General features: G+C 69.6%; 49 protein-coding genes and 4 tRNA genes (1 of these 53 only partly in view). 15 read left to right on the forward strand and 38 right to left on the reverse strand.

From position 1 onward, the window contains the following. Positions 1–431: HNH endonuclease signature motif containing protein (locus ACWEOW_RS21545; protein WP_452271298.1), on the forward strand; the 431-nt coding region annotated here is incomplete at its 5' end. On the opposite strand, the gene ACWEOW_RS21550 is transcribed toward ACWEOW_RS21545, so the two are convergent. The 3 genes from ACWEOW_RS21550 to ACWEOW_RS21560 form a co-directional block, all read right to left on the reverse strand. Beyond that, on the reverse strand, positions 432–2,084 hold the full coding sequence (locus ACWEOW_RS21550) for an AMP-binding protein (protein WP_452271299.1): 1,653 nt from the start codon (positions 2,082–2,084) through the stop codon (positions 432–434). Between the two features lie 177 nt (positions 2,085–2,261). Continuing rightward, on the reverse strand, positions 2,262–3,170 hold the full coding sequence (locus ACWEOW_RS21555; RefSeq protein ID WP_452271300.1) for a formylglycine-generating enzyme family protein: 909 nt from the start codon (positions 3,168–3,170) through the stop codon (positions 2,262–2,264). 296 nt (positions 3,171–3,466) lie between these two features. After that, positions 3,467–3,539: transfer RNA gene (locus ACWEOW_RS21560), tRNA-Arg, on the reverse strand. A 406-nt stretch (positions 3,540–3,945) separates the two neighbouring features. On the opposite strand from ACWEOW_RS21560, the gene ACWEOW_RS21565 reads away from it, so the two are divergent. Both ACWEOW_RS21565 and ACWEOW_RS21570 read left to right on the forward strand, forming a co-directional pair. Next, positions 3,946–5,793 carry a phosphoenolpyruvate carboxykinase (GTP) gene (locus ACWEOW_RS21565; protein WP_452271367.1) on the forward strand — a complete coding sequence of 616 codons (1,848 nt, stop codon included), beginning with the start codon at positions 3,946–3,948 and terminating at the stop codon, positions 5,791–5,793. A gap of 164 nt (positions 5,794–5,957) precedes the next feature. Next, positions 5,958–6,467: a DUF6328 family protein gene (locus ACWEOW_RS21570; RefSeq protein ID WP_452271301.1), complete on the forward strand. Its 510-nt coding sequence runs from the start codon at positions 5,958–5,960 to the stop codon at positions 6,465–6,467. 58 nt (positions 6,468–6,525) lie between these two features. Here the strand turns inward: ACWEOW_RS21570 and ACWEOW_RS21575 are convergent, their stop codons facing one another. Both ACWEOW_RS21575 and ACWEOW_RS21580 read right to left on the reverse strand, forming a co-directional pair. Then, positions 6,526–6,747: a hypothetical protein gene (locus ACWEOW_RS21575; RefSeq protein WP_452271302.1), complete on the reverse strand. Its 222-nt coding sequence runs from the start codon at positions 6,745–6,747 to the stop codon at positions 6,526–6,528. 52 nt (positions 6,748–6,799) lie between these two features. Beyond that, positions 6,800–6,889 (reverse strand) — tRNA-Ser (locus ACWEOW_RS21580). 191 nt (positions 6,890–7,080) lie between these two features. Between ACWEOW_RS21580 and ACWEOW_RS21585 the strand changes: the two genes are divergently transcribed. Beyond that, positions 7,081–8,619, forward strand: a complete 1,539-nt coding sequence (locus ACWEOW_RS21585) for an LCP family protein (protein WP_452271303.1) — start codon at positions 7,081–7,083, stop codon at positions 8,617–8,619. 127 nt (positions 8,620–8,746) lie between these two features. On the opposite strand, the gene ACWEOW_RS21590 is transcribed toward ACWEOW_RS21585, so the two are convergent. The 6 genes from ACWEOW_RS21590 to cysK all read right to left on the reverse strand — a co-directional run bounded on the left by ACWEOW_RS21590 (position 8,747) and on the right by cysK (position 13,154). After that, a complete protein-coding gene (locus ACWEOW_RS21590) occupies positions 8,747–8,950 on the reverse strand; it encodes a cold-shock protein (RefSeq protein WP_034805904.1) in 204 nt (67 codons plus the stop codon). A 225-nt stretch (positions 8,951–9,175) separates the two neighbouring features. Then, complete coding sequence (folP, locus tag ACWEOW_RS21595; protein ID WP_452271368.1) at positions 9,176–10,111, reverse strand: dihydropteroate synthase; 936 nt, start codon at positions 10,109–10,111, stop codon at positions 9,176–9,178. Between the two features lie 279 nt (positions 10,112–10,390). Next, the gene (locus ACWEOW_RS21600; RefSeq protein WP_452271304.1) at positions 10,391–10,732 is read right to left on the reverse strand and encodes a hypothetical protein; all 342 of its coding nucleotides are present in this window, start codon (positions 10,730–10,732) and stop codon (positions 10,391–10,393) included. A gap of 344 nt (positions 10,733–11,076) precedes the next feature. Further along, positions 11,077–11,163, reverse strand: a tRNA-Ser gene (locus tag ACWEOW_RS21605). Positions 11,164–11,467: 304 nt separating this feature from the next. Continuing rightward, the gene (gene epsC, locus ACWEOW_RS21610; protein WP_452271305.1) at positions 11,468–12,193 is read right to left on the reverse strand and encodes a serine O-acetyltransferase EpsC; all 726 of its coding nucleotides are present in this window, start codon (positions 12,191–12,193) and stop codon (positions 11,468–11,470) included. A gap of 31 nt (positions 12,194–12,224) precedes the next feature. Beyond that, entirely contained in the window at positions 12,225–13,154 is a 930-nt protein-coding gene (cysK, locus tag ACWEOW_RS21615; RefSeq protein ID WP_452271306.1) for a cysteine synthase A, read from the reverse strand. Positions 13,155–13,446: 292 nt separating this feature from the next. On the opposite strand from cysK, the gene ACWEOW_RS21620 reads away from it, so the two are divergent. Further along, positions 13,447–15,870: a (Fe-S)-binding protein gene (locus ACWEOW_RS21620; RefSeq protein ID WP_452271307.1), complete on the forward strand. Its 2,424-nt coding sequence runs from the start codon at positions 13,447–13,449 to the stop codon at positions 15,868–15,870. Positions 15,871–15,912: 42 nt separating this feature from the next. Here the strand turns inward: ACWEOW_RS21620 and ACWEOW_RS21625 are convergent, their stop codons facing one another. Then, positions 15,913–16,950, reverse strand: coding sequence for a M36 family metallopeptidase (locus ACWEOW_RS21625; RefSeq protein WP_452271308.1), 1,038 nt, complete (start codon positions 16,948–16,950; stop codon positions 15,913–15,915). Positions 16,951–17,295: 345 nt separating this feature from the next. On the opposite strand from ACWEOW_RS21625, the gene ACWEOW_RS21630 reads away from it, so the two are divergent. Continuing rightward, complete coding sequence (locus ACWEOW_RS21630) at positions 17,296–19,365, forward strand: hypothetical protein (protein ID WP_452271309.1); 2,070 nt, start codon at positions 17,296–17,298, stop codon at positions 19,363–19,365. Positions 19,366–19,482: 117 nt separating this feature from the next. Here the strand turns inward: ACWEOW_RS21630 and ACWEOW_RS21635 are convergent, their stop codons facing one another. The 3 genes from ACWEOW_RS21635 to ACWEOW_RS21645 form a co-directional block, all read right to left on the reverse strand. Continuing rightward, positions 19,483–19,929 (reverse strand): DUF779 domain-containing protein, encoded by a 447-nt coding sequence (locus ACWEOW_RS21635; protein WP_452271310.1) that lies wholly within the window; start codon positions 19,927–19,929, stop codon positions 19,483–19,485. 25 nt (positions 19,930–19,954) lie between these two features. Continuing rightward, a complete protein-coding gene (gene exaC, locus ACWEOW_RS21640) occupies positions 19,955–21,478 on the reverse strand; it encodes an acetaldehyde dehydrogenase ExaC (RefSeq protein WP_452271311.1) in 1,524 nt (507 codons plus the stop codon). A gap of 278 nt (positions 21,479–21,756) precedes the next feature. Continuing rightward, positions 21,757–22,980: a GAF domain-containing protein gene (locus ACWEOW_RS21645; RefSeq protein WP_452271312.1), complete on the reverse strand. Its 1,224-nt coding sequence runs from the start codon at positions 22,978–22,980 to the stop codon at positions 21,757–21,759. A gap of 300 nt (positions 22,981–23,280) precedes the next feature. Between ACWEOW_RS21645 and ACWEOW_RS21650 the strand changes: the two genes are divergently transcribed. Next, the gene (locus ACWEOW_RS21650; RefSeq protein ID WP_452271313.1) at positions 23,281–24,009 is read left to right on the forward strand and encodes a hypothetical protein; all 729 of its coding nucleotides are present in this window, start codon (positions 23,281–23,283) and stop codon (positions 24,007–24,009) included. A 47-nt stretch (positions 24,010–24,056) separates the two neighbouring features. Here the strand turns inward: ACWEOW_RS21650 and ACWEOW_RS21655 are convergent, their stop codons facing one another. The 6 genes from ACWEOW_RS21655 to ACWEOW_RS21680 all read right to left on the reverse strand — a co-directional run bounded on the left by ACWEOW_RS21655 (position 24,057) and on the right by ACWEOW_RS21680 (position 28,614). Next, complete coding sequence (locus ACWEOW_RS21655) at positions 24,057–24,476, reverse strand: SRPBCC family protein (protein ID WP_452271314.1); 420 nt, start codon at positions 24,474–24,476, stop codon at positions 24,057–24,059. Positions 24,477–24,501: 25 nt separating this feature from the next. Next, a complete protein-coding gene (locus ACWEOW_RS21660; RefSeq protein WP_452271315.1) occupies positions 24,502–25,836 on the reverse strand; it encodes a cytochrome P450 in 1,335 nt (444 codons plus the stop codon). Between the two features lie 3 nt (positions 25,837–25,839). Further along, positions 25,840–26,595, reverse strand: coding sequence for an alpha/beta fold hydrolase (locus ACWEOW_RS21665; RefSeq protein WP_452271316.1), 756 nt, complete (start codon positions 26,593–26,595; stop codon positions 25,840–25,842). A gap of 117 nt (positions 26,596–26,712) precedes the next feature. Next, positions 26,713–26,880: a 50S ribosomal protein L33 gene (gene rpmG / locus ACWEOW_RS21670; RefSeq protein WP_452271317.1), complete on the reverse strand. Its 168-nt coding sequence runs from the start codon at positions 26,878–26,880 to the stop codon at positions 26,713–26,715. Positions 26,881–27,007: 127 nt separating this feature from the next. Further along, on the reverse strand, positions 27,008–27,607 hold the full coding sequence (locus tag ACWEOW_RS21675; RefSeq protein ID WP_452271318.1) for a cysteine dioxygenase: 600 nt from the start codon (positions 27,605–27,607) through the stop codon (positions 27,008–27,010). Beyond that, on the reverse strand, positions 27,604–28,614 hold the full coding sequence (locus ACWEOW_RS21680; RefSeq protein WP_452271319.1) for an amidohydrolase family protein: 1,011 nt from the start codon (positions 28,612–28,614) through the stop codon (positions 27,604–27,606). Before ACWEOW_RS21680 ends, ACWEOW_RS21675 begins: the two co-directional genes overlap by 4 nt. 104 nt (positions 28,615–28,718) lie before the next feature. Here ACWEOW_RS21680 and ACWEOW_RS21685 point away from each other — a divergent pair, with 104 nt between their 5' ends. After that, entirely contained in the window at positions 28,719–29,726 is a 1,008-nt protein-coding gene (locus tag ACWEOW_RS21685; RefSeq protein ID WP_452271320.1) for a LacI family DNA-binding transcriptional regulator, read from the forward strand. A 42-nt stretch (positions 29,727–29,768) separates the two neighbouring features. Here ACWEOW_RS21685 and ACWEOW_RS21690 read toward each other — a convergent pair whose 3' ends face one another. From ACWEOW_RS21690 to ACWEOW_RS21710, 5 genes are read right to left on the reverse strand one after another with little or no spacing between them, the layout of a single operon-like run. Further along, on the reverse strand, positions 29,769–30,698 hold the full coding sequence (locus tag ACWEOW_RS21690) for an ABC transporter substrate-binding protein (protein ID WP_452271321.1): 930 nt from the start codon (positions 30,696–30,698) through the stop codon (positions 29,769–29,771). A 35-nt stretch (positions 30,699–30,733) separates the two neighbouring features. After that, the gene (locus tag ACWEOW_RS21695) at positions 30,734–31,489 is read right to left on the reverse strand and encodes an ABC transporter permease (RefSeq protein ID WP_452271322.1); all 756 of its coding nucleotides are present in this window, start codon (positions 31,487–31,489) and stop codon (positions 30,734–30,736) included. After that, a complete protein-coding gene (locus ACWEOW_RS21700) occupies positions 31,489–32,130 on the reverse strand; it encodes an ABC transporter permease (protein WP_452271323.1) in 642 nt (213 codons plus the stop codon). The genes ACWEOW_RS21695 and ACWEOW_RS21700 overlap by 1 nt, the downstream gene beginning before the upstream one ends. After that, positions 32,130–33,272 carry an ABC transporter ATP-binding protein gene (locus ACWEOW_RS21705; protein ID WP_452271324.1) on the reverse strand — a complete coding sequence of 381 codons (1,143 nt, stop codon included), beginning with the start codon at positions 33,270–33,272 and terminating at the stop codon, positions 32,130–32,132. Before ACWEOW_RS21705 ends, ACWEOW_RS21700 begins: the two co-directional genes overlap by 1 nt. After that, positions 33,269–34,054: an IclR family transcriptional regulator gene (locus ACWEOW_RS21710; RefSeq protein ID WP_452271325.1), complete on the reverse strand. Its 786-nt coding sequence runs from the start codon at positions 34,052–34,054 to the stop codon at positions 33,269–33,271. The genes ACWEOW_RS21705 and ACWEOW_RS21710 overlap by 4 nt, the downstream gene beginning before the upstream one ends. A 210-nt stretch (positions 34,055–34,264) precedes the next feature. Between ACWEOW_RS21710 and ACWEOW_RS21715 the strand changes: the two genes are divergently transcribed. Beyond that, positions 34,265–35,713, forward strand: coding sequence for an aromatic amino acid lyase (locus ACWEOW_RS21715; RefSeq protein ID WP_452271326.1), 1,449 nt, complete (start codon positions 34,265–34,267; stop codon positions 35,711–35,713). 89 nt (positions 35,714–35,802) lie between these two features. On the opposite strand, the gene ACWEOW_RS21720 is transcribed toward ACWEOW_RS21715, so the two are convergent. Continuing rightward, on the reverse strand, positions 35,803–36,567 hold the full coding sequence (locus ACWEOW_RS21720) for a serine aminopeptidase domain-containing protein (RefSeq protein WP_452271327.1): 765 nt from the start codon (positions 36,565–36,567) through the stop codon (positions 35,803–35,805). Then, positions 36,564–37,142, reverse strand: coding sequence for a dCTP deaminase (gene dcd, locus ACWEOW_RS21725; protein WP_452271328.1), 579 nt, complete (start codon positions 37,140–37,142; stop codon positions 36,564–36,566). The genes ACWEOW_RS21720 and dcd overlap by 4 nt, the downstream gene beginning before the upstream one ends. A 68-nt stretch (positions 37,143–37,210) precedes the next feature. On the opposite strand from dcd, the gene ACWEOW_RS21730 reads away from it, so the two are divergent. Beyond that, on the forward strand, positions 37,211–38,791 hold the full coding sequence (locus ACWEOW_RS21730; RefSeq protein WP_452271329.1) for an AAA family ATPase: 1,581 nt from the start codon (positions 37,211–37,213) through the stop codon (positions 38,789–38,791). 24 nt (positions 38,792–38,815) lie between these two features. Here ACWEOW_RS21730 and ACWEOW_RS21735 read toward each other — a convergent pair whose 3' ends face one another. Both ACWEOW_RS21735 and ACWEOW_RS21740 read right to left on the reverse strand, forming a co-directional pair. Next, positions 38,816–39,706 (reverse strand): SMP-30/gluconolactonase/LRE family protein, encoded by an 891-nt coding sequence (locus ACWEOW_RS21735; protein ID WP_452271330.1) that lies wholly within the window; start codon positions 39,704–39,706, stop codon positions 38,816–38,818. Positions 39,707–39,756: 50 nt separating this feature from the next. After that, positions 39,757–40,188, reverse strand: coding sequence for a hypothetical protein (locus tag ACWEOW_RS21740; RefSeq protein ID WP_452271331.1), 432 nt, complete (start codon positions 40,186–40,188; stop codon positions 39,757–39,759). 131 nt (positions 40,189–40,319) lie between these two features. Between ACWEOW_RS21740 and ACWEOW_RS21745 the strand changes: the two genes are divergently transcribed. The 3 genes from ACWEOW_RS21745 (at position 40,320) to ACWEOW_RS21755 (ending at position 41,955) form a co-directional block, all read left to right on the forward strand. Beyond that, a tRNA-Gly gene (locus ACWEOW_RS21745) sits at positions 40,320–40,393 on the forward strand. A gap of 235 nt (positions 40,394–40,628) precedes the next feature. Beyond that, the gene (locus tag ACWEOW_RS21750) at positions 40,629–41,213 is read left to right on the forward strand and encodes an RNA polymerase sigma factor (protein WP_452271332.1); all 585 of its coding nucleotides are present in this window, start codon (positions 40,629–40,631) and stop codon (positions 41,211–41,213) included. A 1-nt stretch (position 41,214) separates the two neighbouring features. Next, positions 41,215–41,955 carry a hypothetical protein gene (locus ACWEOW_RS21755; RefSeq protein WP_452271333.1) on the forward strand — a complete coding sequence of 247 codons (741 nt, stop codon included), beginning with the start codon at positions 41,215–41,217 and terminating at the stop codon, positions 41,953–41,955. A 197-nt stretch (positions 41,956–42,152) separates the two neighbouring features. Here ACWEOW_RS21755 and ACWEOW_RS21760 read toward each other — a convergent pair whose 3' ends face one another. Further along, a complete protein-coding gene (locus tag ACWEOW_RS21760; RefSeq protein ID WP_452271334.1) occupies positions 42,153–43,034 on the reverse strand; it encodes a S1 family peptidase in 882 nt (293 codons plus the stop codon). Positions 43,035–43,711: 677 nt separating this feature from the next. Between ACWEOW_RS21760 and ACWEOW_RS21765 the strand changes: the two genes are divergently transcribed. Continuing rightward, positions 43,712–46,600 carry a hypothetical protein gene (locus tag ACWEOW_RS21765; RefSeq protein WP_452271335.1) on the forward strand — a complete coding sequence of 963 codons (2,889 nt, stop codon included), beginning with the start codon at positions 43,712–43,714 and terminating at the stop codon, positions 46,598–46,600. Between the two features lie 123 nt (positions 46,601–46,723). Here the strand turns inward: ACWEOW_RS21765 and ACWEOW_RS21770 are convergent, their stop codons facing one another. Then, complete coding sequence (locus ACWEOW_RS21770) at positions 46,724–49,003, reverse strand: FG-GAP-like repeat-containing protein (protein ID WP_452271336.1); 2,280 nt, start codon at positions 49,001–49,003, stop codon at positions 46,724–46,726. A gap of 164 nt (positions 49,004–49,167) precedes the next feature. On the opposite strand from ACWEOW_RS21770, the gene ACWEOW_RS21775 reads away from it, so the two are divergent. Further along, entirely contained in the window at positions 49,168–50,799 is a 1,632-nt protein-coding gene (locus ACWEOW_RS21775; protein ID WP_452271337.1) for a CapA family protein, read from the forward strand. On the opposite strand, the gene ACWEOW_RS21780 is transcribed toward ACWEOW_RS21775, so the two are convergent. The 6 genes in view from ACWEOW_RS21780 to ACWEOW_RS21805 are tightly spaced (each overlapping or abutting the next) and all read right to left on the reverse strand, a layout consistent with a single transcriptional unit that may run on beyond the window. Next, positions 50,787–51,650 carry a PaaX family transcriptional regulator gene (locus ACWEOW_RS21780; RefSeq protein WP_452271338.1) on the reverse strand — a complete coding sequence of 288 codons (864 nt, stop codon included), beginning with the start codon at positions 51,648–51,650 and terminating at the stop codon, positions 50,787–50,789. The two genes, ACWEOW_RS21775 and ACWEOW_RS21780, sit on opposite strands and share 13 nt — an antisense overlap. Further along, the gene (locus tag ACWEOW_RS21785) at positions 51,650–52,144 is read right to left on the reverse strand and encodes an acyl-CoA thioesterase (protein WP_452271339.1); all 495 of its coding nucleotides are present in this window, start codon (positions 52,142–52,144) and stop codon (positions 51,650–51,652) included. The genes ACWEOW_RS21780 and ACWEOW_RS21785 overlap by 1 nt, the downstream gene beginning before the upstream one ends. Continuing rightward, positions 52,141–54,525 carry a bifunctional salicylyl-CoA 5-hydroxylase/oxidoreductase gene (locus ACWEOW_RS21790; RefSeq protein ID WP_452271340.1) on the reverse strand — a complete coding sequence of 795 codons (2,385 nt, stop codon included), beginning with the start codon at positions 54,523–54,525 and terminating at the stop codon, positions 52,141–52,143. Before ACWEOW_RS21790 ends, ACWEOW_RS21785 begins: the two co-directional genes overlap by 4 nt. Continuing rightward, positions 54,522–56,186, reverse strand: a complete 1,665-nt coding sequence (locus tag ACWEOW_RS21795) for an AMP-binding protein (protein ID WP_452271341.1) — start codon at positions 56,184–56,186, stop codon at positions 54,522–54,524. Before ACWEOW_RS21795 ends, ACWEOW_RS21790 begins: the two co-directional genes overlap by 4 nt. Next, on the reverse strand, positions 56,183–57,103 hold the full coding sequence (locus ACWEOW_RS21800) for an acyl-CoA thioesterase (RefSeq protein WP_452271342.1): 921 nt from the start codon (positions 57,101–57,103) through the stop codon (positions 56,183–56,185). Before ACWEOW_RS21800 ends, ACWEOW_RS21795 begins: the two co-directional genes overlap by 4 nt. Further along, on the reverse strand, positions 57,100–57,366 hold the 3' portion of the coding sequence (locus ACWEOW_RS21805; RefSeq protein ID WP_452271343.1) for a cupin domain-containing protein. Its footprint extends 219 nt past the window's final position; only the last 267 of its 486 coding nucleotides appear in the window; the start codon falls outside the window, past its right edge — the gene reads right to left on this strand; the stop codon is at positions 57,100–57,102. The genes ACWEOW_RS21800 and ACWEOW_RS21805 overlap by 4 nt, the downstream gene beginning before the upstream one ends.

Here is a 57,366-nt window from a genome sequence, read left to right on the forward strand (position 1 = left end):
ACTGCCGCGCCCCCGGCTGCACCGTCCCGGCCCACCGCTGCGACCTCGACCACGACATCCCCGCCCCACACGGACCCACCTCGACCGACAACCTGAGCGCCACCCACCGCCAACACCACCGGATCCGCACCACCGGCCTCTGGACCACCCACCGCGACCCCGACATCGGCACCCTCACCTGGACCACCGCCACCGGACGCACCTACACCACCCACCCCAAAGACTGGCTCGAACACCACCGCACCCCGGCCGACCCACACCCGTCCAACGACGACACCGGCCCGGATCCAGACGAGCCACACAAGAAGGCGTACCAAGGCAAGCCGAGCTCCGGCCCGCGCCAGCACAGGTCGACGAATCGGGCCACGCCGGACCTGGAGCGAGACACACGTCCTCCGACGCGGCCGCCCGAGGACGATCCGCCTTTCTAGTCAGACCAAGCCAAGCCTTCTTGCGGTCGTCTCACGCATCTCGACCTTGCGCACCTTCCCCGTCACAGTCATCGGGAACTCCTCGACGATCTCGACATAGCGCGGGATCTTGTAGTGCGCCAGCTTGCCGTCGCAGAACGCCCGAAGGGACTCGGCGGTCAATGGTGTCGTGCCGTCCTTCATCCGGATCCAGGCGCACAGCTCCTCGCCGTACTTCTCATCGGGCACCCCGATGACCTGTGCGTCCAGGATGTCCGGGTGCGTGTAGAGGAACTCCTCGATCTCGCGGGGATAGACGTTCTCACCGCCACGGATGACCATGTCCTTGATCCGGCCGGTGATCTCGACATAGCCGTCGTCGTGCATCACGCCGATGTCACCCGTGTGCATCCACCCATCGACCACGGCCTCCGCTGTCTTGTCCGGCTGCTCCCAGTAGCCGAGCATGACCGAGTACCCCTTGGTCATGAACTCACCGGCCTTCCCGCGAGGCAGCGTCTCCCCTGTCGCAGGGTCGGCGATCTTGATCTGCAGGTGCGGCCCGACCCGGCCGACCGTCCCGACCTTCTGCTCGAACGTGTCGTCCGTCCGGTTCTGCGTGGACACCGGGCTGGTCTCGGTCATGCCGTAGCAGATCGTCATCTCCTCGATCCCGGCGGCGATGAGCTTCTTCATCAGCTCGGCCGGACATGGCGAACCGGCCATGATCCCGGTGCGCACCGACGAGAGGTCGTAGTCAGCGAAGTTCGGCAGGTTCCACTCGGCGATGAACATCGTCGGCACGCCGTAGAGCGAGGTGCACTTCTCGTCCTGCACCGCCTGCAGGGTCAGGGCTGGGTCGAACCCGGGCGCCGGGATGACCATGCACGCCCCGTGCGAGGTGCACGCAAGGTTGCCCATCACCATCCCGAAGCAGTGGTAGAACGGCACCGGGATACAGACCCGGTCCGCCTCCGTGTAGGTGCACAGCTCTCCGACGAGGTAACCGTTGTTGAGGATGTTCCGGTGGGACAGCGTGGCACCTTTGGGGAATCCCGTGGTGCCAGAGGTGTACTGGATGTTGATCGGGTCCGTGTTGGCCAGGCCGCTCTGGACCCGCGCCAGCTCGTCACCGGACACCTCGCCCGCGCGCGCCATCAGCGCGTCCCAGTCGGGCGTGCCGATGTAGACGACCCGCTCGAGCCCCGGGACCTCCTCGCGCACCTCGTCGACCATCTCGCGGTAGTTGCTCGTCTTGAACGACTCAGCCGCGACGAGTAGCGAGATCCCGGCCTGCCCGAGCACGTACTGCAGCTCGTGCGCGCGGTACGCCGGGTTGATGTTGACGAGGATCGCGCCGATCTTCGCCGTCGCGTACTGCACGACAGTCCACTGCCAGCAGTTCGGCGCCCAGATCCCCACCCGGTCGCCCTTGCCCACCCCTTCGGCCAGCAGAGCGCGAGCGAGCGTGTCCACGTCGTCGCGCAGAGCGGCATACGTCCATCTCCGTCCCTGCTGCACGTCCACAAGCGCCTCGCGCTCGGGGAACCGCGCGACCGTCGAGTCGAAGTTGTCCCCGATGGTCTGCTCGATGAGCGGCGGGGTGGACTCGCCGCGCGTGTGCGAGAGCGTCGGGTCGAGCCCGGTCGTCGAATCGGTCTGGACAGCGGTCATCGGTGCCTCCGGACGTGCGGCGTGGACAGTCTTCCCTCACCCAACTCCCGGGAGGCCACCCCCGCAAGACATCCGGCCCCGATCGGATCCAACTCACAGACCCGGCGGCGTATGCCGTCACGCGCCCCGGCGCGACCGAGTCCTTCGCGTGAGGCGGAGGAGACAGACAGGAGCGGGTCAGCCGTCGACCACGCAGCGGAAGCCGATGTGCGTCGTCGAGGTGTCGAGCGACTGCGGCGAGCGGGCCGCCGGCCGGTAGCGAAGGCAGTACTCCGGCGCGCAGAGATGCGAGCCGCCCTTGAGCGCCTTGCGCACCGAGGGATCTGTCGTCGAGGCCGGGTCCGCCATGGGGTGCGTGGGCGTGCAGCAGGCGTGCGTGACGACGTGCCGAGCGGCATAGGTGGTCGTCGTCCATTCCCACACGTTGCCGATCATGTCGAGGAGTCCGGCTCGGTCGGCCGGGAAGGACCCGACCGGCGATGTGCCGACCCACCCGCCGGCGCCGATGTTGAGGTACGGGAAGCGGCCCTGCCAGGTGTTGGCCATCAGCCGGCCCTCGGGCCGGACCTCGTCGCCCCAGGCGTAGGTCGACCCGGTGCCACCGCCTGCGGCGTGCTCCCACTCCGCCTCCGTGGGCAGGCGCCGACCGGCCCACGCGGCATACGCCGACGCGTCCTCGAAGGCCACCTGCACGACCGGGTGGTCGTCCCTGCCCTGGACCGAGCTGCCCGGACCGAACGGCTCCCGCCACGTCGCGCCCGGCACCCACGTCCACCATTGCCGCCAGTTGCTGAGATCCACCGGCCCAGGTGTGGGCCGGAACGCGAGGGCGCCCGGGAGGAGGTCCTCGGCTGCCACTGCTGGGTAGAGCGCCGGGTCGAGCGGGCGCTCTGCCACGGTGACGTGCCCGGTCTCGGCCACGAACCGGGCGAACTGGGCATTGGTCACTGGATGACGCTCGACGGCCAGCGCGCCCACGGTCTCGTCGTGGACCGGCCCCTCGTCGGGGTAGAAGCGGTCGGATCCCATGGCGAAGGTGCCGCCAGGCACCTCGACCAGATCCGTGAGACCTGTGCGCGTCGTCACGCCTCGCACGCTACCCGCCGACGACAAGGCAGCGGGGCCAGGATTCGCGGACCCGAGCCGGGGTCAGGAAGCCGCCGGTGCCCGTGACGGGAGGGGTGAGCACCGGCGCGACTTCCTTCAGGGCGAGGGCTGCAGACTGCTCGGGGGTCCAGCTGCAGCCCTCGCGATACCTCCATCGCAGAGGGACCGGAGAGCGTTACCGACCGGTTCGACCACCGTGGGTGAGCGGGGGAAAGCGCAAGGCCCTGACCGGCGTTTCGGCTGGTCAGGGCCTTGGTTACTGTCTCAACACAGTGCGCACCCGTAGGGATTCGAACCCCAAACCTTCTGATCCGTAGTCAGATGCTCTATCCGTTGAGCTACGGGTGCAGGTGCCACCGACTCACGTCAGTGGAACGATGAGAAACCATAGCGCCTGGGGTCCCGTTCCACGAAATCGGCAGCGCCCTCACCCTAGGCCATGGACTGCCGCCCGACGCAGTCGGAGGACTCCTCGGACCATGTGAACGCTCCCACCATCCGGCACTGAAAATCCTGCAAGAAACCGACAGCGGACCGTCGAATTTCTTGCGGCGACAGGCCGTTGTGAGGCGTCTCACCGCTGGTCAGCCCGCAGGCGGTCAACGGCAAGTCAGCCAGCGCGTACGGTGAAGCCATCACGTCATCTGTTCACCATGTGGACACCTGCGGCCCCTATCGGGCGCCGCCCCGGACCCGCCTGGTGGGCAGTTCTAACCGGCACGACGTGGTGCCGGGCGGCACCGCGCGCGAAGGGATGGGCCCGAAGTTGACCACCACCCATGAGACACAGCACACACATACGACGCACGCGGGCCTGGCCGCGTGGGTCGCGGAGGTTGCCGAGCTGACGCAGCCGCGTGACATCCGCTGGATCACCGGCAGCACGGACGAGTGGGCCGAGCTGACGGACCAGCTGGTCGAGTCCGGCACGTTCGTGCGGCTCGATGAGAGCAAGAAGCCGAACTCCTTCTACTGTGCGAGCGACCCGAGCGACGTCGCCCGCGTCGAGGACCGCACGTACATCTGCTCCGTCGAGGAGAAGGACGCCGGGCCGACCAACAACTGGATGGCGCCGGCGCAGATGAAGGCGGTCATGACGGAGCTGTACCGCGGCTCCATGGCGGGCCGCACGATGTACGTCATCCCGTTCGTCATGGGTCACCTCGACGCCAAGGTCCCGATGTTCGGTGTGGAGATCACCGACTCCGCCTACGTCGTCGTCTCGATGCTGGTCATGGCCCGCTGCGGCGACACGGTGCTGCGCAAGATCGAGGACACGGACGCGGCATACGTGCCGGCGCTGCACTCGGTCGGGGCGCCGCTGGCCGAGGGCCAGGCCGACGTGGCGTGGCCGTGCTCGGACACCAAGTACATCGTCCACTTCCCCGAGGAGCGCACGATCTGGAGCTACGGCTCCGGCTACGGCGGCAACGCGCTGCTGGGCAAGAAGTGCTACAGCCTGCGGATCGCCTCGGCGATCGCCCGCGACGAAGGCTGGATGGCCGAGCACATGCTCATCCTCAAGCTCACCTCGCCCAAGGGCCGGGTCCACTACATCGCGGCGGCGTTCCCGTCCGCCTGCGGCAAGACGAACCTCGCGATGATCAACCCGACGATCCCCGGCTGGAAGGCCGAGATGGTCGGCGACGACATCGCCTGGATGCGGTTCGGCGAGGACGGTCGGTTGTATGCCGTGAACCCCGAGTTCGGCCTGTTCGGGGTCGCGCCCGGCACCGGCGAGTCGACCAACCCCAACGCGATGGCCACCATCGCCCAGGGCAACTCGGTGTTCACCAACGTCGCCCTGACCGACGACGGCGACGTCTGGTGGGAGGGCATGACCGACGAGCCGCCGGCGCACCTGACCTCGTGGCTCGGCAAGGACTGGACCCCCGCCGACGGTGAGGCCGGCGAGAAGGCCGCGCACCCGAACAGCCGGTTCTGCACCCCGGCCAAGCAGTGCCCGATGATCGCGCCGGAGTACGACAACCCCGACGGCGTCCCGATCGACGCGATCCTGTTCGGCGGGCGTCGCAAGACCACGGTCCCGCTCGTCTACGAGTCGCGCGACTGGACCCACGGCACCTTCATCGGCGCGACCCTGAGCTCCGAGACCACCGCCGCCGCGACCGGCGCGGTCGGTGTCGTGCGGCGCGACCCGATGGCGATGCTGCCGTTCATCGGCTACCACGCCGGGGACTACATGAACCACTGGCTGCAGATCGGCAAGAGCGCGGACGCCGCCAAGCTCCCGCGGATCTTCGGGGTCAACTGGTTCCGCCGCGACGAGCAGGACGGCTCGTTCCTGTGGCCCGGTTTCGGCGACAACAGCCGCGTCCTCAAGTGGGTCATCGAGCGCCTCGACGGCGACGCCGACGCGGTCGAGACCCCCATCGGGCTCGTGCCCACCCCCGGCGCTCTGGACGTCGAGGGCCTGAACCTGTCCGAGGACTCGGTCGCCAAGGCGATCGCCGTCAACGCGTCCGACTGGGAGCAGGAGCTGCCCCTCATCGAGGAGTGGTTCTCCAAGTTCGGCGATCAGCTCCCCGCCGAGCTCTGGGCCGAGCTGGACGGCCTCAAGGCGCGGGTCACCGCGCAGTGAGGAAGGGTCCGCCGCCCGCTGCCGGCGAGCGACGGACGACGTGATGCGGGGCCCGGCACCTTCAACGGTGCCGGGCCCTCGCTCATGTCCCCAGCCACGCGACGACCGCCCGGGTATGCCGCCCGGCCGACCCCACGGCATACGCGGCGTGTCGCAGGTGGGCCGTGGTCGGGTACTTCTACGGCATGGGCGACACGCGCACGTACGACCGGGACGAGACGGAAGGGCAGCGGCTCGACCGCAACTTCAACGAGCAGCTCCAGGAGCTGCGGATCGCGCAGACCGGCGTCCAGATCCTCTTCGCGTTCCTGCTGACCATCCCGTTCCAGCAGCGCTTCACCACCCTGACGAGCCTGCAGCGCGGCGTGTACCTCGTGACCCTGATCGCCGCCGCGGTGTCCGTGTTCGTCTTCATGGCGCCCGTCGCGATGCACCGGCTGCTCTTCCGCGAAGGGCTCAAGGACTTCGTCGTCGAGCACACCGACCGGCTGATCGGGATCGGCCTGGCCGCGCTCGCCGTCGGGATCATCGGCGGTGTCGTCCTCGTGCTCGACGTGCTGGTGTCGCACCACATCGCCTTCGCGCTCGGTGGCCTGCTGGCGTTGCTGGCACTCGGGCTGTGGGTCGTGCTGCCGATCCGGCAACGCCACCGCCGTCGCCGCGAGCCCGACTGAGACACGACCACGCAGCCCCCAACGTCGAGTGAGCACTCCGTCCCACCCGTCCCACCGGTCACGCAGCGCGCAAGGCGGTCAGGGGCGATCTGACCAGTCGACTCGAGCGGGCGGGAGCCGTCGCGTTGGCGGAGTCGGCGGGAGCCGTCGTCTTGGCGGAGGCGGCGGGAGCCGTCGTCTTGGCGGAGGCGGCGGGAGCCGTCGTCTTGGCGGAGGCGGCGGGAGCCGTCGCGTTGGCGCCGGCTCGTTCCTCGCCGACGCCAGCCGCTCCTCCCGGCATCCCGCCGCCTCCGTCAATGACAAAGCCCCGAGCTCGCTCGGGGCTTTGTCATTGGCGGAGGCGGCGGGATTTGAACCCGCGAGAGGTTTTATCCTCAACCCGCTTAGCAGGCGGGCGCACTAGGCCACTATGCGACGCCTCCGTGCCCACGACGGACCCCACCGTACGGCGACGGGATGCGTGAGCGGACACAGGCTACCGGCATGCCGTGGGTGGGCCCAAACCGGGGTGAGCACTCGGTTCGCACTTTGGGGCGCCGATGAGGTATCTAACAGGGAGTCAGGGCACAATGTGCTGGCGGCTCGTGCGCGCGAGCCGATGAGAGAGGACTCCATGACCAACCCGTATGCGCGCGGTCCGGCATCAGCCGCGACCCGCGAGACGTTGCGTCGTGAGCTCAAGTCGGGCTTTCGTCGTGCGCTCGGGCTCACGGCTCTCGGCACCGTCGTTCCTGGCGCCGGCCTGACTCAGACTCGTAGCCGCAAGATGGGCTGGTTGCTGCTCATCATCACGATCCTGGCCGTGGCGGGGACCACGTACTACGTGCTGACGACGGGCGTGACCAACGCCGCCCTGTCGGTCGTCGCACGCCCCACCCTCCTGCAGACCCTCGTCGTGGCGTTCGTCGTGGGTGGCCTCCTGTGGTGCGCCTCGATCATCCTCACGGCCGTCCAGTCCCGACCGACCCGTCTCGACCGCACCCGCACGCGCATGCTGGCCGCGTTCACGACGATCATGGTCTTCGGCGTCGCCGCCTGCTCCTTCAAGGTGGCCGAGTACGCCTCGATCACCCAGAGCACCGTGACCTCCGTCTTCGGCAACACCCCGAGCAAGCCGGGCCAGGGCGCCCAGGTCGCCGAGGGCGAGGACCCGTGGGCCAGCCAGGCACGGGTCAACATCCTCATGCTCGGCTCCGACGCCGGCTCCGACCGCGTCGGCATCCGCACGGACTCGATGATCCTCGCGAGCATCGACACCAAGACGGGTCGCACCGCCCTCATCTCGATGCCGCGCAACCTGCTCAACGCGCCACTCGCGCCGGACAGCCCCCTGCGGGCCCTCTACCCGTCCGGCAAGTTCGGCCAGCCCGACAGCAGGTGCGACCAGGGCGCCGGCCAGTGCATGCTGACCAACCTCTACATGGACGCGACCAACTACGCGAAGAGCCACCCCGGCGCCTACCCCAAGGACGAGATTCCCGGCCGCGTCGAGATCCGTGGCGCGGTCCAGGAGATCACCGGACTCAAGGTCGACCAGATGGTCGTCATCGACCTCAAGGGCTTCTCACAGCTCATCGACGCGATGGGCGGCCTCAACATCAACGTCAAGCTGAGCGGCTACGGCACCAAGCTCACCATCGGCGGCGAGCACGCGCCTGACGGTCGGATCGTCGGGGTCCACGGCTACTTCACGCCCGGCATGCAGCACCTCGACGGCTGGCACTCCCTCTGGTACGCCCGGACCCGCGCCGCCGACAGCGACACCTTCAGGCAGATGCGCCAGCGCTGTGTGGTCCAGGCCATCGTGCAGCAGGTGAACCCCGCCGAGATGGTGGGCAAGTATCCGGAGATCGCCCGGATCGCGAAGGACAACATCTACACCGACATCCCGGCTCAGAACCTCCCGGCCTTCGTCGACCTCGTCGAGCGCGTCCAGAAGGCCAAGATCACCAGCGTCGCGCTCACCTCGTCGCAGGGCGTCTTCTCCAGCGACCCCGACTACGACCTGGTCCGGTCCATCATCAAGAAGGCGATCGCACCGCCGAAGCCCAAGCCCAGCTCGACGTCGACCGCGTCGAGCACGTCCACCTCGACGCCGTCGAAGACCAAGACCCCATCCGCCTCCTCGACGACGTCCTACGAGACCTGCTGAGGCGCGCGACGCTGCCAAGTGCCTCGCGCACCGGCTCACGGCATAACAAAGCCCCCCGGCCAGACTGGCCGGGGGGCTTTGCACAAACGACTAGAAGTGTGTCGCTCGTTGCGGTGATCTCACGTGATCAGAGCGGGCGAACTGCGTCGGCCTGCGGGCCCTTCGGACCCTGCGTGACCTCGAACTCGACACGCTGTGCCTCGTCCAGCGAACGGTAGCCGTTCGTCTGGATGGCCGAGTAGTGGACGAAAACGTCGGGGCCGCCGCCGTCCTGGGCGATGAAACCAAAGCCCTTCTCAGCGTTGAACCACTTGACGGTGCCCTGTGCCATACGGGTAACTCTTCCTTCTTTAGCGTGTGGGACCCGCACCTCGCGCGTCCCAAGCTGCCGCCTTGATCCACCACGACGAGCGAACTCGTCGCCGTCGAAACGAATCCCGTCATCGGTTGATGACGGGCACCTACTCGACTGCGAGGAACTGCAACTGCAACCAGCGACGAACCTAGCAGACTACTCGCGCGTCAGCCTGTTGGAAGTTGCGTGACTTTGCCTCGTTCACTGCGAGTTCGCTGAACGGTCGCCCCTCGTGCCTCGCCGGGCGAGCTTTGGGGCCCGCTCGCCACGGATGGTCGCCACCATGTCGAGCACTCTCCGGGTGGCCAGGACGTCGTGCGCTCGGAACACCGTCGCCCCCAGCCAGGCGGCCACCGCCGTCGCGGCGAGCGACCCTTCCAGGCGCTCCTCGGCCGGCAGGTCTAGCGACTCGCCGACGAAGTCCTTCCGCGACATCGCTTGCAGGACAGGGTATTTCAGGGCAACGACGTCGGCCGTATGCCGCAGGACCTCGAGCGAGTGGGTCGTTGTCTTGCCGAAGTCCAGAGTCGGGTCGACGAGGATCCGCTCGCGGGGTATGCCGGCCTGCTCGGCCACACGGGCGCCCTCGGCGAGGGTGCCGATGACGTCTCGGACGACGTCGAGCGCGTCGTCGCCGTAGGTGACGTCGACGGGGTCGGTCCGTGGTGGCAGTCCTCCGGTATGTGAGATGACGTACCCCGCACTGATCTGCGCGGCGACGTGGACAAGGTCCGGGTCGTAGCCGGCCCACGTGTCGTTCACCAGGTCGACGGTGCTCGCTGCCGCGCGGGCCACCTCGGACCGCCACGTGTCCAGGCTGAGGATCACGTCAGGATGCTCGGTGCGCGCCCACTCGAGGTAGGGCACGACCCGGCGGATCTCCTCGTCGGCGTCGACGACCTCACCCTCCTCGCCGGCACGCACGCCTCCGACGTCGACCAGGTCCGCCCCGAGCTCCACCGCCTCGGTCAGGGCGGCCTTCGCGGACTCGAGGTCGGAGTGCCGGTTGCCGCTGAAGAACGAGTCGCGCGTGCGGTTGACGATGGCCATGACGGCGGGCTGCGCAGCGTCGAACCGTCGCCCCCGCAGCACCAGCGGCGCGGGCGTGGGAAGGTCGAGGGGGGCCAGGCGGCTCAGGATCTCGGCGGTCTGCGGCGCGGGATCCGAGCCGGTATGTCTGGTCACACTGTCGTATCTCACGTAGTGGTCGCATGGTCAACCTCTGTCGCGGCCATGGTTGCCGAACTGTTACCATGAGCTTGCAGACGTCATCCGTCGGCCCGGCCCCGCTCCCGGTCGGGCCGCGGATGGTCTGCCAAGGTTGATCAAAGGGCTTCGGAGACCACTCCGGAGCCCTTCATCATGCGCGGGGTATGCCGTTCGGCGCCGCCGCCGCACCATGCGCATCGGCCCCGGTCATCGAAGGCGGGCGATGGTGAGCGCCGAGGTTCGGGGATCCTTGGCCGTGTGGTGCGACCAGCCGAACAGGTCACCGGACGCTTCCACCCAGGCCAGCCCGGGCGAGTTGGCCAGGCGAAGGATGGGCTTGCCGGGTCCGGCCCAGATGTACTGGGCCATGTCGCCGCTGCCGCTGCCGCCGCCCCAGGCGACGAAGTGGTCGCCGCAGGCGAGCGAAATACCGCCGATGCCGTTGTTGAGCACCCGATGCTCGGTGCGGCCCTTCTCGTCACGCACATACAGCTCCGCACGATCACCGTTGTCGACGGCCCGGGCCAGGCGTGCGGTAGAGGCGCACATCTCCGAGATGCGTCTTCCCTGGGTCAAGGGGACCGAGACGACCACCTCATCCCGGCCGTCGGGGCAGAGACCGAGCGGGCATGCCGCATGACGGTCGGGCGGGACCCGTCCGGACGTCGCCGTGCGCGGCCCTACAAGATCCAGCCGGGGGCTGGCTGCCGTAGTCGATCCGGGCGCAGAGGCGACACCGATCCAGCCGCGGCTGGATCCTGTAGGCGCATCGGCGGAGGGCGTGGGACTCCGCGCCGATACCGGGCTCGTCCCTCGCCCGGGCTCGGCGCTCCCCTTCATCCATCGCCCTCCGCGAAGCGCCCACCGGCGCTTCGCGCCTTGGGGCGCATCGGCGGAGGGCGTGGGATTCGAACCCACGATGGGTGTGAACCCATAGCGGTTTTCAAGACCGCCGCACTAGGCCACTATGCGAGCCCTCCTGGTGCCGGGGCAGTCTATCGGCGCCCGACCGGCCGCCCCGAATCCACCCGCCCCACTCGAGTGGCCCCGCAGCCACAGCCGCCCGAGGCATCACACCGCGTGACTCCCGGGCCCGGTGAGGACCGAGCGGCCACTCGACGTGGAGCGGTGGCCCCGTGACACTCAGCGGCCACTCGACGTGCAAGAACGGCCGCCCGACAGGGCCGCCTCCTACTCGAGTGGCCTCGCAGTCACGGCCGCCCGCGTGACTCTTGGGCGCCGTGCTGCCGAGCGGCCACTCGAGAGGTGGGTTGGGTCAGAAGCTCAGATGTACATCGCCGGGTCGAGCCACTGGTTCACGGCAGCACGCTTCGGGATGCGAATCACCGCAGGCACGCCCGTTGCGACCGCTCCGGAAGGAACGTCCTTGACGACGACGGAGTTCGCGCCGATCTGGGTGTCGTCGCCGATGACCACCGGCCCGAGGATCCGGGCTCCCGCGCCGATCGTGACGCGGTTGCCGACCGTCGGGTGCCGCTTGATGCGTGCCATCGACCGGCCGCCGAGGGTCACCCCGTGGTAGAGCATCACGTCGTCGCCGACCTCGGCGGTCTCGCCGATGACCACGCCCATGCCATGGTCGATGAAGAACCGCCGGCCGAGTCGGGCCCCGGGGTGGATCTCCACGCCGGTGACCGACCGCGTCACGGTGGCGAGCACCCGGGCAGGCAGACGACCGCCGGGCCGCTTCCACAGCTCGTGAAGCCCCCGGTGCGCCCAGATGGCGTGCAGACCGGGCGAGGTCAGCACCACCTCGAGGCGCGAGGTCGCCGCCGGGTCGCGCTCGATGGCGCCGTCGACGTCCTCGACAAAGCGCTCGGCCAGCTTGCGTACGAAGCCGAGCGGTCCGGCATACGACGGACCGGCGCCGGCTTCGGAGCGCTCCGCCGCGGGTGGTGCGGTCTGGGCCGCCTCGTCGCGCACGAGCGACAGCGTCGGCTCGGACGGGCGACGCGGGGTCTCGGGATCGATCTTGGCTGCGGTGCTCACGGCACGACTCCTCGGGTCGGTTGCCAGGACGTCAGTCGACGAGGCCCTCGAACAGGACTGTGGACAGATAGCGCTCGCCGAACGAGGGGACGACCACGACGATCGTCTTGCCCTTGTTCTCCTCGCGCTGGGCGACCTGCACGGCCGCCGCGATCGCGGCGCCGGAGGAGATGCCGACGAGCAGGCCCTCCTCGGTCGCGGCGCGGCGGGCGTACGTGACGGCGGTGTCGGCGTTGACGTCGATCACCTCGTCGTAGATCGACGTGTCGAGGATCTCGGGGACGAAGTTCGCGCCGATGCCCTGGATCTTGTGGGGCCCGGGCTGCCCGCCGTTGAGGATCGCCGACTCCTCCGGCTCGACGGCGATGATCTTGACGTCGGGCTTGCGTGCCTTGAGCACCTGGCCGACGCCGGTGATCGTGCCGCCGGTGCCGATGCCGGCCACGACGATGTCGACCTCGCCGTCGGTGTCCTTCCAGATCTCCTCCGCGGTGGTCCTGCGGTGGATCTCGGGGTTCGCCTCGTTGGCGAACTGCCGGGCGAGTACCCCGCCGCGCTCGGCGGCGATCTCGTCGGCCTTCTCGACAGCTCCCTTCATGCCGAGCGCCGGGTCGGTCAGGACCAGCTCGGCGCCGAACGCGCGCAGCAGCGCCCGGCGCTCCTTGCTCATCGACTCGGGCATGGTGAGCACGACCTTGTAGCCACGGGCGGCGCCGACCATGGCCAGCGCGATGCCGGTGTTGCCGGAGGTGGCCTCGACGATGGTGCCGCCTGGCTCGAGCTCGCCGCTGGCCTCGGCCGCGTCGACGATCGACACACCGATCCGGTCCTTGACCGAGCTGGCCGGGTTGTAGAACTCGAGCTTAGCGGCGACGGTGGCCTCCGCGCCGTCGGTGACCTTGTTGAGGCGCACGAGCGGCGTGTTGCCGATCAGCTTGGTCACGTCGTCGTAAATCGGCATGGCATGTGCCCTTTCGGCCTGGGTGGTGGCGGTGGTGCTGGTGAACAGTCTGGTGACTCGATTGTCTGCGACAACCGAGTCTTCGTTATGCATATTCCAACATTTCGTTATCTCTTGCCAACCCCCGGGCCACATCCCGGGCAACGCGGGTGCGGCGCGTGGGACGGAGCGGCCACTCGACTGGACGGGCCGGCCGGCAGCCTCGGGACATGGTCGAGTGAGCGCTCCGTCACACATTGTCCGGGGTCACAATCCCCTAAGCGCTTGCTAACCCGTCAGTAGAGTGACCGCCATGACTGCCCTCCAGATCGTCGCTGCCGTCGTCTGCCTCGCCGTGACCGCGGTGGCCGTCGCGCTGCTCGTCAAGACGGTCAACCAGTTCATCGCGACGTTCCGGCTCGGCCAGCCGGAGTACCGGGGCGATGCGAAGGGCGCGCGCACCCGCACGCTGTTGCGGGAGTTCCTGGGCCACACCCGGATGTCGCGGCTGCCGGTCGTGGCCGCGGCGCACTGGGTCACGATGATCGGCTTCGGCTACCTCTTCTTCACGCTGCTGACCGCGTTCGGGCAGCTGTTCAAGCCGGACTTCGCCCTGCCGCTCATCGGGCACTTCCCGCCGTTCGAGTGGGTCACCGAGGTGCTCGCCTGGACCGGCCTGGTCGCGATCCTGCTGCTCATCGCGATCCGCCAGAAGAACCACCCACGCTCGGCGAAGGGCGAGGGCGGCCGCCGCAGCCGGTTCTTCGGGTCGACGTTCTGGCAGGCCTACTACGTCGAGCTGACCATCCTCGGGGTGATGCTGTGCATCCTGGCGCTGCGCGCTTTCGAGTACGCCCTCGAGTTCAACGGCGGCACCACCGGCACCACCGCGGTCGGCGACGCGAACTCGCTGCACTATCCGCTGACCGGCTGGATGGGTGAGTCACTCACGGGCCTGAGCGTCGACACCCTCGAGCAGACGATCGTGGTCATCGCGGCGGTGAAGATCCTCATCTCGTTCGCCTGGATGATCACCATCGCCCTCAACCCGACCATGGGCGTGGCCTGGCACCGCTTCCTCGCGTTCTTCAACATCTTCTTCAAGCGCCACGCCGACGGCCGCACGAGCCTCGCCGAGCTGCAGCCGATCCGGATCAAGGGCGAGGTGCTGGACTTCGAGAAGGTCGAGGAGCTCGACGAGGACGCGGCGCTCGGGGTCGGCAAGGTCGAGGACTTCACCTGGAAGGGCCTGCTCGACTTCACGACCTGCACCGAGTGCGGACGCTGCCAGTCCCAGTGCCCTGCGTGGAACACGGACAAGCCGCTGTCGCCCAAGCTGCTGGTCATGACCCTGCGCGACCACGCGTATGCCAAGTCACCGTGGCTCCTGGCCTCCGAGGAGGTCCGCGCGAAGGGCATCGACGCGGCCGTCGACGCCGGCATCGGCGGTCCAGCCGGCGTCGGTGCGATCACCGCCGAGACCAAGCAGGCGCTGGCCGTCGAGCAGCTCGTCGGCGAGACCGGCTACGACATCACCCGGCCGCTGACGGCATACAACCCTTACGGCACCGGTGACGGCACAGATGGCGGCGCCGTCATCGACGACGACGTCCTCTGGTCGTGCACGACGTGCGGCGCCTGCGTCGAGCAGTGCCCCGTCGACATCGAGCATGTCGACGCCATCGTCGACATGCGCCGATACAAGACCCTCATCGAGTCCGCGTTCCCGTCCGAGCTGGGCGGCCTGTTCAAGAACCTCGAGAAGAACTCCAACCCGTGGGGCCTGGCCCCGCGCCTGCGGATGGACTGGGCCAAGGACCTGCCTTTCGACGTGCCCCAGGTCGGCGCCGAGGTCGAGGACCTCTCAGACGTCGACTACCTGTTCTGGGTCGGCTGCGCCGGCGCCTACGAGGACCGCGCCAAGAAGACCACCCGCGCCGTCGCGGAGCTGCTGCACACCGCCGGGGTCAGCTTCGCGGTCCTCGGCGACGGCGAGGCCTGCACCGGCGACCCGGCCCGCCGCTCCGGCAACGAGTTCCTCTTCCAGATGCTCGCGCAGCAGAACGTCGAGGTCCTCAACGAGATCGGCGCGACCAAGATCGTCGTCACCTGCGCGCACTGCTTCAACACGATCAAGAACGAGTACCCGCAGCTCGGCGGCTCCTACGAGGTGCTGCACCACACCCAGCTGCTCAACCGGCTCGTCCGCGACAAGCGCCTGACCCCCGTCGCCCGCCCCGGGGAGGCCGAGACCGCCGGCACCCTCACCGGCGCCGCCTCGACCGGCACCAAGGTCACCTACCACGACCCCTGCTACCTCGGCCGGCACAACCAGGTCTACGCCCCGCCGCGCGAGCTGCTCGCCACCCTGCCGGGCGTCGAGTACGCCGAGATGCCCCGCAACCAGGAGAAGTCGTTCTGCTGCGGTGCCGGCGGCGCCCGGATGTGGATGGAGGAGAAGCTCGGCACGCGGATCAACAACAACCGCACCGAGGAGGCCCTGGCCACCGGCGCCGACCGGATCGCGATCGGCTGCCCGTTCTGCAAGGTGATGCTCACCGACGGCCTCAACGCCGCCAAGCACGACGGAAAGGCGTCCGAGGACGTCGAGGTCGTCGACATCGCCCAGATGTTGCTGGCCGCCGTGCGCCGCGGGGACGACGGCGGCCAGCCCGCGGTCGAGGCCGAGCCCCAGCCCGAGCCGGACCCCGAGCCGGAGCCGGCCCCGACCGTCTAGGAGTCAGGGCCGGCCCCGAACCTCTATGCGTCCAGCGTCGGCTCAGAGGATGCCGCGGTCGTGGAAGGCCTTGGTGACGGCCTTGGCGGCCGAGTTGCCGTAGAGGTGCTGCGCGGACGCCACTGTCGCGACGGCGGCATCGTGGAACGACGTGTCGACGGCGAAGTCGAACTGCGCGTCGACGATGAGCGTGGTCGCCTTCGTGTCGCCGAGCGCACCGCGGATGTCCCACAGGGCGCGGGACCAGATCTCGCCGTCAGCGTGGACCTCGCCGACCAGGTCGGTCGGGTAGACCTTCGTGCCGTCGAGACGGCGCAGGCAGTGCGGCACGGTCCGCGTGTACGACGTCGAGTCCCAGTCGGCAACGCAGGCCTCGGGAGTCTTCGTCGGCGCTCCCGCGGCCCAGCTGGTCACCACCACCGCGAGGTAGTCGCCGAACGCCTCGCCGATCGCGCCCGACTCGAGGTTCGTGCCGAACCCGGGCACCTGGCCGTCCTGCACCGAGTGGCCGTACTCGTGGACGATGACCTCGGCGTCCTCGGCGTCGTCGACCCCGCCCTTGCCCAGCGTGATGTTCGCCTTGTCGTCGCGGAAGAACGAGTTGTCGCCGCCGAACTGGTCGATCCGCACCTCGATCTGCCGCTGGTTGACGGGCCGCAGCGTGCTGCCGAAGCCGAGATGCTGCAGGTACCGCTGCGCCGTGGTCACCCAGAAGTAGCCCATCACCTGCTCGAACTGGTCGACGTCACGGTGGTATGCCGGGAAGGCCCCGTTCACCGCGGCCGCGGGCTTGCCCGTCGAGCTCTTCACGCGCGCCCACGCCCCCGTGAGGGTGCCGGAGCCGTCGAGGTCGGTGAGGGTCACCCGGTGGTATGCCGGTGCGAGCGCCGCGTAGTCGGCGTCCTTGGCGTCGGTGAGCGACTCGATCCCGAGGTCCTGCACGGGGTTCGGGAGGAACACGGTGCCGGCGGCGGTGTTGGTATACGGGGCCGGCGCTCCCTGCGCGGGGACGGAGGCGACCGCGGCGATCGCCAGCGATGCGGCGGCAGCGATGCCGCAGATGGTGAGACGTGTGGTCATGCGGCCCATCCTTGCCCCGAAGGTCGCCGGCCGTGGGGTTTATGCGCTGTGCGGTTTACGCGACGTGCGGTACAGGTGCCGTGCGTGTTACGCGGCTTGCGATCCGATCTGTCTCATCTGTCGCGCGAGCAGCGGCCCGCACGAGTCGAATTGGCACGTGCGTTCGGCCTGCGCGAGCGCCTGTCCGATGAGAGGGTGGGCGCTGAGGACGACCCGGCTCACGGCGACGCCGATAGCACGCGGTCGGTCGGCCCCATCACACAGGTCTGGCACGCCAGACCCAGGGTTCCCTGACCACCGCGCCCGCTTGCCCTGGTGCTGGCTCAACCTCGAAAGGACACCCACATGGTGTTACGCCGCGCCCACCTAGCGCGCATCGGTGCCATGACGGCACCGGCCCTCGTTCTGGCTGCGTTCGCGCTGCCGACCGTCACGGCGGAGGCAGCGTCACAGTCGCTCGCCCTCGCCGGCACCTCGTCCCCCGTGACGGGCGCGTTCGCGTCCGGTGACCAGGGACCGGAGTTCCCCGCCGACGAGCCGGAGGACGGCCCCGACGCCCAACCCGGGACCGTTGCGAACCGGACGCTCTCGCAGGGGCACAAGGCCGGCAACGGCATCACGGTCCCCAGCAGCACCAAGGCGAAGTCGAACCCGACCTTCGTGAACGGGTTCGAGGGCCTGAACCACTACCAGCAGCGGTACTCCCGTGGTGGTAACCAGTTCAGCATCGAGCCACCGGACCAAGGCATGTGCGCGGGCGGCGGCTACGTCGTCGAAGCGGTCAACGATGTCATGAATGTCTATGACACCAATGGGAACTCGCTCCTGCCCGACAACACGGCGACCAACATCGTCGGCGGCTTCCCGAGGAACGTGCACCACGCCGTCGACCTCAACTCGTTCTACGGCTACCCGGCCGCCGTCAACCGCTCCACAGGGGCTCTCGGACCGGAGATCACCGACCCGACCTGCATCTACGACACGGCCACCCAGCGGTTCTTCCTCGTCGTGCTGACCCTCGACCGCAACGAGAGCGGGGCCCTGAACCACGTCAACCACCTCGACCTTGCGGTCTCGCAGACATCCAACCCGACCGGCAGCTGGAACATCTACAAGCTCGATGTGACGAACGACGGCTCCCACAACCCCGGGGAGGGCAACGAATGCCCGTGCCTGGGCGACTACCCGCACATCGGGGCGGACGCCAACGGGGTGTACCTGACGACCAACGCCTACCCGTGGGAGGGCAACGGCTTCAACGGCGCTCAGATCTACGCGCTGTCCAAGGCCCAGCTGGCAGCGGGCGCCGCGAACGTCACGATGCAGCACATCGACACCTGGGGCATGGTCAATGCACCGAGCCAGGCCGGCGCGACGCAGCCGGGCTTCACGGTGTGGCCCGCCCAGTCGCCGGGGACGAGCTCGTTCAGCCTCGACAGCAACGGCACCGAGTTCGCCCTCAGCTCCAACGCAGCGGACGAGGCGAAGCGCCCGATCACCGGCACCGGCGGGGACTACACGTCGAGGCAGCTCGTGGCCTGGGCGATGACGAACACTGCCTCGCTCAACACGCCGAACGCGAACATCCAGGTGAGCAACAAGCTCGTCGATGTCGGCCTCTATGCGCTGCCGCCCAAGCAGCAGCAGCCCGGCAGCGGATCTGCGCCCACCACGGCTACACCGCAGGGCACCTGCATCAACAACACAACGACCCCGACCATCGCCGGCATGGGCTGCTGGAAGCTCCTCTTCGGGGCGGAGCCGGCGCACAACGAGGTCGTGTCCACGCCCGACTCCAACGACACCCGCATGCAGCAGGTCACCTACGCCAACGGCAAGCTGTGGGGGGCCCTCGACACGGCCCTCACGATGAACGGCGCGACCCGCGCCGGCGTCGCGTGGTACGTGGTCAAGCCCGGCGGCAGCAGCGGCTTCGCGCCGAAGCTCTCGCTCGGCGGCTACCTCGGTGCCTCGGGGAAGGACTTCACCTACCCGGCCATCGGCGTCACGTCCAGCGGTCGAGGCGTCATGGCCTTCACCGCCACCGGTGACCACACCTTCCCGAGCGCGGCCTACGCCCCGATCGACGGCGTCGCAGGCGTCGGCGCCTGGGGCATCGTCCCAGGCGGAGAAGGGCAGGCCACGGCCGACGGGTTCACCAGCTACAAGTCCCAGGTCGGAAGCCCGATCCGCACCCGCTGGGGCGACTACGGCGCGGCGTCGGTCGACGGCACCCGCGTCTGGCTCGCCAGCGAGTACATCGGTGGCGCGTGCGACTACGCCGCATGGGGCGGACCCTTCTTCGGCGGCACGGGTGACAACCTGCTCGGCACCTGCGGTGGGGCGAACCATGGCCCCGGCACTCGCACGGCGCTGGCCAACTGGTCCACCTTCGTGAGCAGCTTCGTCCCGTGACGTCACGACGTCCGGGCTGACCGCTGCGCCTCGCACACCGAAGGGCCGGCTTCCCCGGTAGTACCAGGGAAGCCGGCCCTTCGGGCATGCTCAGCCGGACGGCATACCTCCGGCTCCTCAGCCGGACGGCATACTGCCGACGCTCGGCGGGTCGATCGCGAAGGTCGCGAGCTCGTCGTCGGTGAGCAGTCGTGACCGGATGAGGAAGCGGACGCCTTCGGGCGCCTCGACCGAGAAGCCGCTCCCCCTGCCGCGGACGACATCCACGGTCAGGTGGGTGTGCCTCCAGTACTCGTACTGCAAGACGGACATCCAGAAGGCAACCGGCTCGTCGAGCCCGTCGACCGCGAGGTCGCCGAGGTGAACGTCCGCCTCGCTGGTGATGAAGTCACCGGCCGGGTAGCACATCGGCGAGCTGCCGTCGCAGCAGCCACCCGACTGGTGGAACATCAGCGGCCCGTGGATCCCGGTGAGGCGGCGGAGCAGGTCCGCCGCCTCACCGGTGAGGTCGACCCGGCTGGGGGAAGCCGTTGGCTCACCGGAACGACCGGCTTGGGGGGACACGTCGTCCACCTGGGGCACCACCCGGTCAGAAGAAGCCGAGCGCGTCCGGGGAGTAGGACACGAGCAGGTTCTTCGTCTGCTGGTAGTGGTCGAGCATCATCTTGTGGTTCTCGCGGCCGATGCCCGACTGCTTGTAGCCGCCGAACGCGGCGTGCGCCGGGTACTGGTGGTAGCAGTTGGTCCAGACCCGGCCGGCCTTGATGCCGCGGCCCATCCGGTACGCGCGCGAGCCGTCGCGGGTCCACACGCCGGCACCGAGGCCGTAGAGCGTGTCGTTGCTGATGGCGAGCGCGTCGGCCTCGTCCTCGAAGCTCGTGAGCGAGACGACCGGACCGAAGATCTCCTCCTGGAAGATGCGCATGGAGTTCCTGCCCTCGAAGACGGTCGGCGCGACGTAGTAGCCCTCGGCGAGGTCGCCGTCGAGCACGTTGCGCTCACCGCCGGTGAGGACCTTCGCGCCCTCCTGACGGCCGATGTCGAGGTAGGAGAGGATCTTCTCCAGTTGGTCGTTGCTCGCCTGGGCGCCCATCGTCGTGTCGGTGTCGAGCGGGTTGCCCTGCTTGATCTTCTCGACGCGCGCGACGGCGTCGGGCACGAAGTCGGAGTAGATCGAGCTCTGCACGAGCGCGCGCGACGGGCAGGTGCAGACCTCGCCCTGGTTGAGGGCGAACATCGTGAATCCCTCGAGGGCCTTGTCGTAGAAGGCATCCCGCTCGCTCGCGACGTCCTCGAAGAAGACGTTCGGGCTCTTGCCTCCCAGCTCGAGCGTGACGGGGATGATGTTCTGCGATGCGTACTGCATGATCAGGCGGCCCGTCGTCGTCTCACCCGTGAAGGCGATCTTCGCGATGCGCGGCGACGACGCGAGCGGCTTGCCGGCCTCGACGCCGAAGCCGTTGACGACGTTGACGACGCCTGCGGGCAGCAGGTCGCCGATGAGCTCGATGACCTTGAGGATGGACCACGGCGTCTGCTCGGCGGGCTTGAGCACGACCGCGTTGCCGGCGGCCAGCGCCGGCGCGAGCTTCCACACAGCCATGAGGATCGGGAAGTTCCACGGGATGATCTGGCCGACGACGCCCAGCGGCTCGTGGAAGTGGTAGGCGACGGTGTTCTCGTCGATCTCGCTGCTCGAGCCCTCCTGGCCGCGCAGCACCCCGGCGAAGTAGCGGAAGTGGTCGACGGCGAGGGGCAGGTCGGCGGCGAGCGTCTCGCGCACGGCCTTGCCGTTCTCCCAGGTCTCGGCGACGGCCAGCGCCTCGAGGTTCGCCTCGATGCGGTCGGCGATGCGGTTGAGGATGAGCGAGCGCTCGCCGAGCGGGGTACGGCCCCAGGCGGGTGCCGCGGCATGGGCTGCATCGAGGGCAGCCTCGATGTCCTCTTCTGTGCCGCGCGCGATCTCGGTGAAGGGCTTGCCGTTGACGGGCGAGATGTCCTCGAACCAGAGGCCCTTCTTCGGGTCGACCCAGTTGCCGCCGATGAAGTGGCCGTAGCGGTCGAGCACGGTGACGAGCGAGTCCGGCGAGCCGGGTGGTGCGTAGACGGTCATGGTGGTCTCCCAGCGTCCTTGGTGGTTGCCCGGCGGTTCGGTCCGTCGAGGTTGAAGGCGACGCTAGGGAGCGCAACGTTGCAACCACGTTGCGTCCACCGGCTGCCCCCGGCAACACACCGAGAATCCGCGAACCTTGACGGTTATTTCCGGAGGAGTTTGCGACTGCTCGGTGTGTTGCGGGGCTCGGGGGGTATGCCGGGTCGGCGGGTTGCTCGGGTATGCCGGGTCGGCGAGTTGGTCCGGTATGCCGGGTCGGTTGCTCGGGTCGGGCTCGGTCAGGGGGTGCCGAGCTCGCGGTCGAGGCGGTTCAGCTGGTTCTGGACGAGCGGCAGCAGCGCCGATGCAGGACCGAGCAGGGCCGCCTGGGCCTGCCACATCTCGTAGTCATCGGCGCCGGACGCCGAGCGGGTCCACGCCGACATGAGGTCGGCCCGGCCGCTGCGGAGCAGGGCCCGGCGCAGGGTGCCCTCGATGCTGTCCCGCAGCCGGGCCACGCCGGGCGCGGTCGAGCGCGGCAGCAGCGGCCCGCGATAGGCCCGCATGGCACCGGCCACGTCACCGGCAGCGAGCGCAGCCTCGACGGCGAGCCAGTCGCCGGAGAGCTCGGCCGCCAGTCGATAGGGCCGTGAGGCCAGCAGGTCGTCCCCGAGCAGGGACCGCAGTCGCCCGAGCTCGACCCGAAGGGTGGACGCGCTGCTGTCCTCCTCGTAGAGCAGCACGGCCAGCTCGTCGCCTGACAGCCCGCGCGGGGCGGAGGCGAGCAGGAGCAGGATCTCGCTGTGCCGCGGGCTCAGGCGAAGCGTCTGGCGGTGGCCACGCCCGTCGTCGACCGTCAGCAGTGCGTCGTTGCGACCCAGCGCCTCGATGAGGACCGAGAGGCTTCGTCCCGCGGACGGCTCGGCCCCGGTGACCCCGGCCGGCCCGCGGACCAGCAGCTCCCGGGCGAGCTCCGACTCGGCCATCCGGGCCGCGGCCCGGACCATGGCCATGGTCTGCGGCACCACGATCTCCTCACCACCCGTGATGTCGAGGACGCCGAGGATGCTCTGGTCGGACGGGTCGTGGATCGTCGTCGCGGCGCAGCTCCACCGCTGCACGGACCGGCGGAAGTGCTCGGCACCCACGACGTTGACCGGGCCGTCGAGGCGCAGGGCCACGCCCGGAGCGTTCGTGCCGGCGAGGCGCTCGTCCCAGTTGCTGCCCTCGACGAAGCCGATCGACTCCGCGCGGCGCAGGATGCTCGGCGAGCCGCACACCCAGAGCAGCTGACCGGCAGAGTCCGACACGGCCATGACCGCGTCGCAGTCGCGGGCCGCCTGGCCGAGGACGTCGTCGAGCAGCGGGAACACCCGCGCCAGCGGATGAGCCTCGCGGTAGTCCCGCAGCGCGTCGGTGGGCAGCGTGATCGGGGCGTCGACGGCGTCGACCTGCACGCCGGCCGCCGCAGAGCGCACCCACGAGTCCGCCACGTGGGCCCGGATGCCGTTCACCTCGGCCATGAGCCCGATTGTGCACGCACGCCGGCCGCATCCGACAGGCCCAGTGACCACCGGCACACCGCGCGGCACAGCGCTCGCACAGCGCTCACACACCGCCCGCTACCCGACGCGGCGCCTGCACAGGCACCACAAGGCAGGACACATGCCGCACACAAGGCACGTCAGCGGGTACGGCGAGGGTGAGGCCCTCCTGAAACTGAGGTGGCCTTACGTGAAAGGGGTGGTCAACGGCCCGATTCAGGCGCACCATGAAGGAGACCGCCCACAGGATCATCAGGGAACAGTTCCGAGGAGCGACGAATGTCACGACGAGCCCCCTACGTGCCCGACGGAGTGCCGGTACTTTCTCGCGGCCGCCACCGCAACGCTCGCAAGGGCGCGTGCTTCATGGAGATGGCGTCCTTCCTGGCCGGTGAGCGTTGGAGCGACCACCCCAACTGCACGCATCCCGTCCTCGCGACGCTCGCGCGGTGCGTCAACGACATGCTCGACGAAGCGAACCGTCAGCGTCTGGTGATGATGATCCCCGAGGTCGTCGGCCTCAACCCGGACGACGAGCGCGTCGCGGTCGCCTTGATCCTGGCGTCGGCACGGGCGGCCATCCCGGTCGCGGCCGAGGAGCGCCAGAACGTCATGGCGCTGGCGATCCTCAACGCCGAAGGCGTGCTCGCCGAGCGTGACGGGCACTCCCACGGGCAGCTGTCCGAAGCCTCCCGCAAGGCGCTCTCCACCGCGCCGGCCGCCGAGCGCTGGGCACGAATCCATTTGGCACGCATGGGCTTCAATGCCGCGGCAGTGCGGCCGGCCAACGCCGCCAAGATCGTCGCGCTCGCCGTCGACGGCGTCGCCCGCGCGTGCATCGACGACACCGAGGACCGTCTCGTGCGCATGGTTCGCGACGGCATCGACGTCGTCAAGACCTTCGTGCCGCTCGAGGAGGAGCAGGTCACCGTCGTGGCGCCGTGGACGCAGCAGGCCGCGCCCGTCGTCGAGGACCGTGCCGAGGTGAAGCGCCCCGCCCGGCTCTGACCGACACGGTCAGCTACCGAGCCATTCCACCACCCCGGTAGCGCCGGTCAGGCGCTACCGGGCTCGACGATGCCCTGGAGCCGGGTGAGAGTCAGGCCCCAGCCCTGCTCGATGCCCTCGCGCTCCTCGTCGTCCTCGAACCCGTCGTGCGTCAGGGTCACCCGGGTGCCGCCGTCGCCGTCGGCCGCGAAGCGCACGTCGACGTGTGTCTCGTGCCCTCCGATGAAACCCCACGTGTGGGCCAGGACGGCCGGCTCGACGACTGCGGAGTAGACCCCGCGCAGCGCGAACCCCGCTCCCATGTCGACCTCGTGACGACCGCCTGGCTGAACGTCCAGCCGCGCCGTGGTGCTCAGCGCAGGGTTGGGGCAGTACCACTGCGCGAGCTCGTCGGCGCGCGTCCACGCCTCCCAGACGCGACTGGGTGGGGCGGCATACGACCTCTCGATGACCAATGGCTCGACCATGGGTCCACCCTGCCAGCCACCGGTGTCAGTGCTGCCAGCGAACCGGGAGCCGCTTGACGCCGCGCTGGAAGTTCGACCGCAGCAAGGCCGGGTCGCCCGCCGGCTCGAGCCACGAGGTGCGCGCCAGCACCTCGGCGAACAGGGCCCGCAGCTGCACCCGCGCCAGGTGTGCACCGAGGCAGAAGTGCGGGCCGTGCCCGAAGGCGAGGTGCGCCCCCGCGTCCCGGGTGACGTCGAAGTCGTCGGGACGGTCGAAGACGGCCTCGTCACGGTTCGCCGACGCGAACGACACGACGACCTTGTCCCCCGCCGAGATCGCCTGTCCGCCGACCTCGGTCGCCGTCGTCGCCGTCCGCCGGAACACCATGACCGGCGTCCACCACCGCAGCATCTCCTCCACCGCGGTGGGTATGCCGGACGGGTCGTCTCGCAGCGCCCGCTGGGCCTCCGGGTGGCGCAGGAGCGCGATCATGCCGCCCGGTATGCCGTTGCGCAGCGTCTCGTTGCCCGCCACCGCGAAGAGCCAGAAGAGGTTCTCGAACTCCTCGATGGTCACGTGACCGGCGCCGCCCGCGGAGTCGTCGCGCTGCGCCATGAGGATCGACATGACGTCGTCGCCGGGGTCCGCACGCTTCCGCTCGCCCAGCGCAGCGGCATACGCGTAGAGGTCGGGCATGCCGGAGCGGCTCCGCGGGTCCGGCATGCGCCCGTCGGCATCGGGCGCGGGACGGAGCGCCGTGGCCACCGCCGCGAGGTCCGAGCCGCCGCCGACGTCGTCGAAGGCGGCGCTGACGGCATAGTCCGGGTCCTGCCACCCGATGACGCGGTTCGACCAGTCGAACAACAGCCACCGGTCCTGCGCCGGCACCCCGAGGATGTCGGCGAGCGCTAGAAGGGGCAGGTCGGCAGCGACGTCCTTGGCGAAGTCGCACTCGCTGGGCCCGTCGAGCATGCGGTCGACGATCGCCGAGGCATGGGTCCGGATCTGACCCTCCAGCGCCGCGACAGCCCGGGGCGTGAACGACCGCGCGAGCATCCGCCGGATCCGCGAGTGCTCGGGCGGGTCCAGGTTGAGCATCATCCGGCGAACGAACGTCAGGTCTGCGGCTGTCGCCGGGTCGCGGATCTGCGTGCCACCCAGCTGCGAGGAGAAGGTCGCCGGGTCACGCAGCACCCGCGTCACGTCCGCGTGACGCAGCACGAGCCAGTAGCCCGGGCCCTCCGGCCAGCCGGCCTGCTCGGGCTCCTCGACCCGGACGACGCCGTGCTCGCGGCGCAGGTCCGCGAGCACGGCATACGGCACGTCCTCGACATACGTGGCGGGGTCGTGCAGCAGCCTCGTCGCCTCCTCGAGGCGCACGTCTCAGCCCTTGAGGAACGACTCGATCACCGTCGCGAGGTTCACGGGTGCCTCGAACATCGGGTAGTGGCCGGCGTTCGCGATGACCTCGACCCTGGCGTTCGGGTAGTACGGCACCCAGCACTGCTCGACGTACGTCTTGCTGAGGGCGGGGTCGTGCTCGCCGACGACGAGGAGCACCGGGAGCTCGCTGCCGCTGACGTCGTCGGCGAAGTCCGGGTTCGCCCACGCCTCGAGGACGTTGGCGAAGGCGTCTCGGGTCGAGGTCGCGAGCGAGAAGTCCGTCATCCAGTTGAGCCAGACGGGCGTGTTGCGGTTGCCCGTGGTGATGTCGATGATCGCGTAGCGGTTGTCGCGGCTGTCGGGCGCGCCCCAGAAGAGGTCGCGGCCGGCGTCGTCGAAGGGGAACGGCGTGCAGCCCACCGGGGCGATGCCCACCAGCGCCTCGACGCGCTCGGGCGCCTTGGCCAGCACCCGCTGGATGAAGGTGCCGCTCATCGAGTGCCCGATGAGGGAGAACCGGTCGACGCCCAGCTCGTTGGCGAGGGCGATGATGTCGTCGGCGATCTCGTCGGCCGACTGGTCGCCGGACTCGTGCTTGCGCCCACCGTAGCCGCGGATGTCGGTGAAGACGTAGGTGAATGCCTCACCGTCGAGGAAGGTGGGGAACAAGCCCCAGCCCTCGGACGACCCGAACCACCCGTGGGAGACGAAGACGGTGCGCGGGCCGTGCCCGACGACGCGGTGCGGAATGCTCATGTCGCTCCTTTGCAGACGATGCAGTCGCTCTCGCCGAGCCTAGGCCAGTTGGCTGCACGAACGACGAGTGGCCACTCCCGCGGGGGTGCGGAAGTGGCCACTCGAGGCGTATGCCGTTCAGCGGGTCTCGCGGAAGTCCACGTGGGTGCCCGCCACCGGGTCGAACTTGCGCAGCACGAGCCGGTCGGGGTCGCTCCTGCGGTTCTTGCGAGTCACGTAGCTGTAGCCGGTGCCGGCGGTCGAGCGAAGCGTGACGACGGGGCGCAGGTCGTTGCGCTTGGCCATTGAAGCTCCTCGGGGTGTCATCTGCGGTGGGCCGGACGCCCACCGTGGATGAGAACCATTCTCGACATGCCGGCATTCCCGGGGATGAGGCGTGAACGGCACCCGGCGGCGCCCGGCGGCACCCGGCTCAGACGATGTCGTCCAGTGGGCGCAGCTCGTCGGCGTAGGACACCGAGGTGCGCCGCAGCACGCCACTCGGCGTGAGGACGTACTGCCCCATGCGCCAGAGCGGGGGCGAGTAGGCATGGATCGAGACGGACCCGGCATCGCGACCGGTGAGGCGGTGGATGTGCTCCGCCCCGAACGAGTAGGCGAGCCCCGCCTCGACATCGGTGTGTGCCAGCGGCACCCCGACCGTGAGGTTGTGCTCGACGAGGGCACCCTGCGCGACGGCGACGGCCCCGCACGAGATGTCATGGTCGTGCCAGCCCGTGTCGTTGGCGGGGGTCCAGCAGAGCACCCAGACATCGACGTGCGCATCGCGGTGCAACGAGACGTAGTGGCGCTGGTCGTCACTGAACGCGACGTGCTCGGCCCACAGTGAGCGGTCGCGGGCGACCGAGGTCACGAGCTCGAGCAGCTCGGCGGGCTCGAGGTCGCGCGAGGGCAGGTGCTCGAGCGTCACGCCGGACGCCACGTCCTCGTGCCGTACGGCGGCCTGTGCCGGAAGTCCGTCGGGTCGCGGACCGGAGGTCTCGGCGAGTGCGCCGGGAGCGGTTGTCGTCATGGGGTGCCTCCCAGGAGAAGTCGACGTGGGTTGGTGAGCTGGATGGAGCCGGCGGCGGCGCGACCCATTGCGAGTCCCTCGCCATCGATCGGCTCGCAGTAGGGCCGGTCGCTGCCGAGGACGATGGCGTCGATGCCGAGCGCCCGGGTGAGGGCGTCGACGGCCTGCCGTCCGTATGACGACGTCTCGACGAAGACGTCGGGGTCGATGCGGCGGACCGCTCCCCCTCGCGCGACGAGCCGCTCGTGGTGCACGGGCGCCAGGCCCGCGCCGGCCGCGAAGCAGATCCGAAGCTCCGGCAGCAGCGGTCGACCAGCCTCGTGCCACGACCACCAGGCGGCTTGCATCTGGGCCGTGTAGTCGACGACTGGCGCCCACCAGGCCGGCAACCGCGCTGCCTGGTGGGCATCGGTCTGGGCGACCGGTCCGGGATGGACCAGGACCGGGCGGTTCTCGGCCTCGCAGACTGCGAGCGTCGGCGCCAGCGTCTCGAGCAGGTGGGGAGTCGCGAGCCAGGTTGCCGGGACCTGGAGCCCGACGAAGCCGGTCTGCAGGTGATGCTTCAGCTGCTGCAGGTCTGGGTCGACGAGCGTGACCGACGCCCACGCCGCGAACGGCTCCGGCAGCAGGGCCGCGCCCTCGTGCCAGGCCTCGAGCAGCGGCGCGGCCTCTTCGCCCGGCAGCGTCTCGATGTCGAGCGGCGAGGACAGTGACACCAGGGCGAGGCGGCCGGCCGGTTCGAGGCGCGCTCGCAGGTCGGGGTCGTGGTCGTCGGGGTCGACCTGGAACGGGGCCTCGCCGTCCAGGTGCAGGACCCAGCCGTCCAGCCGAGGGGCAGTGCGGCGCCGGCGCAGGGCCTCGACGAGCTGCTGGGGCCACAGGTGGCCGTGGACGTCGATCGTGCGCCCCTCATCAGTGCCGCCACCGGAGGCCTCGAGCAGGTGCGCCACGGCTCCCGGACGGTCGGTGGGACCGGGGTCTGCCGTGCCGAAAAGCCCTAAGCCCATCACGTCCTCAATCCGGTTAAGCGATTCACTGAATCCCTTCAGTGAACCGCTTAAGTGAGGTGTAGTCAAGAGCTGGTGTCCGCCGTCTCGGATACGTTGTCCCCGTGAACGACCGAGAGCGGCGACCGACCCTGAGCGACATCGCTCGCGAGACGGGCCTGTCGGTCGCAGCCGTCTCGTACGCGCTGCGAGGCCTCCAGGTGCCGGAGGAGACCCAGGTGCGGGTGCGCGAGGCCGCCGACCGGCTGGGTTATGAGGTCAACCCCATCGCCCGCGCCCTCGCCTCGGGTCGGACCGACACCGTCGGGCTGCTGTGCGGCTCGTTGCACGACAGCTGGCAACAGGCGGTCGCTGCCGCGCTCGTCTCCGCCCTGCCCGAGGTGGGGCTTCGCGCGATCATCGTCGACGGGGGCTCGGATCCCGAGCACCAGCTTGCTGAGGCCAGACGGATGGTCAACCAGCGGGTCGACGCCATCATCGTGATGCCGATCGACCCGGCCGAGAAGCACTGGCGTGACATCTCTGACGCCGTGGCGGTCATCGCGGTCGGCGACGCGCTCCCCGGCGCCGCGCCGGCCGCCCAGATCGTCTACGACAACGACTTCGGGGTGCGCGATGGCCTCATCCGCCTCGCCGACCTGGGCCACCGGCATATCGCCGTGCTCTCACCCAACGACCTGCACACCCCCGACCGGCCCGCGGAGGACGTCGCCCGGCAGGTCAGCCGCGAGCTGGGCATTCGGGTCAGTCTGCACACGTGCGCCTACGACCTCGACTCGGCCAGCGATGTGGCCACGGAGGTGTTGAGGTCGCCCGATGCCCCGACGGCCTTCTTCGGCCTCGCCGACTCGATGGCCTGGGGGGTCTACTCGGCCGCAGCCGAGCTCGGCCTGAGGATCCCGGACGACGTGTCCGTCATCGGGTACGACGACACTCCCGTGTCTCGCCTGTTGCACCCGGCGCTGACGACCTACCGCTGGCCCATGGGTGAGCTGGTCGAGGCGGTCGTCAGCCGCACGCTGAAGGCGATCGAGGGGCGAGGCAAGAGCCGGAGGCTGGTGATCAGCCCCGTCCCGGTCCCGCGCGGCTCGACGGCCCCTCCCCCGTCGTGAGGGAGGGGCCGTCGAGCCGAGCAGGGGTGGCCGGCTGTGCGCTCAGCTCAGTCCGGCGCTCTTGAGGAACTCGGTCGCGACCTCGTCGGCGTCCTTCTTGTCGATGACGACCTCCTTGACGAGCCCCGCCAGCGTGGTGGTGTCGAGCTTGGCCGACACGGCGTTGAGGGCGGAGGAGACGGTGTCGTTGACCTTCGACTTGGTCATGAGCGGGACGACGTTCTGTGCCGCGAAGAGGAACTTCGGGTCCTGGAGCACGACGAAGCCGTTCGCCGGGATGTTCGGGTCGGTGGTGAACAGGTTGGCGGCCTGGACCTGACCGTTCTTGAGGGCCTGGACGGTGAGGGGGCCTCCCGCGTCGAGCGGCTTGAACTCCTTGAAGGTCAGGCCGTAGATCTTCTTGAGACCCGGCACGCCGGTCTCTCGGGTCTTCCACTCCGGCGGGCCACCGAGGACGAGGTCCTTGGCGGCTGGTCCGAGGTCGGCGATGGACGAGAGGTTGTACTTGGTCGCGGTGTCCTTCGTGACGACCACGGCGTCCTTGTCCTCCGCCGCCGACTTGTCGAGCACCGTGAGACCCGTCGGGAGGGCCGCCTTGAGCTCGTCGTAGACGGCCTGGGAGTCGGTCGCCTTGGCGGACTTGTTGAAGTACTGGTCGAGAACACCGGTGTACTCCGGGACGAGGTCGATGGAGCCGTCCTGCAGGGCCGGGATGTAGGTCTCACGGCTGCCGATGTTGGGCTTGGTCTCGACCTTGACACCCTTGGCCTCGAGTGCCTTTGCGTAGATGTTCATGAGCAGCTCGGACTCGGGGAAGTTGGCCGAGCCCACCGTGACGGTGCCGCTCGCCGCTGGTGAGCCGGCGTTGGTGGGCTGGTCCAGGGGGCTCCCCCCACCGCTCGAGCCGCAAGCCGCGAGACCGGCCAGAGCCAGTGCCGAGACCGACGTGAGAACCGTCTTGCTGTGCTTCATACTCTTCTCTTTCCTGTGGGCGCTGACCAAAGGGATCAGTTGACCGTGCCGACCGTGACGGTCGTGGTCGTGAGTGAGTCTGATGTGGACCGAGCCGCGGCACGACCACGGCCCGAACGGAACCTACCGGTGACTCCGCGTGAGACGACAAGCCGCTGGATGACGGCGGCCACCAGGTCGATGGCGAGCGCCAGCGCCGCGACGAGCACGGCTCCGGATGCCATCTGGGGGTAGTCGCGGACGGCGAGCCCGTCGATGAGGAAGCGGCCGAGCCCGCCGAGACCCGCCGTGGCGGCGATGGTCGCCGTGGCGACGACCTGTAGCAGGGCCGAGCGCAGTCCCGAGAAGATCAGCGGGAGCGCGCACGGCACCTCGACCTTGAACAGCACCTGCCACCCGCGCATCCCCATCCCGCGCGCGGCATCCCGGGCCGCGGGGTCGACCTCGTCGATCCCGGCATACGTGCCCGCAAGGATCGGGGGGATCGCCAGCACGATGAGGACGATGAGGCTCGGGAGCAGGAACGCGAGATCGCCCGAAAGGCTCGGTCCCAGCCACAGGACGATGAAGTAGAGCAGGCCAAGGGTCGGGATGGCTCGGGCGAAGCCCGAGATGTTGACGACGGCGAACTTGCCGCGCCCGGTGTGGCCGACCCACATGCCGGCCGGGATCGCGATGATCGCCGCGATGCCCGTCGCGAGGAAGACGTACTGGATGTGCTCGAAGAGCCGCTGGACGATGTCGTCGCGGTTGGCCGGGTCCGTGAGCCAGCTGATGATGTCGTTGACCATCAGGCGGTCCTCCCTCGGGTCCAGGGGGTGAGCAGCCAGGTGACGACCACGATGATGACGTCGAAGAGCAGCGACAGCACGCCGCACGCGATGATGCCGGTGACGATCGGTGCGAAGAAGTCGCGGTTGAAGCCGTCGGTGAACAGCGAGCCGAGCTGCTCGACCCCGATGATCGCGGCGACGCTCACGATGCTGACGTTGCTGACTGCGGCCACGCGCAGGCCGGCCGAGATGACCGGCACGGCCAGCGGCAGCTCGACGCCGAGCAGCCGCCGGACCGGGCGGTACCCCATCGCGTTGGCGGCCAGCCGCACGTCGTCAGGCACCGCGCCGAGCCCGTCGGCGACCGTCCGGACGAGCAGCGCCACCGTGTAGATCGTCATGGCGACGAGCACGTTGTTCGGGTCGAGGATCTGGGTGTGCAGGATGCCGGGAAGAAGGATGAACACGGCCAGCGACGGCAGCGTGTAGAGCAGACCGGTGCCGATGATGAGCGGCGGGTAGAGCCACGAGTAGCGGCGGGCCAGCCAGCCGACGGGCAGGGCGATGAGCAGGCCGAGCAGCAGCGGGACGCCGGCGAGGTAAGCGTGCTCGACGAACAGGTCCCACACGTCGTCGATGTGCGAGGTGAACCAGTCCATCAGTCGACACCGGCCTCCGACACGGCGGCGACGCTCTGCGTCGGCGCTTCGCGCTGGCTCACCGCGGCCGCCTCGATGGGCTCGATGAGGTCGCGAGCGCGGACGGTGCCCACGAAGGCGCCGTCCGGCCCGACGATGACGCCCCGGCCGGAGGGCGCGGACAGGGCCGCGTCGAGGGCCTGCCGCAGCGAGCCCTCGGTCGAGCCGACCGTGCCTCCGCGGTGCAGCGCCTCGGTGGTCACGGGCCCGCGCAGTCCTGCCTGCTCGACCCATCCGAGCGGGCGCCGCTGCTCGTCGAGCACGAGCACCCACGGGTCGCTGGTGACCGCGCGGACCTCCGCCTCCGACGCGCCGAGGCGGGTGGTCGGCTCGGACATGGTGGGGAACGGCGCGCTGCGGAAGCCGAGCGTGCGATAGCCGCGGTCGCGCCCGACGAAGTCGGCGACGAAGTCGTCGACGGGGCGGGCCAGCAGCTCCTCCGGCGGTGCGAGCTGGGCCAGCTTGCCACCGACCCGGAGCACGGCCACCTGGTCGCCCAGCTTGATCGCCTCGTCGATGTCGTGGGTGACGAAGACGATCGTCTTGCCGATCTCGCCCTGGAGCCGCAGGAACTCCTCCTGGAGCTGGTCGCGCACGATCGGGTCCACCGCGCTGAACGGCTCGTCCATGAGCATCACCGGCGGGTCGGCCGCCAGCGCGCGAGCCACCCCGACTCGCTGCTGCTGACCACCGGAGAGCTGCGACGGGTAGCGCTTCGCGAACGACTGGGGCAGACCGACGCGGTCCATCAGCTCGAGCGCCCGGCTCGTCGCCTTCGCGCGGTCCCACCCGAGCAGCAGGGGGACGGTCGCGATGTTCGCGACGATGGTCTTGTGCGGGAACAGGCCCGCGTGCTGGATGACGTAGCCGATCCCGCGGCGCAGCTCGGCGCTGTCCATGGAGGACGTGTCACGGTCGTCGACCATGATCCGGCCGCTGGTGGGCTCGATCATCCGGTTGATCATGCGCAGCGACGTCGTCTTGCCACAGCCGGACGGGCCGACGAGAACCGTGATCTTTCCGGTGGGCGCGGTCAGGCTGAGCGCGTCGACGGCGACGGTGCCGTCGGGGTACTCCTTGGTCACCGACTCGAAACTGATCATCGGCTGGTCACCTCACTGGTGTCGTGGGTCGGGAACAGGGTGCGCGCGATCGTTCGAGCCTCCGCGGCGACGGCCTTGCCGACGTCACGGCTTCGTTCTGGGTCTAGACGATAGGAGGGACCGACGACATTGAGGGCTCCCGCAACGCCGCCGATCCACGTGATGGGAGCAGCGATGGCCGTCACGTCCTCCTCAACACTCGAACGCACGACCACGTAGCCCCATTCCGGCGTGCGCCCCTGCAGGACGGCGCCGATGGCCGTGGTCTCCAGTGGGACGGTGCGCCCGACCCACCCGGCGTGTCGGATCGAGTACGTACCCTCTGCCATCGCGATGTAGACGGCCCGGTCCGGACCGCTCGTGATGGCGAGATAGGTCGACTCGCCGCAGCGGGCGCACAGCCGCTGCAGTGCCGGCTCCGCCGCCTTGATCATCTGGTTGCGCCCGAGGGCCGCAGCCCCGAACCGGAACGAGAGCGCTCCGGGATGGAAGTCGCCTCCCGGGTCGCGACTCACGAAGTCGAGCACCTCGAGAGTGCGCAGGAGCCGCAGGGCGGTCGTCGGGGACAGCCCGACGGCCCGAGCACACTCGGACAGGCTCGTCGGCGCCGACTCGCACACGTGGGCGAGGAGCCCGAGCGCACGCTCGACAGAACGGGTTGATGAGGGGCCGCTCGTCGACGGTCGCGCTGCGTCGGCGTTCGGCTCCGGATGTGCGGCGGCTCGCCCTGGCTCAGGGCGGCCTGCGGGCCGCACTGCGGTGGACTGCTCTGGTCGTGTCATCGGTGACACCTCGTCGCGCCTTCGAGCCTGAGTCTGGCTGGTCTCTCGGGACGGTCGCTCTGGACGGTGGATCCGGACGTCGACCTGGGACGGTCAAGGGCTTTCATTGTGTGGCATTCCCTTGCTGCCTAGTGGCAGTCTGGCACAGTACACCTCACGCGCGACACCCTTTGGCGCAGGAAATCTCATCCAGGATCTCGAGGACCGCACATGACCATCACGCTGACCGGCCGGAACCTCACCGTCGAGGCCATCGAGTCGCTCGGCGCCGGGACGTCCTTCGACGTCGAATCCGGTGCGGCATACGCGGTGGGCCGGGGTGCCCAAGCGGCTCGGGAGGCCGCCCGGCTGCGGCCCGTCTACGGCCGCACCTCGGGGGTCGGCGCGAACCGCGACCAGGCGACCACGTCAGCCAACCCCGGGCGAGCGCTCCTGCGCAGCCACGCCGCGGGGTTCGGTGGCACGTTCCCCGCGGCGACTGTTCGCAGCGCCTTGGCCGTCCGCGTGAACCAGCTGCTCTGCGGAGCCTCGGGGGCCACCCCCGCTCTGCTCGACGCCCTCGTCGTCGCGGCGAGAGGCACCGACGCCGAACTGCCCGTCATCCACCGTCGCGGCTCTATCGGGACCGGGGACCTGACCGCCCTCGCCGAGGTCGGCCTGACCCTCCTCGGCGAGCGGCCACGAGCCGACGGGACGACGAGTCCGGAGGTCGACTTCGACGAGGCCGACGCGCTGCCGCTCATGTCGAGCAGTGCCTTCACCCTCGCGGAGGCGGCGCTCGGCTGCGTGGAGATCTGGCGGCTCGCGGGCGTCGCGACGAAGGTCTGCGCCCTCTCCTTCGTGGCGCTGCGGGGCAACCCGGAGGCCTTCGGCCCGGCGGTGCAGCACGTGACGCCGTTCGCGGGCGCAGTCGCCGTGGCTGCCGCCGTCCGCGGCCTCGTGGAGCCGCAGGCCGGCGAGCCCGCCCAGCTGCAGGACTTCTTCGGGCTGCGCACCTTCCCGCAGGTGCACGGGCCGCTGGTCGACCGTCTGAACGACCTGAGCGACGTCGTGGAGGCGCTCGTCAACGCGGGCAGCGAGAACCCGGCCGTCGTGCGCCACGACCCGCCCGAGGTTGCCCATCATGGCGGCTTCCACCAGGCCTACCTCGCCCTCGCCGTCGACTCGGCCCTGCTGGCGCTGGTCGGCTCGGCTCACACAGGCGCCTCGCGCCTCGCCCACCTGCTGACCGATCCCGCGACCGGTCTTCCGCGTTTCCTCGCCGGACCGGAGGCGGGCTCGTCCGGCCTCCTCATCCTGGAGTACGACGCCGCCTCGGCCATGGCGCTCCTGCGTGATGCGGCTGCTGCCCCACGGTCGGTGCAGTGGGCGACGGTCTCCGCCGGTGTCGAGGACGGCGCGAGCCACGCCAGCGCAGCCGCTGCCCGGCTCGCCGACGCTGCCGGCGCCTACCGGCAGCTCATCGCCCTCGAGCTCGTGACCGCGGTCCGTGCGCTGGGGATGACCGGCCAACCCGTCGTCGGCGAGCTCGCAGACCTGTTGCAGCGCTGCTCGGACCTTGCCGGCGAGCCCGACGACCACGACCTCGCCCCCGCCGTCGAGGCGGCGGGCCGCATCGTCGACCAGCTCGCCGCGGAGGCGACGCGCCACGGCGCGTGAGACCCACGCCTGCCTCCTGGCCGAGCGCGCTCGGGGGCGCGCTTGCCCCCTCACAGTCGAGTGGGCGCCCCGTCACAGCTCGTATGCCGTCAGATGTCGATCGTGACGCCGCCACCGTGCACGAGGCGGGCGACCACCGCCCCGATGGGGCCGGACCGCGGCTCGCCGGACCCACCGAGCTCGGTCGCGAACGTGGCCGCCACGATGTCTGTCACGAGCACCGTCCACAGGTGTGCGCGAACGAGCATCGCGTGATCCGACCGCGCGACGCGCACGAGCGACGCGTCGAGGCCGTCGGCCTGCATCTTCTCCACCCGCTCGCGGCTGCGGGACAGCCCGCAGATGATGTCCCGGTCACCGTGGATGAGCACCGTTCGGCGCCCGTCGGACGGCACCGGGTCGCTCGGCTCGATCCACGGGGCGAGACCGATCACGAGGCGGACGCCCTCCTCGTCACCGACGTGCATCGACACCCGGCCACCCATCGAGTGGCCCACGAGGACGATCGGCACCCCGGGGTAGGTCGCCCGCACCTGGCTGAGCGCCCAGCGCGCGTCGTCCACAGGCATGGCCGACTCGCCGTTCCAGCCGCGGACCCGGAAACGCAGCCGGGCGACCGCGAGCGGCCCTGGCACCTTCTTCAGGGCCCTCGCGAACGGCACGAGCCGCGCGACGTTGTGCGACCACGGGTGGTTCGGCTCGAACCCCTCGATCGCGCCACCGTGCATGACGAGCGCGACGGCGCCGGCGTGCTGGGGGCGAGCGTCCCACGACAGGGCCGCCAACGGCATCCGGCTCGGGTCGTCGGGAGGGGCTGCGGCTGAGGCCTGGTCAGGGGACGACGTCGTGCTCACACCTTGGTGCGGTGGAAGTTCTTGAACGACCGGCTGGCCGTCGGCCCGCGCTGACCCTGGTAGTGCGAGCCGTATGCCGCTGAGCCGTACGGGTTCTCGGCGGGCGAGCTGAGTCGGAAGAAGCAGAGCTGCCCGATCTTCATGCCTGGGTAGAGCACGATCGGCAGGGTCGCAACGTTGGAGAGCTCGAGCGTCACGTGACCCGAGAAACCGGGGTCCACGAACCCGGCCGTCGCGTGGGTCAACAGGCCGAGACGGCCCAGCGAGCTCTTGCCCTCGACCCGCGCCGCCAGGTCGTCGGGAAGCGTCACCGTCTCGAGCGAGGACCCGAGGACGAACTCGCCCGGGTGCAGCACGAAGACGTCCTCCTCGGACTGCACCTCGACCAGCCGGGTCAGCTCGGGCTGCTCCGCCGCCGGGTCGATGTAGGGGTACTTGTGGTTGTCGAACAGGCGGAAGTACTTGTCGAGGCGCACGTCGATGCTCGACGGCTGGACCATCGCAGGGTCCCAGGGGTCGAGCACGACGCGGCCGGCGTCGACCTCGGACCGGATGTCCTTGTCGGAGAGCAGCACGGGGTCGAGGCTACCGCGCCCGCCCGTCGACCTTCCGCGACGTCGGTGGCTGCCCCTACGTTGGGGCGATGACAGCGGGGACGGACGGGACGGACGACGAGACCGATGGCGTGACCGACCTGGCGCGCCAGTTCCAGCGGCTCGTGCAGCGGATGATGCAGACCATGCCGGACGACGGGCCACCCGGCGCAGCGCTCGAGCCGGTGCTCTCGGAGCATCTTGGCGTGCCCGTCGTGGGACTGCCGGTGGTCACCGAGGCCGTGCCGCCCCACCGCGGGGTCGACGCCGACATCGCGCTCGCCCTGCTGGCCGATGAGAATCCGGACGCGCGGCTCATCGGCCTCACGGGCGACATGCGCCACCACATGACGCTCGGCGACCTGCTGCAGTTCGGCGGTCACGGGCCCGTGCGCATCGGCCAGGTCGACTACCTCCAGATGGACACCGGCCCCGGGCCCGAGGACCGCCGGCAGGTCGTGACGTCGGGGATCCGGCTCTTCACGCATCTCGGACAGCCGGTCGTGGTCAGGGTCCAAGGCCGCAACCCGCACTACGGCCGGGAGACCGGCATGGTCGAGGTCATCGCAGCGGAGCACGCGGTGAGCGAGGCGCTCATCGCCCGGATGCGACAGCTGATGGACGAGCACAGCGTCATCCGCGGCAAGGTCGTCACCCTCGCCGAGGACCCGTACGGCATGGGCATGGCCGGGATCACCTTCCTCGCGCGGCCCACCCTCGACCGCGCCGATGTCGTGCTGCCGGACGGCATGCTCGACCGGGTCGGCAACCACGTCATCGGCATGGGCGCCCATCGTGAGCGCCTGCGCGCCCACGGTCAGCACCTCAAGCGCGGCATCCTGCTCTACGGCCCGCCCGGCACCGGCAAGACCCACACCGTGCGGTTCCTCGTCGGCGCGGCTCCGGAGTCGACCGTCGTCCTGCTCTCCGGCGGCTCGCTGCGTCATATCCACGCGGCGGCCAAGATCGCGCGGGCGCACCAGCCGTCCATCGTCGTCCTCGAGGACTGTGACCTCGTCGCCGAGGACCGGTCGCTCGGGATGGGGACCTCGCCACTGCTCTTCGAGGTGCTCGACGCCCTCGACGGGCTCGACGCGGACGCCGACGTCGCCTTCGTCCTGACGACCAACCGGGTCGAGGACCTCGAGGTCGCGCTCGCCCAGCGGCCCGGCCGCGTCGACCTCGCCGCCGAGATCCCGCTGCCCGACCTGCAGGGCCGGCTCGCCCTGCTGCACCTCTACGGCGGCCACCTCTTCGGCGCCGAAGCCCGGTCCGCGGCAGCGGCCCGCTCGGAGGGCACCACTGCGTCCTTCGCCAAGGAGCTGGTGCGGCGGGCCGTGCTCGCCGCGGCCGTCGCCGACGAGCCGCCCGCCGACGACCATCTGGGCCTCGCCCTCGACGAGCTGCTGTCCGATACCGAGCGGCTGACCCGCAGCCTGCTCGGTGTCGGCGCCGGGATCGCCGGCTGGGGTCCCGACGGACCGCCGGGCGGCTGGGCAGGCGAGCCGGACGGCATACCCATTGGTCCCGGGCCGCTGACCCGGCCGCCGAGGGGTCGGTGGGCCACGACGTCGTTCGGCTGGTTCGGCCCCCCGCCTCCCGGCGTCCAGATGCCGTCACCCGAGCCCTGACGCGGGTCAGCGGGTTCGGCCGGGTCAGCCGGCGAACTCGCGCACCGGTAGGCCGGGCACGTCGACACGCACCCGGAAGACGGCGCCGGCCTCGGGCTCGGGATCGTCCAGGTTCTCGCGCGAGGTCGTCAGGTAGAGCGTGCGCAGGTCCTCGTCTCCGAACGTGCACGCGGTGACCAGGCGGACCGGGAGCTCGACGTCGGCCAGGACCTGCGCGGCCGGCGAGTAGCAGCGCACTCGGCCCGCTCCGTTGAGCGCCACCCAGACGTTGCCCGCACTGTCGACCGTGAGACCGTCCGGGTTCCCTTCGTCATCCGGACGGGAGCCGGGTCCGTGGAACGGGCGCTGGTTCGCCAGCTCCCCGTCGACGACATCGAACATGTCGGTCCCGGCCGGGGTGTCGTTGTAGTAGGCGAGCCGACCGTCGGGCGAGAAGTCGAGCCCGTTCGAGATGGTCACATCGGGCAGCACGACCTCGACGGTTCCGTCGGGGTCGACGCGGTAGAGCCGCGCCCCGCCCGGGGTGCGGTCGTAGGCCATCGAGCCGCAGTAGAGCCGGCCGAGCGGGTCGATACCGCCCTCGTTCATGCGCACGCCGGGGTCGTCCCACAGCGTGAGCCAGGGCTCCGGCATCGAGGCGACGTCGTCCGCGCGCGCGAGACCCCGCTCGGTGCCGACGATCCACCCGCCGTTGCTGCGCGGGCGGATGAACGCGGCGACCTCACCGACGTGCATCCGCTCGACTCGGCCCGTCGGGTCGAGGCTCAGCACGTCCCCGGCGAGCAGGTCCACCCAGCGCAGCCCGCCCCAGGTCGGCGACCACACCGGACCCTCACCGTGGTAGCAGAGCGGGTCGGTGACCTGCTCGGCCACGAGCCGGGTCTCGGCGATGTCTTCGGGCTTGTCATCGGTCATGTCAGCTCCACTGTCAGAACCACTGTCAGAACCACTGTGGTGTCTTGGGGTCAGCTCCACCAGACGCCGACGTAGTGGTGTCCCTCGGGGATCTGCGGTGCGTCGACCAGCCATTCGATCGTCAGGGCCGGGCCTCCGCTGGGCTGGGGCTCCGCGGCGGCGATGATCCCGTCGACCTCGCGCGGCATGAGGGTGGTGATCACCGCGACCCCGCTGGCATAAGGCCACTCGTCCGCCGGGTAGGTCTGGAACTCCAGGCGGTCGAGCTCGACGCGGACATCGTGGACGTCGGGGCGCTCACGCAGGTCCAGCAGGGTTCGGCGGACGTCGTCGAGCAGGACGTCATCGGCGCGGTCCGGAGCGATGCACCACTCGCAGTCGTTGCCGTCGAAGAACTGCTCGAGGGTCACAGCCACCTGCGACTGTGCCCCGCCTCGGGATCGGACGTGGTCGATGAAGGCGGCCTGCTTGTCGTTGTCCATGGCGTGTGGAGGTCCTCGGGACGACTCTCGTCGGTCGGTGATCGGCGATGGCTCGGCGTCGGCTACACTGACGCCGCGTGCCGCCTCAGGCTCACCCCACATCGTGTGTGGCGACCTCGGCTGCGGCCCGTGCGAGCGTAGCTCAATGGTAGAGCGCCAGCTTCCCAAGCTGGATACGCGGGTTCGATTCCCGTCGCTCGCTCCACGCCGAAGCCGCTGGTCGGGACCCGTTTCCCGGCCAGCGGCTTCGTCTTTGCTCCCCACGCGTCGCCTCGCGCGCACCACAGTCGATCACCTGGTCGCGTGTGGGCTGGACCAGCGGGCCAAGCCCGCGACAACCCTCCAACTGGTCGACAGTTGTGGCCGGTTCGCGGCCGAGGCCTCATCTCACGGCGTCATCTCACGTGGCGCGGGTGGCGCAATGGGGGCACACTGTCCCGGTGATCGGCGCCGATTTCGACCGTGTCCTCGCTGAGGCACAGGCCGGGGACGAGGCGGCCTTCGCACAGCTGTGGCGCGACCTCAACCCACCGCTGTTGCGCTACCTGTCCCTCGGTGGCGAGGCCGCCGAGGAGGTTGCCGCCGAGACGTGGGCGACGGTGGTCAAGGGCCTGCGCGCCTTCGTCGGGGATGAACCGGCTTGGCGTGCTTGGGTATTCACGACCGCCCGCCGTCGCGCCGTCGACATCGGCCGCAAGCGCGCCCGCGAGGCAGGGCTCGGCTGGCGCGCCAGCACGTGGGCCTCCGACCACACTCCCGACTGCGCGGACCTCGTCGTCGAGCTGGCCTCGACAGAGGACGCGCTGCGGATGGTTCGCCGGCTGCCCGTCCTGCAGGCCGAGGTGGTGCTGCTGCGGATCGTTGCCGGACTGCCTGTCGCGGAGGTCGCCGCGGTCACCGGGCGCACCCCGGGCGCCGTCCGCGTGGCCTGCCACCGTGGCCTGCAGACGCTGGCCACCTGGGTCGCACAGACCGACCCGGAACCGGGTGTAACAACCGCAGACTCCCGAGCGCTTCGAGGGTGACATGAGCGACCAGATCCCCCACCTGCCCCAGGCAGCCGACGACGACCCGGCCATCGAGCGGTTGTCGGCGCTGCTTGCTGCGCCCGCGACCGAGCACGAGCTGAGCGGTCTCGACGCGGCGCTGGTGGGGTTCCGGGCCGCCCAGGTCGACGCCCTCTCCCCGACCCCGCAACGGAGACCCTCCATGCTGTCCAGCCTCACCCGTGCCAAGCTCGCGGCGACGATCGCCGCAGCGACCATCGGTGTCGGCGGCGTCGCCGCCGTCGCCGTCAGCGCGCGTCACCAGCCTGCCGCGACCCCGAACGCCCACTCCTCCGTCGCCGCCACCCCGACCATGCCTGCGGGCGCCGCGGCCGCAGGGGACCAGGCAGCCACCCCCACGGGCGCCCCGACGGGCACTCCGGTCGGACCCGATGCCACGGGGTCCGCGGCGCACGGGCTGTGCACCGCCTGGGCAGCGCACGAGGCCGGCAGCGGCGAAGCCCTAGGCGCGATCGCGTTCAAGAACCTCGCCACGGCCGCCGGCGGCGCCGACAAGGTCGCGACCTTCTGCGCGACGGTCACCGCGCCCGGCAAGTCGGGCGACCACCCGACCGGCAAGCCCGCGACCCTGCCCACGCCGACCGACGCGGGCAAGCCCGCCGACCCGGGCAAGCCGGCGACGCTGCCCACGCCCACCGATCCCGGCAAGCCCGCGACCGTGCCGACGCCCACCGCGACCCACCCGACCGGTCGCCCCTGAACCTCCCCTCCCAGCCCCCCGAACCCAGCCGTATGCCGCCTCGTCCCTCCCTGCGGCATACGGCTGGGTTGCGCTGAGGCGCACTGGGTCCCTAGCGGGCCGGTGGTCCTGCCGAGAAGAACACTCCCCGCCGCACGACAGTCGCCAGGGGGTCGGTGCCTCGAACGTCCGGAGGCACCGACCCGGGTGATGGTGGATCAGTAGATGGTGACGCCGTAGGCGTTCGCGGCTTCCCGCACGGGCTGGAAGAACGTGGTGCCGCCAGAGGTGCAGTCCCCGCTGCCGCCGGACGTGAGACCGAGCGCCTTGGTGCCGTCGTAGAGCGGGCCACCGGAGTCGCCGGGCTCTGCGCAGACCGTGGTCTGGATCAGACCCGAGACCGTTCCGCCACCCTGGTAGCGGACCGTGACGTTCAGGGCGGTCACGGTGCCGGAGTGCGTGCCGGTCGTCGAGCCGGTGCGTCGGACGGACTCGCCCACGAACGGGTCGGCGACGGCATACCCACCGGGGTGCGACAGGGAGAGGTTGTCGTAGCGCACCAGCGCGTAGTCGTTGCCAGGGAAGCTGTAGTTGATCGTGGGGCCGATCAGCGTGGTGTGGCCTGCGTTGGTGTACCACGTCTTGGCGACCTTGCCGCAGTGGCCGGCGGTGAGGAAGTAGAACGTGCTGCCCTGGACGACATTGAAGCCGAGTGAGCAGCGGTAGCGACCACCGTAGATCGCGTCGCCGGCCGCCACGAGCGGCCGGAAGGCGCCCGCTACGCGCTCGACCCGGACCGCTGCTGCGTTGGTGCCCGCGGCCTTCTTCAGGGTCGCGACGTCGGCGGCAGAGACGGTGCTGTCTGCGGTGACGACGACCTGTCGCGTCGCCGAGTCGGTGTACCAGGCGATACCGCGCACGCCTGACCTGTTGACCGCCTGGCTGACGCCGGCCAGCTGGCTGTCAGTGGAACCACCTGGGGCCGCCGGGGCAGCAGCAGGCAGGAGCAGCGCCGAGGCTGCGGCGAGCCCAGCGCCGGCTGCGAGCAGCCGGGTGGCTCTACGGGACAGGCGGCGGGGGTGGAGCGATGGTGTCAACACGGATCCTCCTCGGGGCTGTGGAACGAGCTGGGTCGGTCGAGGGTCGGCTCCGCAAGCGCACCGCGGGCGACGCGGGGCAGGCTCTCCGTCGCCCACTGTGACACAGAAGTGCCGATTGCGAACCTTGAAACAGTCGACGAGCGATGCCACAAGACACGGAAGCCAGTCCATTCGTCCGCATCGGGGCACCGCTCAGCATCCTCCCAGTCGTGCGCGGAGCCTGTGAGAAAACTCAGAGATGAATGGCCGACAGGGCTACAATTCGGGTTTAGGGAACAGTAGGCTGAACTCATCCTGAAAATGTGCCGACCGCAGCCTGGGGAAACGCAAATGTATCCCCCTCTTCGGCATTCAGTGCCAGATGACGGGATATAGGCCGACGAATCTGGATCTCCTTGCATAGCAGTCGATTCGACTGTGGCCAGGAGGCTGGCAAAGCCTCACAGTCACGGCACATCAGGCCCTTTGTGCGGAGTGGATCTTGACGGGCAAATGCCGCCCGATTCTGCGTTTTCCCACGGCCCGCGCGCCCTGGTCATACCTTGATAGAGGGACGTGCTGGACGGGGTGCCGGATTCGTCTGTCAGGCGCCGATGTCAGCCGTGGCCGCAAAGTGCCTCTGCACGATCCGCACCGGATCGGGGGCCGGGATACCGGTTCAAACAATTGGAGACACCATGAAGGGTTCATGGCTCATGTCTCGAGGGCGGCCCGATCCCGGGCCGAACGGGAAGGCGCCACGGCTGCGTCGACGGACCACGGCCATGGTGGCCGCCGCCACGCTCGCCCTGACCGGCTACGTCGCGACGTCGGCGAGCGCCAACCTCCCGGGCAGCACCTTCGAGGGCAACGACGGCAACCTCGTCGTCAACACGTCAGGCAACACCGACTGGAACAACGTCTCAGGGCGCGCCCTCGGCGTTGACATCGCCAACTCGCAGGCGGACAACGCCTTCGGAAACGGCGCCAAAGAGGATGTGGCCTCGACGACCATCGTCGACGGCTCGATCCCGCCGAACAAGAACAACCTCAGCCGCTTCTACGAGGCGAACGAGCAGCTCGCCAACGGCGACATCATGCTCTACCTCGGGTGGGAGCGGCTGGTCAACATCGGCAACGCCAACCTCGACTTCGAGATCAACCAGAAGCCGACCGCCGGGTGGACCAGCTCCACGCAGGGCCCGATCACGATCAACCGTACGGCCGGCGACCTGCTCGTCACCTATGACTTCAGCGGCTCGGGGAACCCGACGCTGGGTCTCAACACGTGGGTGACCACGGGCTCGACCAGCCAGTGCTTCGCGTCCAACTCGCTGCCGTGCTGGGGCAAGCACGTGAACCTTTCGGGGGCGAACTCCGAGGGTGCCGTGAACTCGGTCAGCATCAGCGACACCATCGGCTCGAACAACGTGCTCGGTGGGCCGAACCAGCCCGGGACCCTCACCGCTGGGCTGTTCGGTGAGGCGGCCATCAACCTGACCGCGGCCGGCGTCTTCCCGCCCGGCGTGTGCGAGGCCTTCGGCAGCGCGTTCGTCAAGAGCCGCTCGTCGTCATCGTTCACCGCCGAGCTCAAGGACTTCATCGCGCCGGTGGGCGTCTCGATCAGCAACTGCGGGTCGATCACGATCAACAAGGTCACCCAGAACGCACCCGCGGGCGACAACACGACGTTCAGCTACACCACGACCGGCACCGGCCTGTCCGACTTCGGGCTCAAGAGCGGCGGCACCAAGCAGTTCATCCCGCTCAACGCCGGCTCCTACTCGGTCACCGAGGGCACCCTCCCGGCCGGCTGGGACCTCAACAACCTGACGTGTGACACGGCGACCGGGGTCACCATCGACAAGGCCGCCGCGAAGGTGTCGATCAACCTGGCCAGCGGCGAGAACGTCACCTGCACGTACACGAACCACTTCACGAACAGTCCAGGCATAGTGACGTCGGCAACGACGCCGGTGAATGTCGGAACGACGGTCCATGACACCGCGACGCTCTCCGGCGCCTCGTCCGGTGCAGGCGGATCGATCACGTTCAAGCTCTACCCGACCAACCAGTGCACAGCCGGTTCAGAGGTCTTCACCAACACCCAGCCGGTGAGTGGCAACGGAAGCTACACGTCGGGCAGCTACACGACGACCGCCGTGGGCAGCTTCTACTGGATCGCCTCCTACAGCGGCGACGCCAACAACAACGCCGTCAGCGGAGCATGCAAGGACTCCGGTGAGCTCAGCGTCGTCAACCCGTTCACCCCGACGATCGTCACGCACGCGACCGACTCGATCGTGGTGGGCAACACCGTCCACGACGTGGCGACGCTCTCCGGCGCGACGACCGACGCCACGGGCAACGTTACGTTCACCTTGTACAGCGACAACAAGTGCACCGTCCAGGTGTTCAGCGCCTCGCAGCCGGTGAACGGCAACGGTGACTACTCGTCGGGCAACTTCACCCCCACCATCGTCGGCACGTACTACTGGATCGCGAGCTACAGCGGCGACTCCAAGAACACGTCCGCGACCGGCAAGTGCGGCGACCTCAACGAAGCCAGCACCGTCATCCAGATCGGCCCGGGCATCGCGACCCACGCGACGCCGTCCATCACGATCGGCGCCTCGCTCAGCGACACCGCGACGCTGTCCGGTGGTCTGGCGCCGACGGGCACGATCACCTTCAAGCTGTACCCGACCAACCAGTGCACGCCGGGCTCCGAGGTCTTCACCAACACCGTTCCGGTGAGCAACGGCAACGGCGACTACCCGACGAGCGCGAGCTTCACGCCGACCACGGTGGGGAGCTACTACTGGATCGCCACCTACAGCGGTGACACCAACAACGCAGCGGCAGCAGGCAGCTGTGGCGACTCCGGTGAGGTCAGCGTCGTCAACCAGGCGCACCCGCAGATCAGCACCACGGCAACCCCGTCGGTGACGATCGACTCGACCATCTCCGACGTCGCTCACCTGACGGGTGGGGTGGCCCCGACCGGGACGATCACGTTCCACCTGTTCAGCGACAACGCCTGCCAGAACGAGATCGTTGCGGCCCAGAGCGTGAAGAACGTGACCGGCAACAACGACTACTTGTCCGACGCCTACACCCCGACCGTGGTCGGCACGTACTACTGGATCGCCGTCTACAGCGGGGACACCAACAACGCTGGTGCGACCGGAGCCTGCGGTGACCCCAACGAGTCCAGCACGGTCAACAAGGGTCCGGCCAGCCTGACCACCACGCAGACACTGCGCCCGCAGGACGCGGTCAACGTCGTCTCCGGGGTGGGCGGCACGCCGTCGGGCACCGTCACGTTCTCGTTGTTCGACCCGAGCAACCAGACGTGCGCGGCAGCCGGCTCCGCACCGGTCTACACCGAGACGGTTCCGCTCAACCTGTCCGGATCGGCAGTGACCAACAACAGCTCGTTCACGATCAGCAGCGCCACCTCGTCTCAGTACAAGTGGCTCGTCAGCTACTCGGGCGACGCCAAGCACCTCGGCATCACCGGGAAGTGCGGCGACGAGAGCTTCACGCTGTCGATCGACAACGGAGGCACGGTCACGAGCCCGTGACCTGACTCCCGGCACTGCGTGCCGAGCAGCCGTATGCCGTGTGGCACACCTCTCCCCACACCACGCGGCATACGGCCGGCCCGGTCGATGCGCCGGTGCAGACTCAAAGGCGGTCATGAAGGCTCAGACGAAGCTGCCGAAGCCCCTCGAGACGAGGACTCGGGTGGACAGGCCGCCCGTGCCGTTGCCTTTGTAGACGTAGAGGTAGCCGTTCGGGGCCAGAGCGAGCAGGTCGTTGCGCCGGTCGCCGGTGAAGTCGCCCATGCCCGCGAGCTGCGTGAACGCATTCCAGCCCTTGCTGGTGCCGATCTGCTTCCTGTAGCGGAAGCCCCCGGCTCCGTTGCCGGCATAGAGCCAGAGCGTGCCGTCCGTCTTGCGGGCGACGAGGTCGTTGCGGCGGTCAGCGTCGAGGTCCCCGACGCCCACGACGCTGCTGAAGGTCTGCCAGCCGCTGCCGATCTTCTTCGGCGCGTAGAAGTGCGTCCAGTCCTTGTTGGACCACAGGTACATGTCACCGGCGTCGGTGATGGTCAGCACGTCGGCCTTGGCGTTTCCGTTGAAGTCACCCGGCGTGACGATGTGCCGGTAGGTGTTGAACTTCGACGGCAGGATCGAGTTCATGCCAATGAGGCGGTTGCCGTTGTAAGCCCACCACGACTCGTCCCATCCGGTGTAGGAGACCGAAAGAACGTTGCCGCCGAAGAAGTCCTCGGTCGGCTTGGCCAGCGCGGGCAGCAGGGCGCGCAGCTCGCCCAGGCCGGACCTGACCTTGGTGCCGCCGGAGATGCCGCCGACGCCGTTGCCGCGGTAGATGTAGGCGACGTTGCTCCGGGTCACCCCGACGATGTCGGCCCGGCCGTCGTTGCTGACGTCGCCGGTGATGAAGAGCCGCTGCACCGCACGCGGTGTCGCCTTCGCTACGCGTGCCGGGCCGAGGCCCACCCCGTTCCGCGCGCGGACGGAGAAGCTGTACGCCGTGTTGTTGGTCAGACCGGGGATGGTGATGGTCATCGCGCCGGCACTGGCCGTGTAGGACTTGCCGCCGGGCGACACGGTGATCGCGTAGCCCGTGAGCGGGCTGTTGCCGAGGTCGTCCGGAGGGTTCCACTCCACCCGCGCCGATCCGCTGTGCGGGATCGCGCCGGCATAGGAAGGCGCCGTCGGCGCAGCGGCGACGTCGACGTCGAGCGCGGCAAGGTCGAACGTGTGCGTGGACGGACAGGTCCGGTTGCAGTGGAGAGCGCCGCCACGCTGATACACGCTGTAGTTGCCCGCCTTGTCGATGAGAGTCACCTCGCCGACGGTCCACCTGCCGGTGCTGACCTGCGGCACCACGCCTGAGGCGACCCCGGTGCTCGTGGGCTTGGCCACGAGGTCCCAAGCGAACGGGCTCTGCCAGCTGGCTGACGAGTCGTACCGGATGGTGATGCTGTCGAGGTCGGGCTCGGACACCTCATACGCGATCGTTGCGGCTGCGCCGCTGACGAGGAGCTTCTTCGGAACGGCGATGCTGGACAGGACGGGCGAGCTGAGGTCCAGAGGCGAGCCCGTCACCGTGACCGTCGTCGTCTTGAACGGCAAGGTGTGCGTGGTCGGGCCCACGCTCCCGGGCGGCGACAGCACGACGGAACCAGTGTCCCGGTACGTCGCGGAGTTACCCGGCAGGTCCTGGATCACGACCGACTCCAGCCAGTACGAACCATCAGGCACCGTCGAGGGCACAACACCGACCAGGGACCCATATGCCGTCGGGAGGCCCCGTAGCTGGAAGCCGTAGCGGCCGTTGGTGAAGACGGCGGAAGCCGACGACTCCGGGAACACCACCGGCGGATGTGCCTCGTCGACGCCGAGGTCGAGGCGCACGCTCTCTCCGACCAAGGCCGTCGGTGTGGCGAGCGCGATGGACGTCACGAAAGGCGTGTCGTTGTCCGGCGTCGAACCGGTGATGGCCAGCGAGACGTCGAAAGAGAGCCCGTGCACCGCGCCGGGGCACTCGGGCACGCAGGTCATCGAGCTCGGCCAGTACGTCGTGCGGTTGCCCGATGCATCCGTGATGGTCAGGACGGTCAGCTTGGTGGAGACGTTGGCCAGCCCGTCGGGCACAGCCGTCGACGCCTGGCCCGTCAACGGCAGCTCGCGACCGAAGTCCCACTCGGTGCGGCGCCCGGCAGCGTCGACGAAGGATGCCACGATCGACACGGTCGTCGATGCCGTAGCCGAGTAGGAGATCGTGACCGCATCCCCTGGTGTCACTGCGGCCGGCGAGGTGAACGAGATGGAGTCGAGCCGTGGCGCGACGTCGGCGGCCGATGCGGCGGGCGCGGCGAGTGCGACGGTGGTGGCCGCGAGTCCGAGCGTGAGAAGGACGGCCAGCCTGGCGCGGGCACGGGCGTACGTGAACACGGGTCCCCCTGTCGGACGTTCGGAACCAGCGCAGCATAGGGCTTGGCTACGACACAGTGACAGATCCGCGACAAAAACCGCCCAGCGGCATACAGCGATGTTTGTATGCCGTTGTGAGGACGGACGCACGCGCCAGTGCCCGAGGTGACACAGGGCGGTCATCGGTGAGTCTCCGTCGCGCCACCTGGGTCGGGGCCGTCGGTGTCGTCGGCGTCGCCCTGGTCGCCGCGTGCACCAGCCCGAGCCCGCCCCCGAGGGGCACTCTCCCCCCGTCCGCGACATCGACCGCGCCAGCCACAGGCCCGAGCGGAACGCCCACCGGCACCGGGACGACCGCGCCGTCCACCCCGGAAACGACGTTCCCGCTCGCCGTCGTCACAGGCCTCACCAACCTCAGGGCCACCGTGACTCCGACGGAGGTCCAGCAGCTCGCCGAGCGCGGGCAGCTGCTCATGCCCTGCAGCATCCTGGTGACGCAGCCGGCCATGATCAGCTCCGGCAGCTGCGTCCCAGCGGACCGGATCGCAGCAGCGCTCGAGAACGACCAGAAGCGGGTCGCGCTCCTGCCGACGGGGTTGGTCGAGCCCGCGACGAAGGTCTTGTCCATCAAGGGATCCGGGCCGTTCGGGATGTTCGGGCCTGACCTCTTCGGCGATGCCGAGGCCCGGGCGCTGCCCTACCCGATCACCGGCACCGCGGCGCCTGCGAACGCGGCGCTCGACCCGGCCTGGACGGCATACGACCCCTCGAAGGTCTGGACGATGACGAACCTCGGGAGCCTTTGTTCCGACCGCGGCGCCGCCGAGCAGGCGGTCGCTCGCGGCAAGGGCTGGGACTGGGTCTTCGGCGGGGGGACGGCCAGGTATGCCGCGCCGGCACCCGTCGACCCGCCCGACGACAGGCCGTACCAGTCGGTCCGCCCCGTCGACACCGGCAACGACGGTGCCGCCGCGAAGGTGGTCAAGAGGTCCGACGTCGCGATCGCCGACCATGAGTGCCCGATCGTCCCCAACGCCACGTGGAAGCCGCAGCTCGGCCACACGCTTGTCTTCAGCGTCCCCGAGGCGGTGCTCCCACGGTGGCGAGACACCCTCGGTCTCGACATCGTCTATCTGGCCGCGAACCACATGAGCGACAAGGGAGTTGCGGGGATCCGGTCGACCCTCAGGCTCATGGACGCCTACAAGGTCAGGCGCACCGGCCTCGGCATGGACCTCGACGAGGCCCTCGTGCCGGCATACGCCGACGTCGCCGGGCTCAAGGTCGGCTTCGTCGCGTTCAACGACGTCGCCGGGGTCGCTAGGGCCGATGCGAACACGCCGGGCGTCCCATGGATCACGCGGGCGAACGTCGTCGAGGGAGTGCGCCGGGCCAAGCAGGGCGGCGCGGACCTCGTCATCTGCAACCCGCAGTGGTGGGGCGGCGCCGAGTACCACGACGACCTCTGGCCGTTGCAGCGCAAGCAGCTTCGCTGGTTCGACGAGGCAGGCTGCGACCACGTCATCGGGTCCGGCACGCACGTCGCCGGGCCGCTGCTGCTGAGGAAGCGGTCCGGAGGCGTCAGCTCGGTCCTCGTCAGCCCGGGCAACTACCTGTTCGGGCAGGACTGGTGGCAGGAGACGCAGGAGGGTCTGATCCTCGACCTGACGTTCAGCGGCACGAAGCTCGTCAACGTCCGGCTGCGCCCGACCGTCATGATCCAGCAAGCCCGGCCTGCGCTGCTCGACCCGCAGGGCGACGGCCGGTACGTGCTCCAGCGCACCTACAAGTACTCGACGCTCGACTACACGCCCTGACGCGCACCCGCCGGCCAGTACCCGGCGGCATAGGTCAGCGCCGGCTCCCCGAGGAGGTCGACGAGCTGCTCGAAGAGCGCGCCCGCGGCCGGCGCCGCCCAGTCGGCCGGCAGCACCTCGGGCGGCAGCCCGGGGTCGCGGAACGGGAGGCGTCGCCACTCGTCGATGAGCCCGAGGTACGTGACGAAGGCCAGTGCGGCGTCGACTCCGTCGCCGTTGTCCAGCGTGGCGCGGATGGTCGAGTGACGCGCGATGAACTCGCGGTACCGGGCGTCGATGTCGTCCAGGTCCCAGCTCTCCGAGAGCAGCTGCGTGAGGTCCTGGCCGCCGGCGTAGTCGCCGACGAACAGGGCGCACCGCTCCGTTAGACCCAGCTCGTCGATCGCCTGCACCGCGGCATCCCGCATCCGCGCGGGGGCGATCCACACGCCGGCGCCGGCGTTGCCGAAGCCCAGCGAGCTCAGGTGCGACCGCAGCTGGTGGCGCTTGGTGCGGGCGGACTCCGGCACCGAGAACGTGACGATGCACCATCCGTCGCTGAGTTCAGCGGGCTGCCTTGCGTGCCAGACGATCTCGTCGCCGGCGTTCAACGCCGACAGTGCGGTCGGCGTCAGTGCATACCCCCGTATGCCGTCCCGGACCTCCGACTCCAGCCACCCTCGGCGGGTGAGCCGGAACACCGCCGTGCGGACGCTGGGGGCATCGAGGCCGAGCTGGGTGACAAGGTCGACGGTGCCACCGATCGGCATCCAGCTGCCCATCGGGCGCACGATGGCGCCGAGGAAGCTGACCACGACGGTGCGCGACCGCTGTGCAGGCGCGGCGGTCTCGTCGTCGTGGTGGTCGCTCATCAGGGTGATTGTGCCGGATCCGGGAAGAGCTCCTCGCCCCTGTCCGTGAGCGCCGACACCCACGCAGCCGGCCAGGGGGCGCTGCGGATCTCGTCGGTGGGCTGTCCGGTGACCTGCACGGTGACGTAGCGGCCGTGCGCCGCGCGCACCCGTGGCCGGCCCTGGAACGGCTCACCCCAGATCTCGAAGTGGAAGGTCATCGAGCGCTCGCCGAGGTCGACGAGCTCAACGACGGCCGTCGCCTCCTGCCCGAAACGAAGGGGCGCGTCGAAGCTCGCCTCGTAGCGCACCCGTGGTGCCACCGGGAAGTAGCCGTCGATGCCTCGCTCGGCGAACAGCGCCGCCTCCGCCGACTCGACGAACCGCGCGACGGTCGTGTTGTGGTAGATGCCCGAGGCGTCGGTGTCGATCCACTGGACCAGCGTGCGGAACACGCCGGTCGCCACCACGGCTGAGCGGCCGGTCCCAGCCTCGCCGGCCGCGACGGCGCTCATACCGCCACCGTGTTCATCGCGTCGCGGTGCGGCTGCCAGCGCACGTGCACCCGGTCGGCCGCCCCTTCACGCAGCAGGGAGAGGCGCGGCGGGATCTTCTCGGTGCGCGATGTCGGCGGCCGCCGTCGGCCCGCCTGCCACTGGACCGGCCACTCGGCCGCGTCGCCGCGGTACTCCTGCTCCGCCGCCGCATGAAGCGTCCAGTTCGGGTTGTACAGGTGCGTGCGCCCGAGCGCGCACAGGTCGGCGCGACCGGCCAGCAGGATCGAGTTCACGTCGTCGTAGGACGAGATGGCGCCGACCGCGATCACCGCCGCGCCGGCCTCGGCAGCCACCTCGTGCCTGATCCGGTCGGCGAAAGGCGTCTGGTATGACCGTCCGAAAGCAGGCTGCTCGTCCTTGGTCACCTGGCCGGTCGAGACGTCGATCGCGGCCGCGCCGTGGGCGATGAACGATCGGGCGATCTCGACGGCGTCGTCCGCGGTGTTGCCGTCGGGCACCCAGTCGGTCGCCGAGATGCGCACTGTCACAGGGATATTCGTCGGCACGACCTTGCGGACGGCGTCGAACACCTCGAGCGGGAAGCGGAGCCGGTTCGCCAGGCTGCCGCCGTACTCGTCGGTGCGCTGGTTGGACACGGGCGACAGGAAGGAGGACAGGAGGTAGCCGTGCGCCGCGTGGATCTCGACGAGGTCGAAGCCTGCGTCGACACCCCGGCGCGCGGCCTCGACGAAGTCGGAGACGACCTTGTCGAGGTCGGCCCGGCTGGCCTCGCCCGGCAGGTGACAGCCGTCGCCGTAAGGCAGCGCCGACGGGCCGATGACGTCCCAGTTGTCGGAGTCCATGGGCTCGTCCATGCCCTCCCACATGAGCTTGGTCGAGCCCTTTCGCCCCGAGTGACCCAGCTGCAGCCCGATCTTGGCGGTGCTGTGGCCGTGCACGAAGTCGACGACGTGGGTCCAGGCGTCCCGCTGCTGGTCGTTCCACAGACCCGGGCAGCCGAGCGTGATCCTGCCTTCCGGGGACACGCACGTCATCTCGGTCATGACCAGGCCCGCACCGCCGAGCGCCTTCGAGCCCAGGTGGACGAGGTGGAACTCGCCCGGGACACCGTCGACCGAGGAGTACATGTCCATCGGCGACACGATGATCCGGTTCTTGAGCTCCAGCGCGCCGATCCGTGTGGGCTGGAACATCGCCGGGGTGACCAGCGCGGATCCCTGCTGGCGCGCGAACTCCTCCTCCATCCGCGCGGCGAACTCCTCGTCGCGCTCCTTGAGGTTCTCGAAGGTGATCCGGCGAGACCGCGTCAGGAGGTTGAACACGAACTGCGCAGGGTCCTGACCGGCATACATCCCGATGTTCTCGAACCACTCGAGGGACGCCTGGGCGGCACGCTGTGTCGACTCCACGACCGGGCGGCGCTCGGTCTCGTATGCCGTGAGCGCACTCTCGACGCTCACGTGCTCGTGGAGGCAGGCCGCGAGCGCCAGCGCGTCCTCCATCGCGAGCTTGGTGCCCGAGCCGATCGAGAAGTGAGCGGTGTGGGCGGCGTCGCCGAGCAGGACGACGTTGCCACTGTGCCACCGCTCGTTGCGGACGGTGTGGAAGCTGAGCCACTTGGAGTTGTTGGTCAGGACCTGGTGACCCTTCAGCTCGTCGCGGAAGATCTCCTTGATGCGCCCGACGGCATAGTCGTCGGAGACGCCAGGCGGGAAGACGTCGTGCTCCGTCTTGTCGAATCCCGCACGGCGCCAGACATCCTCGTGCATCTCGACGATGAAGGTGGAGCCCTCGTCGGAGTACGGGTAGCCATGGATCTGCATCGTCCCCCACTCGGTGTTGCGGACGATGAACTGGAAAGCTTCGAAGACGAGGTCGGTGCCGAACCAGATGTACTTGTTGTGCCGGCGGTCGAGCGTGGGCCGGAAGACCTCTGCACCGGCGGTGCGGATCACCGAGTTGAGGCCGTCGGCGGCGATGACGAGGTCATAGTGGTCACGCAGCTCGTCGACGTCCGGCGCGACCGTGCGGTAGTGCACTGTGACGCCCAGCCGGGCCACCCGCTGCTGGAGGATCTGGAGGAGCTCCTTGCGGCTCATCGCCGCGAATCCCTGTCCGCCGATGGTGAACTCGTGGTGGTCGACGTCGACGTCGATGTCGGTCCATCGCGCGAACCCGCTCTCCATCCGGCCGTAGATCTCGGTGTCCGCGCTCTCGATCCCGCCGAGGGTCTCGTCGGAGAACACGACGCCGAAGCCGAACGTGTCGTCGGGTGCGTTTCGCTCCCAGACCGTCACCTCATGGGCCGGGTCGAGCTGCTTCATCAGTGCGGCGAAGTACAGGCCGCCCGGGCCTCCGCCCGCGATCGCGATCCTCACGGCTGGGCCGCCTCGACCTCGGCCACGACCTGCCTACGCAGCTGGTAGTGCTGGAGCTTGCCGCTGGTGTTCCGTGGCAGGGAGTCGGTGAAGCGCACGTCCCGGGGGTACTTGTACGGCGCGATCTCCTGCTTGACGAAGTCCTGGATCTCCTTGGCCTTGGCGGCATCTCCGGTGACGCCGTCCTTGAGCACGATGAAGGCGCACACCACGGAGCCGCGGTCGGCATCGGGTCGCGCCACGACGGCGCACTCGGCGACGTCGGGGTGACGGTCGATCGCGGCCTCGACCTCCGGGGCTGCGATGTTGTAGCCCGAGGAGAGGATCATGTTGTCGGTCCGCGCGCGGTAGTAGAAGTAGCCGTCCTCGTCGCGGACGAACGTGTCACCGGTGACGTTCCAGCCGCCGACGACATAGTCGAGCTGGCGCTCGTCGTCGAGGTAGCGGCAGCCGACCGGTCCGATCACGGCGAGCCGGCCCTCGACGCCCGGCGGCACCTCGGCGCCGGACTCGTCGAGGATGGTCGCGCGGTAGCCGGGGACGGGCTTGCCCGTCGCACCGGGCCGGATGTCGGGGCCGGCGGCGGAGATGAAGATGTGCAGCAGCTCGGTGGCGCCGATCCCGTCGATGACGTCGAGGCCGATCTCGTCACGCAGCTGCTGCCAGGTCTGCTCGGAGATGTGCTCACCCGCGCTCACGGCCGAACGGAGCCCGCGCAGCTGCGTCGCCTTGCCGACCGCGACGATCCGCTTGTATGCCGTGGGCGCGGTCGCGAGGACGGTGACGCCGTGCTCGGCGACGAGGTCGGCCAGAGCGTCCGGGGTGGCCTGCTCGGTGAGCAGCGAGGACGCGCCCGCGAGCAGCGGGAACACGACGAGCATGCCCAGCCCGAACGTGAAGGCGAAGGGCGCGGAGCAGGCGACGACATCGTCGGGCTGGAGCCGAAGCACGTTGCGGCCGAAGGTGTTCTCGATCGACAGGATGTCGCGGTGGAAGTGCGTCGTGATCTTGGGGACTCCCGTGCTCCCGGACGTCGGGCCGAAGAGCGCCACGTCGTCGGCCGCGGTCTCCACGTTGCTGAACTCCCCCGACTTTGCCGACGCGAGGGCCACGAGGTCGTTGTCCTCGCCGGACCCGATCGTCACGACACGCAGGTCCGGGGCGGACTCGTCGCGCACGTTCTCCACGTCGGCCAGCGACCGGTGGTCGACGAGTGCGACCGTCGGGTCGCACTTGGCCACGATCGGAGCCAGCTCGCGAGCGCGCAGCGCGGAGAAGGTCGCGGTGACGATCCCGCCTGCCTTGAGGATGCCGAGCCACGCCGCGACCGTCCACGGGTTGTTCGGCGCCCGCAGCAGCACCCGGTTGCCCGGGACCACGCCCAGGTCCTCGACCAGGACCTGGGCCACCTGGTTCGCCCGTTGCAGCAGCCCGCCGTAGGTCCACGTCGTGCCGTCAGGCGTCCGCAGGGCGGGCCGGTCGGCACCGTGACGCGCCACCTGGTCATCGATGAGGGCGGTCGCCGCGTTGAGACGGTCGGGGTACTGCAGCGCCTCGGTCGTGAACTCCAAGATCGGCCACTGGTCCGTAGGCGGCAGGTGGTCGCGCGCGAAGGTGTCGACGTGTGCCGACGGGGTCAGCGCGGGTGCAAGCGTGCTCATGACTGCCCTCCCTGGGCGGATCGGATCATGCCCTCCTGGGCGACGGTGGCCAGATGGGAGCCGTCGGCGCCGAAGAGCCGGCCAGTGGCCAGCCCGCGACCGTTCTCGGCCGCCTCCGCCTCCTGGGTGTAGAGGACCCACCCGTCGGCGCTCCCGGTCCGGTGGAACCACATCGCATGGTCGAGGCTCGCAGTGACGAGGCCCGGGTCGGCCCACGCCAGGCCCAGGACACGCAGCACCGGCTCGAGGATCGTGTAGTCGCAGACATACGCGAGCGCGGCTTGGTCGCGGCCCTCGTCGCTGAGGCCCTCGACCTGGCGCAGCGTGTCGAACGGCTTGAGCCAGACTGCCTGCTGGGGCAGGCGGTGCCCGTCGACCGTGAGGTAGACCGGGCCCGGGACATGCCGCATGTCGAAGCTGCGTCCGCCGCTCCAGTACGCCTTCGACTCCTCGGTCATCGTGCCGCCGGAGCGGCCGTCGAGGTATGCCGCACTGCTCGGCAGGTCGTCAGGGCGCGGTAGGTCGGAAGGCAGCTGCACGGCATACGACCCTCCTGGCTCGCCGGCCGCGAAGTTCGCGAGACAGACGTACACGGGCTTGCCGTTCTGGAACGCGCGCACGTGTCTCGTGCTGTACCCCCGGCCGTCGCGCAGGACCTCGACCTCGTAGCGCACCTCGGCGCCGATGTCGATGGGGCGAAGGAAGTACGAGTGCATGGAGTGCAACGTCTTGCCGTCGGTCACCGAGCGGATGGCGGCGACCGCGGCCTGCGCGACCGGGTCGCCGCCGTAGGCCTTCGGCCACGGGCACTGCTGGGTCGTCGCGGTGAAGGCGAGGTCGTGATGCTCCGGCTCGACCGGCGTGAGGGTCACGGCCGCCGTGAAGAGCGCGGATGTCGGAACAGTGGCGACCGTCATGGCCGGTCCAGCCAGTGGGGCAGGTCCGCGTCGTCGACCTGCGGCAGGTTGACGACGATGTTCTCGGGCGTGCGGGTGGTCATCCAGGTCAGCGGCCGGTTGCGGTCGATGTTGCACTCGACGTGCGGCAGGAAGGGCGGGACGAAGACCCAGTCGCCCTCCTCCATGTCGATGTAGTCGGCAAAGCTCTCGCCGAAGTAGATCCGGGCGCGGCCCGACAGGACGTAGCCGCCGGTCTCGGCCTCCCCGTGGTGGTGCGGCAC

The organism is Monashia sp. NPDC004114 (assembly GCF_053603855.1).

Coding starts and splice junctions, on each gene's coding strand:
- ACWEOW_RS21600 (WP_452271304.1), bottom strand. CDS start 10,732: ATGTGCGCCTCTACCGCACGCCTGGCCCGGGCCGTCGACAACGGTGAT.
- rpmG (WP_452271317.1), bottom strand. CDS start 26,880: ATGGCCAAGCGCAACGACCTGCGCCCCGTCGTCACGCTTCGCTCGACC.
- ACWEOW_RS21550 (WP_452271299.1), bottom strand. CDS start 2,084: ATGACCGCTGTCCAGACCGATTCGACGACCGGGCTCGACCCGACGCTC.
- ACWEOW_RS21740 (WP_452271331.1), bottom strand. CDS start 40,188: ATGGACAACGACAAGCAGGCCGCCTTCATCGACCACGTCCGATCCCGA.
- ACWEOW_RS21665 (WP_452271316.1), bottom strand. CDS start 26,595: ATGAGCATTCCGCACCGCGTCGTCGGGCACGGCCCGCGCACCGTCTTC.
- ACWEOW_RS21690 (WP_452271321.1), bottom strand. CDS start 30,698: ATGAAGCACAGCAAGACGGTTCTCACGTCGGTCTCGGCACTGGCTCTG.
- ACWEOW_RS21565 (WP_452271367.1), top strand. CDS start 3,946: ATGGGCCCGAAGTTGACCACCACCCATGAGACACAGCACACACATACG.
- ACWEOW_RS21650 (WP_452271313.1), top strand. CDS start 23,281: ATGTCACGACGAGCCCCCTACGTGCCCGACGGAGTGCCGGTACTTTCT.
- ACWEOW_RS21780 (WP_452271338.1), bottom strand. CDS start 51,650: ATGAGCGACCACCACGACGACGAGACCGCCGCGCCTGCACAGCGGTCG.
- ACWEOW_RS21620 (WP_452271307.1), top strand. CDS start 13,447: ATGACTGCCCTCCAGATCGTCGCTGCCGTCGTCTGCCTCGCCGTGACC.
- ACWEOW_RS21655 (WP_452271314.1), bottom strand. CDS start 24,476: ATGGTCGAGCCATTGGTCATCGAGAGGTCGTATGCCGCCCCACCCAGT.
- ACWEOW_RS21735 (WP_452271330.1), bottom strand. CDS start 39,706: ATGACCGATGACAAGCCCGAAGACATCGCCGAGACCCGGCTCGTGGCC.
- ACWEOW_RS21575 (WP_452271302.1), bottom strand. CDS start 6,747: ATGCCGGGAGGAGCGGCTGGCGTCGGCGAGGAACGAGCCGGCGCCAAC.
- exaC (WP_452271311.1), bottom strand. CDS start 21,478: ATGACCGTCTACGCACCACCCGGCTCGCCGGACTCGCTCGTCACCGTG.
- ACWEOW_RS21710 (WP_452271325.1), bottom strand. CDS start 34,054: ATGACACGACCAGAGCAGTCCACCGCAGTGCGGCCCGCAGGCCGCCCT.
- ACWEOW_RS21700 (WP_452271323.1), bottom strand. CDS start 32,130: ATGGACTGGTTCACCTCGCACATCGACGACGTGTGGGACCTGTTCGTC.
- ACWEOW_RS21695 (WP_452271322.1), bottom strand. CDS start 31,489: ATGGTCAACGACATCATCAGCTGGCTCACGGACCCGGCCAACCGCGAC.
- ACWEOW_RS21645 (WP_452271312.1), bottom strand. CDS start 22,980: ATGGCCGAGGTGAACGGCATCCGGGCCCACGTGGCGGACTCGTGGGTG.
- ACWEOW_RS21785 (WP_452271339.1), bottom strand. CDS start 52,144: ATGAGCGCCGTCGCGGCCGGCGAGGCTGGGACCGGCCGCTCAGCCGTG.
- ACWEOW_RS21675 (WP_452271318.1), bottom strand. CDS start 27,607: ATGACGACAACCGCTCCCGGCGCACTCGCCGAGACCTCCGGTCCGCGA.
- ACWEOW_RS21755 (WP_452271333.1), top strand. CDS start 41,215: ATGAGCGACCAGATCCCCCACCTGCCCCAGGCAGCCGACGACGACCCG.
- ACWEOW_RS21795 (WP_452271341.1), bottom strand. CDS start 56,186: ATGAGCACGCTTGCACCCGCGCTGACCCCGTCGGCACACGTCGACACC.
- ACWEOW_RS21705 (WP_452271324.1), bottom strand. CDS start 33,272: ATGATCAGTTTCGAGTCGGTGACCAAGGAGTACCCCGACGGCACCGTC.
- ACWEOW_RS21585 (WP_452271303.1), top strand. CDS start 7,081: ATGACCAACCCGTATGCGCGCGGTCCGGCATCAGCCGCGACCCGCGAG.
- cysK (WP_452271306.1), bottom strand. CDS start 13,154: ATGCCGATTTACGACGACGTGACCAAGCTGATCGGCAACACGCCGCTC.
- ACWEOW_RS21625 (WP_452271308.1), bottom strand. CDS start 16,950: ATGACCACACGTCTCACCATCTGCGGCATCGCTGCCGCCGCATCGCTG.
- ACWEOW_RS21680 (WP_452271319.1), bottom strand. CDS start 28,614: ATGGGCTTAGGGCTTTTCGGCACGGCAGACCCCGGTCCCACCGACCGT.
- ACWEOW_RS21730 (WP_452271329.1), top strand. CDS start 37,211: ATGACAGCGGGGACGGACGGGACGGACGACGAGACCGATGGCGTGACC.
- ACWEOW_RS21800 (WP_452271342.1), bottom strand. CDS start 57,103: ATGACGGTCGCCACTGTTCCGACATCCGCGCTCTTCACGGCGGCCGTG.
- ACWEOW_RS21765 (WP_452271335.1), top strand. CDS start 43,712: ATGAAGGGTTCATGGCTCATGTCTCGAGGGCGGCCCGATCCCGGGCCG.
- ACWEOW_RS21715 (WP_452271326.1), top strand. CDS start 34,265: ATGACCATCACGCTGACCGGCCGGAACCTCACCGTCGAGGCCATCGAG.
- ACWEOW_RS21630 (WP_452271309.1), top strand. CDS start 17,296: ATGGTGTTACGCCGCGCCCACCTAGCGCGCATCGGTGCCATGACGGCA.
- ACWEOW_RS21590 (WP_034805904.1), bottom strand. CDS start 8,950: ATGGCACAGGGCACCGTCAAGTGGTTCAACGCTGAGAAGGGCTTTGGT.